The following is a 53,927-nucleotide window of genomic DNA, read 5'->3' as shown; positions in this document are numbered from 1 at the left end:
TTCGGGCCGCAATTACGGCCGCGTCGTCTACGAGGCGCTGAAGGGCGGGCTCGATTTCACCAAGGATGACGAGAACATCAACTCGCAGCCCTTCATGCACTGGCGCGACCGCTTCCTCTATTGCATGGAGGCGGTGAACCGCGCGCAGGCGGCCTCCGGTGAGGCGAAGGGCACCTACCTGAACATCACCGCGGGAACGATGGAGGACATGTACGAGCGCGCCGAGTTCGCGAAGGAGCTCGGATCGTGCATCGTCATGATCGACCTCGTGATCGGCTACACCGCAATCCAGTCGATGGCGAAATGGGCGCGGCGCAACGACATGATCCTTCATCTGCATCGCGCCGGTCACTCGACCTACACGCGGCAGAAGAGCCACGGCGTCTCGTTCCGCGTCATCGCCAAATGGATGCGGCTCGCGGGCGTCGACCACATCCATGCCGGCACGGTGGTCGGCAAGCTCGAAGGTGATCCGAACACCACGCGCGGCTATTACGACGTTTGCCGCGAGGACTTCAACCCGACCAGGCTCGAACACGGACTGTTCTTCGACCAGTCCTGGGCGAGCCTGAACAAGATGATGCCGGTGGCCTCCGGCGGCATCCACGCCGGCCAGATGCACCAGCTGCTCGACCTGCTCGGCGAGGACGTCGTGCTCCAGTTCGGCGGCGGCACCATCGGCCATCCCATGGGCATCGCGGCCGGCGCGATCGCGAACCGTGTGGCGTTGGAAGCCATGATCCTCGCCCGCAACGAAGGCCGCGACTACGTCCACGAAGGTCCGGAGATCCTGGCAAGGGCGGCCGAGACCTGCACGCCGCTGAAAGCCGCGCTCGAGGTCTGGAAGGACGTCTCTTTCAATTATGAATCCACCGACACGCCGGACTTCGTGCCGACCGCGCTCGAAACCGTTTGAGGAGATTTGACATGAAGCTGACCCAAGGCTGCTTCTCGTTCCTGCCGGATCTGACCGACGATCAAATCACCAAGCAGGTGCAATATTGCCTGACCAACGGTTGGGCCGTGAACATCGAGTTCACCGACGATCCGCATCCCCGCAACACCTATTGGGAGATGTGGGGCCTGCCGATGTTCGATCTCCAGGACGCCGCCGGCGTGATGATGGAGCTCGCCGAATGCCGCAGAGTGTATGGCGACCGTTACATCCGGCTCAGCGGCTTCGATTCCAGCCATGGTTGGGAATCGGTGCGGATCTCGTTCATCGTCAACCGCCCGCCGCAGGAGGCCGAGTTCGAGCTGGTGCGGCAGGAGGTGGGCGGCCGTGCGATCCGCTACACCACCATGCGCCGGCAGCCCGCGCACGCGCCAACCTAAGTCATTCTCCTCCGCGCGGAGCACTCCCTGCTCCGTTTCCTTGGCGGACCACTGCTTCGCCGCTCCCCCGCGGCGAAGCCCTTTTCTTCGAGGTGCCGATGCTGGATGTTCCCCACGCAATGACCACTGAGCCCGGCGAGACCAGTTTCGATCTCCGCAAGGAGGCCGAAGCGGCCGGTATCACCGGCACGCTGCAGCAGCTCGAGCAGGAGCTGATCGGATTGAAGCCGGTGAAGAACCGCGTGCGCCAGATCGCGTCGCTCCTGCTGGTCGAACGCATCCGGCAGCGTGCCGGATTGGCTTCGTCGCCGCCGACGCTGCACATGTCGTTCACCGGAAATCCCGGCACCGGCAAGACGACCGTCGCGCTTCGCATGGCAAAGATCCTGCACGGACTCGGCTTCGTGCGGCGCGGGCAGGTGATCTCGGTGACGCGCGACGATCTCGTCGGCCAGTATATCGGCCACACCGCGCCGAAGACCAAGGAGATCCTGAAGAAGGCGATGGGCGGCGTGCTGTTCATCGACGAGGCCTATTATCTGCACCGTCCCGACAACGAGCGCGACTACGGCCAGGAGGCGATCGAGATTCTGCTGCAGGTGATGGAAAACCAGCGCGAGGACCTCGTCGTGATCCTTGCCGGCTATGGCGAGCGGATGACGAGCTTCTTCGCCTCCAACCCCGGCTTCCGCTCGCGCATCGCCCACCACATCGACTTTCCGGACTATGCGGAAGCCGAGCTGCTCGTCATCGCCGAACTGATGCTGAAGGAACGGGGCTATCGCCTGTCGGCGGCGGCGCGCGAGGCTTTCGAGAAATACATCGCGCTGCGTCGCACCCAGCCGTTCTTCTCGAATGCGCGCTCGATCCGCAACGCGGTCGATCGCATCCGCCTGCGGCAGGCTGATCGCCTGGTGTCCGATCTCGATCGCATGCTCGAGATCGCCGACCTCGAAACGATCGATCCCATGGATGTCCTGGCGAGCCGCGTCTTCAGCGGCGGGGCGGACGCGCAGAGGAGTACGAAGCCATGACGAGAGAAATCCTCATCGCGCCGTCGATCCTGGCTGCGGATTTCGCGCGCCTCGGCGAGGAGATTGTAGCGATCGACGCTGCGGGCGCCGACTGGATTCACTGCGACGTCATGGACGGGCATTTCGTCCCGAACATCAGCTATGGCGCGGACATCATCAAGGCGATCCGGCCACTGACGAAGAAAATGTTCGACGTGCATCTCATGATCGCGCCGGCTGATCCCTATCTCGAAGCCTTCGCGAAGGCCGGAGCGGATGTCATCACGGTGCATGCCGAAGCCGGTCCGCACCTCGATCGCTCGCTCGAGGCCATCCGCGCGCTCGGTAAAAAGGCCGGTGTCAGCCTGTGTCCCGCCACTCCCGAAAGCGCGATCGAATATGTGCTCGATCGTCTCGACCTCGTCCTGGTGATGACGGTCAATCCGGGTTTTGGCGGCCAGTCCTTCCTGGAGTCCCAGCTCGAAAAGATCGGGCGTATTCGAAGCATGATCGGCGACCGGCCGATCCGGCTCGAGGTTGACGGCGGCATCACGCGCGAGAATGCCGCTGCCGCGGCCGCTGCGGGCGCCGATACGCTTGTAGCGGGCTCCGCCGTGTTTCGCGGCAAGAGCAGCGCGGATTATGCCGGCAACATCGCGGCTATCCGCGCCGCTGCGGAAGCCGGCAGGGTTCCGAAGCTGCAACATAGTTTGCCGCAGACGATCCAGACCGGTGAGCCCGCACTCATCCGGTAGACTACCGGATACAGGCGGAGCGAGCCCGCACCGCAATGGTTGTGCCAGGGCGTGCCACTTTGCAGCGGAGACATACGGAGGATGACCCAGAACCCCTAGCCATGGCCTGCGGTAAGGTTCCGAAGCGTTGAGTTCGCGATGATTGGAACTTTCGCCTGAACACGCGTTTGCCTAAAAAGCGAATCGAGCGCGCGGCGGGCGCAGCAAATCTTTTGCACAACCGCCATCGCCCTGACGCAAATGAGGGCAATAAGCTCTGTGAATGCGAGGGAGGGTCTCATGGATAACGTACGTCGCTACCGCGCGCTAGCGTCCCTCTGTCGTCAGCAGGCCGCCTACCGGCCGCTCCAGAGCTGGGAACTGCTCGGGCAGGCCGAACATTTCGAATATCTCGCAGAAGTCGAACTCAAGGCGCATTTCGACGCGTGCAATGCGCCACACGACGAGGACGGCATCGAGGCCACGGGGTGGGAGAGGCCCGCCGCGGCGTGACGGTCCAACTTGTTCGAACATACCCTGAACTTGCCGATGCCGGCACCGCTCAAGGACGCGGTTGTCAGCCCGAACGTCAGCTTGTGACCGGCCCGACCTGGATCGTCCCACGATTAATGCGACATCAGCGTCGGGACCGTCATGGCTTCCAGCATGGCGCGGGTGACGCCGCCGAGGAACCGCTCCTGCAATCGCGAATGGCCGTAGCCGCCCATGACCAGAAGATCCAGGTTCTCATCGGCTGCCAGCGACAGTATGGTCGGCTGAATGTGAGAGCGCGCGGCCGACAGGTTGACGGTGCGGGTCGACAGTCCGCGCCGCCCGAGGTGCCTCGCCAGATTGCGCGTCGAGACTTCGTCGGGAACCATATCTGTTTCGTTGATCGCAATGATCACGATCTCCTCGGCGCGGGCCAGGAACGGTGCGGCGTCGCGCATGGCGCGCGCGGCGAGGCCGCTGCCATCCCAGCAGATGCCGATCCGTTTCGCCTTGAACGCTCCATGGAAGGTGTAGGGCAGGAAAAGCACCGGGCCGCCCGCTTGGAACAGGATCTCGCGGGGCACATCGTTGTCGAGTGAGCCTTGCGCCGGATCTGGCTGGAGCACGATGCTGAGATCGTGCAGCCGCGCCATCTCGCCGAGCAAGCCGACCGCATCCCCCGGCATCGTCCCGAGCGGGTGGCATGTGTAGGAAATGCCGGCGTTCATCGCTTCGCTCTTGAACACCGCGAGCGCGGCCTCGGCCCGCTCCACTGCGCTTTCGCGCTCCATCTCGAACACCGCCGCCACGGCAGCGCCGCCCTCCATCACGTAGGCCGCACTGGTTGCCACATAACCAACCGCGACTGCATCGAGATGGGCGTTGAGGCTCGCTGCGAGCGAGATCGAGCCGTCGATCACCGGGCGCATCGGGCGCTCGGTGGGGATATGGACGAGAATGTCTTTGTACATGACGTGCCTCCGATGGACATCATCCGGTGGCCGCAGTCTTTCACGGTTCGCAGGGCCCGCGTTGAGCTGCATCAAACGTGCAGCCTCGAGTTTTTGACCTTCGCCGGCCCCAGCCACTTTGCCAAGATTTAATCACTTGGACGGGACGCTGTAAGGTGGCGACCACCATGTTGGGTACAGGGCGACTTACCCAACATGGACATATCGACATGAACGATCACGTCAATTCCGACACCACCGCGTCCCGCAAGATCTTGAGGCCGCGCCGGCTCGCGCTGCTCGGCACCGTGGCCGCGCTTGGCCTGGCCGTGCTGGCGACTGCCCCCGGCTCTTCGCCGTTCAGCGCGACCTCCTTCATTGCGCCTGCCCAGGCCGCGGAGAGCGCCGCGACACCGCCGGGCTTCGGCGACCTCGTCAGCAAGGTCAAACCTGCCGTCATCTCGGTCCGGGTCAGGATCGACCAGGACAACGATAAGAGCGCGATGCTGCAACAGAACCGCATGGATTCGGACGAGGCGACGCCGTTCGACCAGTTCTCACGGCAATTCGGCTTCCGCGGCCCTGGCATGGAAGGCATGCCGCGCCAGCGCCGCCAGATGATCACGGGCGAGGGCTCCGGCTTCTTCATCTCCGCCGACGGCTATGCCGTGACCAACAACCACGTCGTCGATCACGCCGAGTCGGTGCAAGTGACGATGGACGACGGCACGACCTACAGCGCGAAAGTGGTCGGCACCGATCCGAAGACCGATCTCGCGCTGATCAAGGTCGAAGGCAAGAAGGACTTTCCGTTCGTCAAATTCTCCGAGCAGAAGCCGCGTATCGGCGACTGGGTCGTCGCGGTCGGCAATCCCTTCGGCCTCGGCGGCACCGTGACCGCCGGCATCGTCTCGGCCAGCGGCCGCGACATCGGCAACGGTCCCTATGACGACTTCATCCAGATCGACGCGCCGATCAACAAGGGTAATTCCGGCGGCCCGGCCTTCGACATGAACGGCAACGTGATCGGTGTAAACACTGCGATTTTCTCGCCCTCCGGCGGCTCGGTCGGCATCGGCTTCGACATTCCTGCCTCGACCGCAAAGCTCGTCGTCGCACAGTTGAAGGACAAGGGCGCGGTCACACGCGGCTGGCTCGGCGTGCAGGTGCAGCCGGTGACGTCGGATATCGCCGACAGCCTCGGCCTCAAGGAGGCGCGCGGCGCGATCGTCGACAATCCGCAGGACGGCAGCCCGGCGGCGAAGGCGGGCATCGAGGCGGGCGACGTCATCACCGCGGTCAATGGCACCGCGATCAAGGATTCCCGCGATCTCGCCCGCACCATCGCCACCCTGGCGCCGGGCACGTCCGTGAAGCTCGATGTCGTCCACAAGGGCGACAGCAAGACGGTGACACTGGCGCTCGGCGAGTTGCCGAACGAGCGGCAAGCTAGAGCCGACGAGAGCAAGTCGCAGCCAGATGCCGGCATGCCGCCGCGTCTCGGGCTCAGCCTGGCTCCGGCCGGCGACGTGCAGGGCGCCGGCCAGAAGGGCGTCGTAGTCACTGAAGTCGATCCGCAAGGTCCGGCCGCACAGCGCGGCATCCAGACCGGCGACGTCATCCTCAATGTGGGCGGCAAGGCCGTCGCCAACATCGGCGATGTCCGTTCGGAGCTGGCGCAAGCGAAATCGTCCGGCAAGCGCAGTGTGCTGCTGCAGGTCAGAAGCGCGCAGGCGACCCGGTTCGTGGCGGTGCCGCTCGCATAAGTCGAAGGTCGATCGGCGTAAATCCAAACAGGCGGCCCCCGGGCCGCCTTTCTTGTTCGCCTTCAGGATTCCGGATGCCGGCCGATAACATTCTCGTTAACGGCAGGGAGGATGACCCGGTTCGTCCGAAAAAGCCGTGTTCGCTCATCACAATTGCGGATCTCGTATGGACTCGGCGGCAATGAAGCCGCCGACGATTGCAAGCGTGGAACTTCGAATTTGCCGCCGCTGAGCTGGGCCGGCCGGCAATTCGTATTGATCGGTGCCGACATGGATCGATTGAAGCTCTCGCTGAGGACTGCGCTGCTCGTGGCGCCATTCGTGCTGTGGGGTGGAAACGCTCTCGGGCGTGACGACGGCCGTTACGCGGACTCTCCCCTCAAGCCATGGTTCGACGGCCTTCGCAGCCATCTCGGCCCGTGCTGCTCGGATGCGGATGGGTTTGCCGTCGCCGATCCCGACTGGGACTCGCACAATGGACATTATCGCGTGCGGCTCGACGGCGAGTGGGTCGAGGTACCGGACGAAGCCGTGATCACCGAGCCGAACCGGGCCGGCCGCACCATGGTGTGGCCGGTGAAGACCGCGTTCGGCGTTTCGATCCGCTGCTTCATGCCGGGCAGCATGATCTGACGGAGGTCAGCGCGACCGTTTGGAGGATTTGCGCTTCGACGTTTTCTTCGAGCTCTTCTTCGAAGTCTTCTTGGACGTTTTCCGAGCTGTCTTCTTTGACGTTTTCTTGGACGTCTTCCGCTTCGCGGCTTTCTTTGGGACCTTCTTGCCCTTCTTGCGCGCTTTCGACAGGCCGATCGCGATTGCCTGCTTGCGGCTCTTCACGCGTCCGCCTCGACCGCCCGGTCCGCTTTTGGCGGTACCCTTCTTGTAGCGCTTCATCTCGCTTTCGACATCGCTGCCGGCGCTGCGCGAGTAGCGGCGCTTCTTTGCCTTGCGTGCCATGCATGTTCTCCCTTGGCCGGGGAAAACCATCCGAGACAGGCATAGTTCCGAAAGCGCGCGCGAACGTCGGGGATACGCGACCCAGCCTAGAACGAATCCGCCAGCTCGATCTCGGCTTCCAGCACCTGAATGCGCCGCGCTGCCTCGCTGGAGGACAGATCCCGGGCATATTGCGCGGGTTGATACGCCTCTTCGCTCAGCCGTTTCAGCCGCAGGCCCTGCGCCCGCGTCATCTGCTCGGTGAGGAAAGCCTTGGCGGTGAGGGAAGTCTTGTCGGTCAGGAAAGTCTTGGCGTCGTATTTACCTTGAACCTGCATGTCGCTTCTCCCTTCTGAAATCGTGACTTGACTATATGTTCTTATTTTGTTCTAACAAGCCATGGACAACAGAATTAATGAAATTCGACGTAAAATCAGCGCCTTGAGGCTGGAAATGGCCGATATCGAGGTGTCCGTCCGCGAACTCGTCGAGCGCGATCGTGACTGCACAGAGAAGGCCCTGGCGCAGATGGATCTGCGCCGGAAAATCAATCTGCTGATCGGCGAATGGAAGGCTGCAGGTGGCGGCGATGTCCTGCCGAATGTCCGCGACAGGATGCGCCTTCGTTCCGCGAAGACATCAGGTAGTCCTCTGCGCGTGGTTGCGCGCCGCTGAAAGCTTTGGGAGCGCACGGTGGAGGAAGACCCGGATGCGTACCGGATTCTGAAGCTGCGCGCCGAGATTCTCGAACTGGGCTCCGCCATCCGGCAGCTGCAACGCGAGGGGCTCGACGACGCCGCGGCCCAGCTCTTGATCGCGCGCAAGCGTGCACGACTCGATCATCTAGTGAAATCAGATCTCGGAGCGTGCCTTAACGTCACTGAGGGCCGACGCAGCTAAGCGAGTTCGTCACGTCAAGACAGGTAGATCAGGGCGCCTTCGGCGTGCCGTCCCAGCAATAGAACGCCCGAGATCAAGAGCCCGAGGCCGGCCGGCAGATAATAGAACGAGCCACCCAAGGCGATCAGCCACGCGCCCCCGATCGCGATGATGATGCCGCAGATGAGCATGATTGCGCCGAGCAGCGGCGCCGCCCAGCGCGAGAGCAATGACCGAACGTTTGCCATTCGCCACCTCGATGGAATGCGGTTCAAACGATCTTCTCGGCGAACGTTCCTGTGGCTGACACAACCTGCCGCACATCCGCGTGAAGCACGCAATCGCGCGGAACGGAAGTCGGCTCGACTGATTGACCGGGCTCCTCTCTCATCAACGGAGTGTTCCATGGAGCTTCAGGGTAAGACGATCGCGATTTTGGCCACGCACGGCTTTGAACAATCGGAACTGGAAGTGCCGCGCGACCGCTTGAAACAGGCGGGCGCGACGGTCCACGTCGTCTCGCTTGCACCCGGCGAGATCAAGGGCTGGGACAAAAAGGATTGGGGTCGGGCCGTGAAGGTGGACAGGACCCTCGACCAGGTTTCCGGCAGCGACTACGACGCGGTCGTTCTGCCGGGCGGGCAGATCAATCCGGACCTCCTGCGGGTCGAGCCGAAGGCGCTGAGCTTCGTCAAGGACATCTTCAACGCGAAGAAGATCGTTGCGGCTGTCTGCCATGCGCCTTGGCTCCTGATTGAAACAGGCATCGCCAAGGGCCGCAAGCTGACCTCATACAAATCGATCAAGACCGATGTCATCAATGCCGGCGCGGCATGGGAAGACTCGGAGGTGGTTGTTGACCAGGGCGTCATCACCTCGCGCAACCCCGGAGATCTCGAAGCCTTCAGCGCCAAAATCATCGAAGAGATCAAGGAAGGTCGGCACCTTCAACGCAGCGCGGCGTGAAGTCAGCGGCTCCCGGAGGGAAAAGCCCCGCGCGGCCGCGGGGCTTTTGTCTGACATCTCGGCGGGGATTTACTTGGTGTTGCTCATGCCGGCCTTGTTGTTCGTCATGGTGCCGCCCTGGTCGGAGCCGGGGCCTGAGCCGCCCTGACCGGAGGGGTCAGCACCCTTGGAGGACTTGGTGTTGGCGCCCGTGGTGGTCTGCGACGACGACATCGAGGATCCGTGTTTCGCCTTGTGCGACTTGGCCTGCACGGCGAACGGTGCGGCGGCCAGGCCGGTTGCCAACATCACGGCAAGAGCGAGCTTGGTAGTCTTCATGTTCGGGAACTCCCTGAGTTGAATTGACGCAGGCAGCCAACTGCCATTCGTCGCAGGAGTTCCGAACAAAGAAGTTCCGGTAAATCCCGCATAGTTCAAGTTTGCTTGTCCTCTGCGAGGATGAATACGACGCCGGTCAGTGTCGCGCCGATCGCGAACGTCGTCACCAATGTGAGGGCGAACACGACCACGGCCTGCCTTCCGCCATGACTCAGCAAATCGGCGACGCCGGGATTGGACAGCACGAGCAAGAGGCTGAAAGCGAGCCCGAGGGCTGCGCCCATCATGGCGTGCGTCATCAGCTTGATGAGCCCGCTGGGAGAGATCAGGTCCGACGACTTCTTCGCGCGCATGGAACTCTATCCCAATCTGGCATGCAACGCCTGCGTCACTCGCCGGTTCCACCCGCATGAAGGAATTGTCATAGTCCGCTTCATCCGACGTTCATGCCGGGCCTGCAAGAATGACCGCGCAACACGGGAACATTCGATATGGGTAAGGTGGTCTTTCTCTATCGCTCTCTGGCTTATCGTAACGCCGCTGCGGACATCCTCCGCAAGGCGCGGAAGCTGCCCCGCGGGGCGGAGCGAAGCGCGGCGTGCCGCTATGCCAAGGCGCTGCGCGATCTCGCCCAAACGGAAGCATGGCTCGAAGGACGGGTCGCGCGCGAACCGCAAACGACGCAGCGCAGGAAGAGTGCGGCCTCCGGCTAACCGGACGCGCGCTGCAATTCGGCAGAGCTGGCGGCTTCGAAGTTGCCGGGCGCGGTGGTCGCGGCAGTCTTGCGGACCAACGGTACCTCGAGCCGGCACAACAGACCCTCGGCCCGCCAATCGAATCGCGCCTGCCCGCCAAGCTGGGACTCGACGCTCGCAAGCAGGCTCCGCGTACCAAAGCCGCGGGATTTCGGCGTCATGACAAGCGGGCCGCCGGATTCCTCCCAGGTCAGCGTGAGCAACTCGTCCGCGACCTGCCAGCCGATCGCGAGCCGTCCCGTCCGCGTCGAGAGCGCGCCATACTTCGCCGAGTTGGTGAAAAGCTCATGCAGCGCCAGCGCCAGCGTCTGGGCGGTTGCCGGCAGCAACTGAACTTCGGACCCCGCCAATTTGATCTGGCCCCCGAGGGAATAGGGCGCAAGCTCCTCGTCGATCAGCTTCGAGAGTTCGGCGCCCTGCCAGCTCGATAGCGACAGGATCGTATGCACGCGCGCCAGTGCATTGATGCGTCCTTCGACGGCGCTGACATAGGCTTTGACTTCGTCGGCGCGGGTGAGGCGCACGATCGATTGCGCCAGCGCCAGCGCATTCTTGGCGCGATGATCGACTTCCCGCGCCAGGAGAGTCTGCCGTTCCTCGGCGCGCTTGCGTTCGGTGATGTCCACCGTCACGCCGCTGACGCGCATGACCCGACCGCTATCGTCAACCGTGGCGGCGGCCGTGCCGACACACCAGCGCACATCGCCGTCGGGCCGCACGATGCGGAACTCCGTTTCATAGGAGCGTGTGCCCTTGTTGAATTCGGCAATCGCCTTGCGCAATTGATCGACGTCATCCGGATGCAACAGCGCCTGAACGTTGGCCGGATTCACCTCGAAGCTCTCCGGGCCAACACCAAAGATGCGGTATTGTCCCTCGTCCCACATCCAGTCGCCGGTGATCCAGTCCCAATCCCAGGAGCCCATCTTGCCGGCGGCGATTGCCATGCTGCGCCGCTCTTCGCTCTCGCGCAGCTTTGCAGTGGAATTCTCCAGCTCGGCGGTGCGTGCACGCACGCGGTCCTCGAGATCCTGGTTCAGTCGTTCGAGTTCGCGAGTCTTGCGATAGAGCTCTGCAAACACCTTGACCTTGGCGCGCAGCACCTCCGGCACGACAGGCACGGGGACGTAGTCGACGGCGCCCATCTCGTAGCCGCGCAGGCGGTCGATGTCGCTGACTTGAATGGCCGAGATGAAGATCATCGCGGTCTTCTGGAAGCGCGGGTGCTCGCGGATCATCGCGGCGAGCTCGAAGCCGTCGAGCTCGGGCATGCAGACGTCGACCAGGATCACCGCGATCTCGGTCTTGAGCAGCACCTCCAGGGCCTCGCGACCGGACGAGGCGATCACGAGATTCTGGCCGAGATCCTTCAGGATCACCTCATAGGCGAGCAGCTTGGCCGGCTGGTCGTCGACGAGGAGGATGTTGACCTTTTCGTGGTCCATACGGGCATCCAACTCAGCGGTGCAGCCACATGCGGATTGCAAGCAGCAATTGATCGGTGTTGACGGGTTTGGCGAGATAGTCGGACGCGCCGGCCTCGAGACATTTCTCGCGGTCGCCCTTCATGGCCTTGGCCGTCAACGCGATGATCGGAAGACGGGCGAAGGTCGGGTTTTCACGAATGACGCCGATCGTCTGATACCCATCCATCTGCGGCATCATGATGTCCATCAGCACGATGGCGATCTCCGGGTTGGATTCGACCAGGGTCACCGCCTCGTTCCCGGTCGTGGCCGTCAGCACCTTCATGCCGCGCCGCTCCAGCACGCTCGACAGTGCGAAGATGTTGCGGGCGTCGTCGTCGACGAGCAGGGCGGTCTTGCCGATCAGGTCTTCGTCGGAACTGTTCAGCTTCTCGAGCATGCGCTGCTTCTCGACCGGCAATTCCGTGATCACGCGATGCAGGAACAGCGCGGTCTCGTCGAGCAGTCGCTCCGGCGATTCCACGCCCTTGACCACGATGCTCCGCGCCATGGTGTGGAGTTCCGCATCTTCCTCGGCCGACAGCTCGCGGCCGGTGAAGACGACGACCGGAACATTCGATAGCGCGTCATCGTTCCGGATCTGGTCCAGCACCTCGAAGCCGGTCATGTCGGGTAGGCGCAGGTCGAGCACGACGCAATCACAGGGCTTCTCACGCAGCATCGAGAGCGCGTCGGCACCGGTTCCGGTCGTCACGATCTCGATGTCGTCGTGGTGCAGGAGCTCACGGATCGAGAGCTGCTCGGCCTCGTTGTCCTCGACGATCAGCAGCCGCTTGCGCCGCGGCCGCGCATATTCCTTGATCTGCGTCAGCGCGGCCGAGACACCCTCGGTCGTCGTCGGCTTGTTGACGAAGGAGAAGGCGCCGCGCGCCAGCGCATGCTGGCGGTCCTCGTCGAGCGTGATGATCTGCACGGGGATGTGGCGGGTCAGCGGATTGTGCTTGAGCTGGCTCAGCACAGTCCAGCCGAGCATATCCGGCAGGAACACGTCGAGCGAGACGGCTCTCGGCTGGTACTGCTTTGCAAGTTCCAGCGCCTCTGCGCCGCGGGCGGCGACCAGCACCTTGAATCCCTTGTCGCGCGCGAGATCGACCAGCACGCGCGCATAGTGCGGGTCGTCCTCGACGATCAGAAGGATGCTGTCGCCGGGTTCGAGGTTGAGCCGGTCGTCGGGAAGCTGCTCGATCACGCGCTGCGGTTCGGCTGTCGCGGGCTGCAGCGCCGGCGGCTGGCTCTGTTGGGGCGTGGCGCGGGGCGCGAGCGTCGGGCCGGAATATTTCAGCGGCAGGTAAAGCGTGAAGCACGAGCCCTTGCCCGGCAAGCTGCGCAGGTGGATCTCGCCGCCGAGTAGGCTTGCGAGCTCGCGGCTGATCGCAAGGCCGAGGCCGGTGCCGCCATATTTGCGGCTGGTGCCGGCATCGGCTTGCTGGAAGGCCTCGAAGATCAGTTTCTGCTTCTCCAGGGGAATGCCGATGCCGGTGTCGGACACTTCGAATGCGATCACCGCCGGCGCCGAGTTCAGCACGGGATGATCCGTGCCCCAGCCGCCGACCGCGGCGGCGACCTTCAGGCGCACCTCGCCTTCGGCGGTGAACTTGAAGGCGTTGGAGAGCAGGTTCTTCAAAACCTGCTGCAGGCGCTTGGAATCGGTGACGAGGCTACGCGCGAGATTCGGATCGACGTCGATCTTGAACGACAAATTGCGGTTCTCCGCCTCGTGACGGAACGGCCGCCCGACCGTCTCGAGCAGGTTCGCGGTCAGGATTTCCTCGGCGTCGACCGTCACCGTGCCGGACTCGATCTTGGAGAGATCGAGAATGTCGCTGATGAGATTGAGCAGGTCGGTGCCGGCGCCGTGGATGGTGCGGGCGAATTCGACCTGCTTGCCGGTAAGATTGCCGTCCGGATTGTCGGTGAGCTGCTGGCCGAGGATCAGGATGGAGTTCAGCGGCGTGCGCAGCTCGTGGCTCATATTGGCCAGGAATTCGGACTTGTACTTCGAGGTCAGCGCGAGCTCGGTCGCCTTTTCCTCCAGTGCGCGACGGGCCTGCTCGATCTCCTGGTTCTTGCGCTCGACTTCGACGTTGCGCTCGGCGAGCTGCTGCGCCTTCTGTTCGAGCTGGTCGTTGGTCTGCTGCAATTCGCGCTGCTGGGTCTGGAGCTCGCCGGCGAGCTGCTGCGACTGCTTGAGCAGGCCTTCGGTCTGCATCGTCGCCTCGATCGAGTTGAGCACGATGCCGATCGAGTCCGTGAGCTGCTCCAGGAAGGTCATCTGCGAGGTCGTGAAGGAGGTGAGCGAGGCGAGCTCGATGACCGCCTTGACCTGTCCTTCGAACAGCACCGGCAGCACCACGAGGTTCTTCGGCGCGACGCGAAGCAGCGCCGAATTGATCGGCACCACGTCGGGCGGGATGTCCGCAATCACGCGCGGGCGCCGGTCGAGCGCGCATTGGCCGATCAGGCCGTCGCCGAATGGCAGCACGCGCGGATACGGATAGACGCCGTCGCCGGCATAGGAGGCAAGCAGCAGGAGCCGCGGACTGTCTTCGTTCTCGACCTGATAGATCACGCCGGTATGCGCGTTCACCAGCGGCGACAATTCGGTCAGCAGCAGGCGACCGACGGTGGTGAGGTCGCGCTGGCCCTGAAGCATGTTGGTGAATTTCGCCAGATTGGTCTTCAGCCAGTCCTGTTCGGTGTTCACATCCGTCGTGAGACGGAGGTTCGTGATCATCGTGTTGATGTTGTCTTTCAGCTCCGCGACCTCGCCACGGGCGTCGACCTGGATCGACCGCGTCAGGTCGCCCTTGGTCACGGCGGTCGCCACTTCCGCGATCGCGCGCACCTGCGAGGTGAGGTTGGCCGCCAGCAAATTGACGTTGCCGGTGAGATCCTTCCAGGTGCCCGCGGCGCCGGGCACGTCGGCCTGACCGCCGAGCCGGCCCTCGACGCCGACCTCGCGCGCCACCGACGTCACCTGGTCGGCGAAGGTCGCGAGCGTCTCGGTCATGTTGTTGATGGTGTCGGCGAGCGCCGCGACCTCGCCCTTCGATTTCACGGTGAGGTTCTGCTTGAGGTCGCCGTTGGCGACGGCGGTCACCACCTTGACGATGCCGCGGACCTGCTCGGTCAGGTTCGCCGCCATGAAGTTGACGGTGTCGGTGAGATCTTTCCAGGTGCCGGCGACGCCGGGCACCTGGGCCTGGCCGCCGAGTTCGCCTTCGGTGCCGACCTCGCGGGCAACGCGCGTGACTTCGCCAGCGAACGCATTGAGCTGGTCCACCATGGTGTTGATGGTGTTCTTGAGCTCGAGGATTTCGCCCTTCACGTCGACGGTGATCTTGCGCGACAGGTCGCCGCGCGCGACGGCGGTGGTGACTTCGGCGATGTTGCGGACCTGGGTGGTGAGGTTCGCGGCCAGCAAATTGACGTTGTCGGTGAGGTCCTTCCAGGTGCCGCCGACGCCGGGCACGACGGCCTGGCCGCCGAGCCGGCCCTCGGTGCCGACCTCGCGTGCGACGCGCGTCACTTCCGCGGCGAAGGAGCGGAGCTGCTCGACCATGGTGTTCAAGGTGTCCTTGAGCAGCAGAATTTCGCCGCGCACGTCCACCGTGATCTTCTTCGACAGGTCGCCGCCGGCGATCGCTGTCGCGACCTCGGCGATGTTGCGGACCTGCGCCGTCAGGTTCGAGGCCATGAAGTTGACGTTGTCGGTGAGATCCTTCCAGGTGCCGGCAACGCCGGGCACCTCGGCCTGGCCGCCGAGCTTGCCTTCGGTGCCGACCTCGCGCGCGACGCGCGTGACCTCACCGGCGAAGCCGTTGAGCTGGTCCACCATGGTGTTGATGGTATTCTTCAGCTCCAAAATCTCGCCACGGACGTCGACAGTGATCTTGCGCGAGAGGTCGCCGCGCGCCACGGCCGTGGTCACTTCGGCGATGTTGCGGACCTGGGCGGTGAGGTTGCCCGCCATCGAGTTGACGCTGTCGGTGAGGTCCTTCCAGGTGCCGGCGACGCCGGGCACGTTGGCCTGGCCGCCGAGCCGACCTTCGGTGCCGACCTCGCGCGCCACGCGCGTCACCTCGCCCGCGAAGCGGTTGAGCTGGTCGACCATCGTGTTCAGCGTGTCCTTGAGCTGAAGGATCTCGCCGCGCACGTCCACGGTAATCTTGCGCGACAAGTCGCCGCCGGCGATCGCGGTCGCGACTTCGGCGATGTTGCGGACCTGCGCGGTGAGGTTGCCCGCCATCGAGTTGACGCTGTCGGTGAGGTCCTTCCAGGTGCCGGCGACGCCGGGGACTTCGGCCTGGCCGCCGAGCTTGCCTTCGGTACCGACTTCGCGCGCGACGCGCGTGACTTCGCCGGCGAAGGCGTTGAGCTGGTCCACCATGGTGTTGAGCGTTTCCTTCAGCTGAAGGATTTCGCCTGACACGTTGACTGTGATCTTCTTCGACAAATCCCCCTTGGCCACCGCGGTTGCGACTTCGGCGATGTTGCGGACCTGGCCGGTCAGGTTCGAGGCCATCGAGTTGACGCTGTCGGTGAGATCCTTCCAGGTGCCGGCGACGCCGCGCACCTGGGCCTGGCCGCCGAGCTTGCCTTCGGTGCCGACCTCGCGCGCGACGCGCGTGACTTCGCCGGCAAAGGCGTTGAGCTGGTCCACCATGGTGTTGATGGTGTCTTTCAGCTCCAGGATTTCGCCGCGGACATCGACGGTGATCTTTTTCGACAAATCGCCGCCGGCGACCGCGGTCGTCACCTCGGCGATGTTACGGACCTGCGCGGTGAGGTTCGAGGCCATCGAGTTGACGCTCTCGGTCAAGTCCTTCCAGGTGCCGGCGACGCCGAGCACGTTGGCCTGACCGCCGAGCCGGCCCTCGGTGCCGACCTCGCGCGCGACGCGCGTGACTTCGCCGGCGAAGGCGTTGAGCTGGTCGACCATCGTGTTGAGCGTTTCCTTCAATTGAAGGATTTCGCCGGAGACGTTCACCGTGATCTTCTTGGAGAGGTCGCCGCTCGCGATGGCGGTGGCAACGTCGGCGATGTTGCGGACCTGCGCGGTGAGGTTCGACGCCATGAAGTTGACGTTGTCGGTGAGGTCCTTCCAGGTACCGGCGACGCCCGGCACCTGGGCCTGGCCGCCGAGCTTGCCTTCGGTGCCGACCTCGCGCGCGACGCGCGTCACTTCCGAGGCGAACGAGTTGAGCTGGTCCACCATGGTGTTGATGGTGTCCTTCAGCTCCAGGATCTCGCCACGCACGTCCACCGTGATCTTGCGCGACAGGTCGCCGCGCGCCACGGCGGTGGTGACGTTGGCGATGTTGCGCACCTGTGCGGTGAGGTTGCCGCACATCGCGTTGACGCTATCAGTGAGATCCTTCCAGGTGCCGGCGACGCCGGGCACGATGGCCTGGCCGCCAAGTTTGCCGTCGGTGCCGACTTCGCGCGCGACGCGCGTCACTTCCGAGGCAAAGGAACGGAGCTGGTCCACCATCGTGTTGATGGCTTCCTTGAGCTGAAGGATCTCGCCGCGGACGTCGACCGTGATCTTCTTCGAGAGGTCGCCGTTCGCAACCGCGATCGTCACCTCGGCGATGTTGCGAACCTGGTTGGTCAGGTTGTTCGCCATCGAGTTGACGCTCTCGGTCAGATCCTTCCAGACGCCGGTCACCTCAGGCACCTGGGCCTGGCCGCCGAGCTTGCCCTCGGTGCCGACCTCGCGCGCCACGCGCGTCACTTCGGACGTGAACACGCCGAGCTGCTTGATCATGGTGTTGACGATGGTCGCCGACTGCAGGAATTCGCCGCGCAGCGGACGTCCATCGACGTCGAGCTTGACGGTCTGGAGCAGGTCGCCCTGAGCCACGGCCGCGACCGCGCGCGTCACCTCGCGCGTCGGCCACAGCAAATCGTCGATCAGCGTGTTGACGGAGCCTTCCATGTCGGCCCAGGAGCCGGAGGCCAGGCCGAACTTCACGCGCTGGCGCGTCTTGCCCTCGCGGCCCACGACCTGGCCGACCAGCTCGAGCTGCTGCGCCATGCGCTGATTGGCGGCGATGATGTCGTTGAAAGTATCGGCGAGCTTGCCGTCGATGCCGAGATAGTCGCCGCTCATGCGCACGGAGAAATCGCCGTTGCGCATGGCCTGCAGGGCGAGCAGCAATTCTGCCCGGGAATCGGGCTCCGACATGCCGTTGGTTTTTGGCTTTGGAACGCGACGACCGGAACGTGATGCAGATCCGGGATCGAGGTCGCTCATAATTTGTCCCCCGCAGGCGTCGGCCGATTCCCAGGCGAGACGCGGTTTATCAAAATAGAGCGTCAGCCAAATTCGAAATCAAGCGCCAACGTCACGGCGCCGGAAGTGGAACCTGCTTTGCTCAGCCCGATTAACATAAGTGCGATCCCCCGGAATGGTTCCATCCGGTTCCAGTCTTTGCGGGCCGGCAGATCGGTTTGTTTTCAGCGACTTGGTCATCTGCCTTCCGGAACGGAGCGCCCGGCGTGCCGTTAGCCCGCAGATGCAGGGAGAGCGCACATGAAAGCAGGATTTGCCGTCATCGGGACCGTGATGTTGTTGGCCGGATCGGCATTGGCGCAGAGCGGGGCCCCCAGCGGCCGCGGGGCCGTCACCGGCGATCCCGCGGCCAGCTCTGCCACCCCACGCGCGGACACACCAACCACGGGTACGTCCACCCGGTCTAATCCCAGCGGTAGCGGCACGTCGAGTTCGGGCGGCAAGGATGACAATGGGGATGCCGGCCGCGACAAGATGCTGGAGGGCAACCGCAGCGGGCGGTCGGAGAGCCGGCAAAAGTAAGGGGTTGCTTGGCAGCCCTATTTGTCCGCCATGGTGCGTTCGGCGTCCTTGACCTGTGAACGCAACATCGGGAGCTGCTCACGCGCGAACGCTGCAAGCGCGGCATTGTCGGGCGCCTTGAGATAGCGTTCGAGCAGGTCGATCACAGATTCATATTCGGGAATCTGCGCGGCATAGAAGCTTCTGACGAAAGTCGGCCCGTCCGAGGTTTCGGGCTCGACCAGGCTCGCGCTCGCCGGGGTCGTCTTGGTGATGCGCGGTTCGGCGCCGATCGCCTCCTGAATCAACTTCAGAGCCTTGTCGCGCCGGGCCGCTTCTTCGGCGCGCAGGGCGGCGAGGTTCTTGACCTCGGCATTGCCCTTGAGGTCGGTGCTCTCCAGCAGACCCTGCTGGAAGCGGCTGAAAGTGTAGAGATCGCTGATGGTCTCGGTTGCGGTCGGCGTGCGGCCGGCCGGCCTTCGCTCCCCGGTGCTGTCGGCAAGCGCGGCCGTGCTGATGAACGCCAAAACCATCGCGAGGAGAATCCGCATGGATATCCAATGGCGGACGGCAGTCGAAAGTTCCGCAGATGTTACCATCCGGTAAGGGCGGTTGCGACGCGACGGTTCCGTCCCCAATTCATCTTCATGAAACAGTCCGAGATCTTCAGGGATAACGCCGACAACTGCCTCCAGCTCGCTGAGCGCGCCGAAGGACAGCCGTCACACAATCGTTTTCTGCGCATGGCGAATGCGTGGACGGCACTCGCCGACGAGCAGGATTGGCTCGACGGCGAGGTGCCGCCAGTTCCAGCCCGCGTCCTTCAAAAGCAGGATGCGTAACGCTCTCGTTTCGTGGATCTGCGTGTGAGACTGCTCACGGACGGCAAGCAGGATCATTCGCAACAGTCGATCGCGTTGATTTCCTATTCCAGGAGGTTTTTGCAATGGCTCCACGTCTGGCTCTTCTTTCGCTCATCCTCGCCTTTGGCGTGTCGGTCGCGTTCGCCACCGTGACGACGGTGCGGCAGGTGCACCATGAAAATGCATCGGCCCCGGTGCACTCAGCGCACAGTTAGCAGTCTGATCTCGCGGATCGGAACCTTCGACGCTCCGGCGCGTAAGCGCTTCGAGACAGCAAAGAGGCGAGAGCTATCATGGCCCATTCCGACCAAGGCATCATCAGAGATCAACGCGGTGAACAGCAGCCGCGGGACAAGCAGCGTGCGCAGACCGTGCACAAGTCGGAGCCAACGGGCTCGCCCTCTCGTGAGGCCACGCGCGATCCCAAGCTGAATGACAACAGCAAGACGCCCGGCTCCGGCATGGCGCCGGATGATTCCGGCGACGCGCCGAGCGGCTAATTCATCAGGAACGAATTTGCACGCAAAGAGTCGAGGGATTGCTTCCGGTTGTCATGCCCCCGGTGATCCGGAAGCAATCTCCAAGGACGGCCCTGGCACCCGTGCCGGGGCCGTTTTCTTGAGCATCAGGCTGGACTAATCCTCGGCCTCGCTCTGCGGATGTGGTTGCGTATGGCCGTCCGGGCCGCGCCCGAAAACCCCGAACCTGCTCGATTTGACATTAGGCCCTGCATCGACAGCGGCGGTGGCCAGTCCGAGCTTGAGGAGCTCGCGGACGGCCGCGGCTCGCGTCGGCATGCGATGTTTGAACCGGAAGTCGTCCACCGCGGCCAGTTCTTCCGGTGACAGCATGACCTGGAGCCGCTCGGCGCGAAGGTCGTTCATGATCAATCATCCAAAATGAGCAAGTTGAGTAGTTTACTCAACGAACTCATTCGGCCGCGGTTCCACAAGATGCGGCTACGGTGCCAAGTGAGTAAAAAACATAGCAAGTTCAATAAGTTATATGATGCAAAGGTTCTTGGGCGGGTATATACTCCCGGCAAATGGGAGAGACGTCATGACGAACGAAGTCAGATTGCCCCGCATACATGTCGAAGAGAGCGACGCACCCAAGCCGGTGCGTCCGAGCCACCAGAAGGTCATCGAGCAGGTCGAGCGCTGGGCCAACAGCCCGGGCCTTCAACCGCCGAGACTGCAGCTGGCAACGCAGGCCAAAGCGGGCTAGCGCTTCGCAAGGGGAGAGCCCTTGGCCGATAGTGAATGCGCTGATCGGTGCGGTTTGCGGGAGACGATGCGCAGCTTGCGCCTGAGCCACCAGGCCAAGACCGAAACGAAGGCCCAGACTATCAACGCGGCAGCGAAAGCGCCCGGAACGCTTGCAGCCACGGTGAAATGAAAGACGGCGGCGAATGCCAGGAGACCGATGCTTCCCCAGGCGGCACCAGCTGCGTCGAGCCCGGCGGCCTCTTGCCCGCGGCGCGTGCCGCTGAGGCCGGCCTTCTCCTTGGTGCGGCGTTCATGGCTTTCGACGAGCGTGGCGCTCGCGCAGAAGATGGCGGGAAGCGCAAGAAAAAGTCCGCCGACGGACACACCGAAGCGCGCTCCCAGAACCCCCGTGAGCACGGTCGCCAGGCCACCGAGCAGGAAACGAATGCCGTATTCGTACCAGCGTGTCTGCTTGAGCGCGGAGAGCGACAGCTTGACCGGCATCAGGCCGCACCTCCGAAGCCGGCGAGCAGTCCGAAGGCGACCGCAAGCCAGACGATGACAGCGAGGACGGTCGCGGGCAGCGCGGACAGACGATATCTGATCAGCAGATGGCAGACCACGACGCTGTAGCAGCCGAGCGCGACCGCGCCATAGATCATCGTCCAGCTTTCGGCCGCGGCATATTGGGGGCCGTGCTGGACGACGGCGATGCCGAGCGTCGCCAGTGCGACCGACGGTGCTGCGCCGAGCAACCCCGCAAAGCTTTTGGGTTTGAGCATGTCGCCCAAGATCGCAAAAGCGGAGACGATGATGCCACCGGCGATGAAGCGCAGGACATATTCGGTCACGGCCGTTTCCGCCAATTGATCTGCTTGCGAAACGATTGTGTCAGTGTCCATGGCCGCAAGAGTCTCTCTACGACCGCGCCAAGCGCAAAGCCTGTGACCACGTCGCTTGCCCAGTGCGCGAGCACCGCGATCCGTGTCAGCGACAGCGCGATCGCGGCTGTGCGCAGCAATCGGCGCGGCGTCTTGGGCAGCAAGCCCGCCGCCGAGGCAAGGGCGCCCATATGGACCGCGTGACCGGAGGGGAAGGCGTCGCGCGCCCGTCCTGAGACGGGTACTCCATGCCCGTGCCCGCGTATGGTCAGCCGGTCTGGCCTGGTCTGATCGAACACGGATTTCAGGAGATGCGGCAGGACGGCCGTTGCCAGCGACACGGCCAGAATGTGATTTGCCACTGGCCGCTGTTGCGGCTGTCGGATGTGAGTATAGAGCCACCCTATTGCGGCCAGCGCGAGCAGCACGTGCTCGTCGGCGGCCCAGGTCAATGTCTGCGCCGTGTGCTCGACGCCTGAATTGGTGTGATCAGCGATCGTATCCGCGATCGCGGTATCGATCCGGCTGGGTTTGACCTCTACCAATGCCATCTGTCTGCAAGCGTAATGTCCTTTGTGACAGTTTTGTAAAGCCCGGAGACAAAGAAGGTTCCTGGGCTCTGCCGCGTGACATCAGCCTGCAGCGCCGGGCTATGGCTGTCCCGATCCGCCAGCGGACCCATACACCTGGCCGGTCGCATAGCTCGCGTCGGCCGCGGCAAGCTGCACGTAAATCGAGGCCAGTTCGGCGGGCTGGCCGGGACGGCCGAGCGGCGTCATGCCGCCGAATTTTTCGAGCTTCTCCATTGTAGCGCCGCCGGAGACCTGGAGTGGCGTCCAGATCGGTCCCGGGGCGACGCCATTGACGCGAATGCCCTTGGAGGCGAGCTGCTTCGCCAGCGACTTTACGTAATTCATCGTCGCCGCTTTGGTCTGCGCATAATCGTAGAGATCGGGAGAGGGATCGTAAGCCTGCTCCGATGTCGTGCCGATGATGCACGAGCCGGGCTTCAAATGCGGAAGCGCCGCCCTGATGATCCAGAACGGCGCGTAGATGTTGGTCTTCATGGTCGCGTCGAAGTCTTCCGAGGAGACGTCGAGAATGGACGCACGTGTCTGCTGCCGCGCCGCGTTGCAGACGACGATGTCGAGTCCGCCGAGACCGTGGACGGCCTGCTCCACCAGCTGCTTGCAGAAAGCCTCATCCTTGAGGTCGCCGGGAATCGCGAGCCCGGTGCGCCCTTCCTTCTTGATCAGCGCGATGACGTCCTGCGCATCCGGCTCTTCGGCCGGGAGATAGTTGATGGCGACGTCGGCGCCTTCGCGTGCATAGGCTATCGCAGCGGCGCGGCCCATACCGGAATCGCCGCCGGTGATCAGCGCCTTGCGGCCCGCGAGCCGCCCAGAGCCCTTGTAGCTGCTCTCGCCGTGATCCGGTGGCGGCTCCATCTTGCCGGCAAGGCCAGGCCAGGGCTGCGACTGTTTTTTGAACGGCGGCTTTGGAAAACGACTGACGGGATCGACGAGTTTCTGCTCGGCCATGGATGTGTCTCCTTTCGCTGTCGAAGAGGCCAGCGAAGCAGCAGCGAGCGTTGCGCTCGCCGCTTGGACGACGTGCCGGCGGGAAAGTGAAGTCTTGTCAGGATTAGTCATGAGAGGCTCCGCGCTTTTGCGAACGCCAATGCGCGGCGCGAGGCATCGTTGCTAGACGGAAGGACGCCGGAAGATCCGGCGTCCTCAAACAAAGTTTACTTGAACCAAGTTTACTTGGTCTGGCCGACGCTCGGCGCCTTGCCGAGCTCCTTGGCCATGTCGAGATGGTGCTTGAGCGCCGGCAGCGTCTTGCCGGCCCAATCCTTCAGGTCGGAATTGTCGCCGCCCTTGGCGTAACGCTCGAACAGCGAGACCGCGTCCTCATGGGCACTGACCTGGTACGAATTGTAATCCGAGCTGAAGTCCTTCCCATTCGCACTCTTGAGCTTGTCGAGCTTGCTCTGGTGCGAACTGTCGAGCGCTGTCGGCAGGGTCGCCTTCACCTTGCCGCCGCTGACGAGGCCCTTGAGTTCGCTGCTGGTCTTGGTGTGGTCGGTCACCATCTGCTGCGCAAAGGTCTTCTCCTGCGCGTTGCCTTTCTGCTGGGCGAGCTTGCTCGACTCGATTTCGAACATGTCGCTGATGGCGGCTTCCTTGACGAAGTCGGCGGTGGCAGGCGCGACGCCGAGCGCCGAGTTGACGCCGGTTTTCTCGCCGAGCGACTGGGCGAGCGCGGGACCTGCGAGAAGCACGCAGGCAGCTGCGATAATCATTCGTTTCATGGTCCGATCCCTTCGAATGGGCGCGCGGCCTCTCGCCGCGCGCGACGTTGCGGCCACCAACACGCTGCAGGGGCCGGAGTTCCTAATGGCTAATCCGTCGGTCTCCGCCCGCTCCGTGGGTTGATCGGATCGGTCGGCTTGCGGCGAAGCCGTTCGGGCAGAAACGGCTCGGTCGGCGTCGCGGTGGCCTCGGCGCGCACGTCTGCATGGCGTTGTGCCCGCTCGTGCGGCGTCCGGTTGTCGTTGATCTGCCGCTTCACGTCGAGGCCATCGACGGGATCGTTGACGCCGTGCTGGATATCGCGGAAATCGCTCATGCTTCACCTCATTCACTTCCAGGCAGAATCTTTTCCAACACCTGCCGCGCCGCCCCCTTGATCACTCCGCTCTCGTTGGGATCGCCCTTCATCAGCGCAAGCGCGAAGTTCTTGGCCTGCTGCAGGGTGATGTGCGGCGGCAAAGGCGGCACTTCGGGGTCGGTCTTCACCTCCAGCACCACCGGCATCCGGCTCGCCAGCGCCTGCTCCCACGCCGAGCCCAGCATCTGCGGGCTGTCGACATAGATGCCGGAGAGGCCGATCAGCTCGGCAAACCGCGAATAGGACACGTTTGGGATGCGCTGCGATGCCTCGAACTTCGGATCGCCGTTGATGATACGCTGCTCCCAGGTCACCTGGTTGAGATCTTCGTTGTTGAAGACGCAGACGATGAAGCGCGGATCCTTCCAGTCGCGCCAATACTTCGCTGCGGTGATCAGTTCGGCCATGTTGTTCATCTGCATCGCGCCGTCGCCGACGAGGGCAATCACCGAGCGGTCGGAATGGGCGTATTTCGCGGCGAGCGCATAGGGCACTGCGGCACCCATTGAGGCGAGGCCGCCTGAGAGCGAGGCCGTCATGCCGCGGCGCATCTTCAGGTCGCGCGCGAACCAGTTGGCGCAGGAGCCGGAATCGCTGGTGACGATGGCGCCGTCGGGCAGGCGCGGAGACAGCTCCCAGGCGACGAGCTGCGGATTGACCGGTGCCGCAGGCTGATGTGCACGATCATCCAGCGTCTTCCACCATTTTGCGATGTCCTCCTGGATCCCCTGGCGCCACGTGCCGTCGCTCTTCGGTTTCAGTCGCGGCAGCAAGGCGCGCAGCGTCTCGGCGGCATCGCCGACGAGGCCGACCTCCATGGGAAAACGGATCGACATCATGCTGGCGTCGATGTCGATCTGCACGCCGCGCGCCGCGCCTTCCTTCGGCAGGAACTCGGAATACGGAAACCCGGAGCCGACCATCAGCAGCGTGTCGCATTCCATCATCATGTTATAGCTGGGTTCGGTGCCGAGCAGGCCGATCGAGCCGGTGACCCACGGCAGATCGTCGGGGAGAGCTGCCTTGCCGAGCAGCGCCTTGGCGCAGCCGGCGGACAAGCGGTCGGCGACCGCGATCACCTCCTCGGTGGCGTGGAGCGCGCCGGCGCCGATGAGCATCGCGACCTTCTTGCCGGAATTGAGCACCTCGGCGGCGCGGTCAAGGTCAACGTCACGAGGCTTGATGCTTGGCGCGCTATAGCCGATGCCGGAGTGCAGGGTGCCGTGAGCGCGCGGCGGATCCTCGTAGGTCTCCTCCTGGATATCGTTGGGCAGGATGATCACCGTGGGCGTCCGCCGGGCCAGCGCGATCCGGATCGACCGATCGATCAGATGCCGGATTTGCGCTGGCGAGGAGGCCTGCATGACATACGCGCCAGCCACATCCTTGAACATCGAGACGAGGTCGAGTTCCTGCTGATAATGTCCGCCCAGCGCATTGCGTGCCTGCTGGCCGACGATCGCGAGCACGGGCTGGTGATCGAGCAGGGCATCGTAGAGCCCGGTGATCAGGTGCGAGGCGCCGGGACCCGAAGTTGCGATACACACCCCGAGCTGGCCGGAGAACTTTGCATAGGCGGTGGCCATGAAGGCGGCCATCTCCTCATGCCGCGTCTGGACGAAACCGATCTTGCCCTCAGCGCGCTGAAGGGCGCCGAATACGCCGTTGATGCCGTCGCCGGGATAGCCAAAGAGGTGGCGCACGCCCCATTGATGCAGACGTTGAACGATGAAGTCGGAGACGGTCTGGGACATCGAGGCGGCCCTTCGTTTTCCGGCATTTGGTTTCCGGGATTTGAGTTGAGAGAACCGCCCGTTTCCGGCGATGTTCCTCAAGTCTGAAGGAACATGCCGGAACGATCGCGCACCTCTTCGGGTTGTCTCACACTGGCTGAGTGGAGAATTGAGATGTTGAATCAGGGTGAACTGGACCGAGACGAAATGGGTCGGTTGATCGGTAGCGATAAGGTCGAGGGAACATCGGTCTACGGCGCCGACCGCAACAAAATCGGCTCGATCGAACGCGTGATGATCGACAAGATCAGCGGCAGGGTGTCCTACGCCGTGCTCGGCTTCGGCGGATTTCTGGGCCTCGGCAACGACCATTACCCGCTGCCGTGGCAGTCGCTGAAATACGACACGGAGCTCGGCGGCTATATCACCGGCATCACCACCAAGGAGCTGGAAGGCGCGCCGAAATACGGTGAACGGAGCGAGTGGAACTGGGGTGACGACGCCGCAGTCCGCGGCATCGATTCCTATTACGGCGTCCCCGCTGCTTAGACATTTCCGCTGAAAGGAAGCTCGACGCGAGCGCGGCACCCGGTGCGCCGCGCTCGCTTTTTAGGCAGGGCGTTCACGAACGCGATGGTGCTCGCAACGAGCGGAACCATGATCAGGAGTTGCAGTTGGGCTCGCGTCGCGTGAGCCGGCTTTGGCGGCCCTGCCGCCAGTTTGATCCCTGAGAAAGGTGTTCACCGTGGATGCTCAAACCCGGGAGCGTAATCCATCCGCGGAGCAGCCGCAGAGGGCGAAGGAAGCTCCGAAGACCTCTCCTGATCAGGTCCGCGAAGCCAAGGACTCGAAGCCGGCGAAGCCGCCGTCGCTGCGAGACCGGATTCGCGAGCATTGGTTGGTGGCAACCGTTGGCACCATTGTCTTGCTCGCGGCCCTGATCGGCGGATTGCTCTACTGGCTTCAGGTACGCCACTATGAATCCACCGACGATGCCTTTGTCGCGGCGCGCAGCTTTTCCGTGGCCTCCAAGGTCGGCGGCTACGTGACCGAGATCCCGGTCACGGACAACCAGCATGTCAAAGCCGGGGACCTTCTCGCCAAGATCGACGAGCGCGACTATCGCATCGCCATCGATCAGGCCAATGCTCAGGTCGCGGTCGCCAGGGCGAACATCGCCAATGTCGAGGCGCAGATCGTTTCGCAGCAGGAGCAGATCAAGCAGGCGGAGGCGCAGCTCGATCAGGCCCAGGCCCAGCTCAAGTTCTCGCAGGAAGAATTCGCGCGCGCCCAGGATCTCGCCGAGAAGGGCGCCGGCACCGTGCAGCGCCAGCAGCAGACCCGCTCCGATCTTCAGGCGCAGCAGGCCAATACTGAACGCGCGAAGACCGCGGTGACGGCCGCGCAAGTCGGCATCAAGACGCTGCAGGCCCAGCTCGAAGGCGCCCGGGCGCAGCTCGAGCAGTCGCAGGCGCAGCTCGATCAGGCCAAGCTGAACCTGCAATATACCAGCGTCGTTGCCGCGCAGTCCGGCCGCGTCGTCAAGCTCAGCGGCGCCAAGGGCACTTTCGTCAACCCGGGCCAGAGCCTGATGATGTTCGTGCCTGACGAGGTCTGGATCGTCGCCAACTACAAGGAGACGCAGCTCAACGACATGCGGCCGGGCCAGCCGGTCGAGATCCGCATCGACGCCTATCCCGGGCGAAAGCTCACCGGCCATGTCGAATCCGTGCAGCCGGGCTCCGGCACTGCGTTCAGCCTGCTGCCGGCGGAGAACGCCACCGGAAATTACGTCAAGGTGGTGCAGCGCGTGCCGGTGAAGATCGTGGTCGACAGCTGGCCGGCGGATTTGCCCGTTGGCCCGGGCATGTCGGTCGTGCCCTGGACCAAGGTGCGATGACGGATACGGCGCAAGGCGGCGCGTCAGCGGGCGGCTGGTCGCCGGAGCGCTCGGCGGCTGGCGGTCATAATCCCTACCTCATCGCATTCGTCGTCTCGATCGCGACCTTCATGGAGGTGCTCGACACCACCATTGCCAATGTCGCCTTGCGCCACATCGCCGGTGGGCTTGCCGTCGGCATCGACGAGAGCACCTACGTCATCACCAGCTATCTCGTCGCCAACGCCATCGTGCTGTCGATCTCGGGGTGGCTGTCGACCGTGATCGGCCGCAAGCGCTTCTACATGATCTGCGTTGCGATCTTCACGTTCTCATCGCTTTTGTGCGGCTTCGCCTGGAATTTGCAGGCGCTGGTGCTGTTTCGCATCCTTCAGGGCCTTGGCGGCGGCGGCATGGCGACCAGCGAGCAGGCGATCCTTGCCGACTCCTTCCCGCCGCACAAACGCGGCCAGGCCTTCGCGATCTACGGCGTCGCCGTCGTGGTCGCACCCGTGATCGGACCGACGCTCGGCGGCTGGATCACCGACACCTACACCTGGCACTGGGTGTTCCTCATCAACGTTCCCATGGGATTGCTGTCGCTGTTCCTGGTCGGCACGCTGGTCAAGGAGCCGTCGGGTGCGGAGGAGGAGAGGGAGAAGCTGCTGAGCAAGGGCCTGCGGGTCGACTATGTCGGCTTCCTGCTGGTTGCGATCGGGCTTGGCTCGCTCGAATACGTGCTCGACGAGGGCCAGCGCAGCGACTGGTTCGGCTCGAACGTGATCGTGTTCTTCGCGGTCCTTTCGGCCGTGTCACTGCTTGCGCTGATCCCGTGGGAGCTGACGCGCGAGGATCCCATCGTCGATCTCCGCCTGCTGGGCCGCCGCCAGTTCGCCGCCTGCTTCCTGGTCATGCTTGCGACCGGCGCGGTGCTGATCTCGACGACGCAGCTCTTGCCGCAGTTGCTCCAGAGCGATTTGAACTACACCGCCATGCTGGCGGGTCTTGCGCTTTCACCTGGCGGAATCGCGACCCTGGTGCTGATGCCGGTGGTGGGCCGTCTCGTCAGCAGCGTGCAGCCGAAATACCTCATCATGCTTGGCGCTGCCATCGTCGCGTTCTCGATGTGGCATCTCACGGGCCTCACCGGCGATATCACCTACGGCTATGCCGCGATGTCGCGCATCTTCCTCGCGCTCGGTCTGCCTTTCCTGTTCCTGCCGGTCACGACCGCGTCCTATGACGGCGTGCCGCCGGACAAGACCAACCAGGCCTCGGCGCTGATCAACGTCGCCCGCAATATCGGCGGCTCCATGGGCGTTGCGCTGGCGCAGACAATCCTGGCGCAGCGCCAGCAATTCCACCAGAGCCGCCTGATCGAGCACGCCGCGCCATCGGATCTCGGCTACCAGCAGACCGTCGAGACGATGACCCGCTTCTTCCAGGCTCAGGGCTCGAACGCAAGCGATGCGGCCGCGCAGGCGGTCGCCTGGGTCGGCCGCACCTTGCAGCAGCAGGTGGATTTGCTTGCCTATATCGACGTGTTCTGGACGCTCGCGATCATCGCGGTGCTGATGATCCCGACCGCCGCGGTGCTGCGCCCGATCAAGCTGGGCGCTCCCGCGCGGGGGCATTGAGCCAACGGCCGTTCGGAGAGAGAAAGGGTGACCGCGGCGCAAAAGTCCGGCTAGACTGGTCCGAACGTCAAGCAAAAGCCCGGGAGGCAATTTAAGTGAAGACCGCGATCACCGAACTGTTCGGCATCGAGCACCCCATCATTCAGGGCGGCATGCATTTCGTCGGCTTTGCCGAGTTGGCGGCTGCCGTCTCCAATGCCGGCGGGCTCGGCATCATCACCGGTCTCACGCAGAAGACGCCGGAGCTGCTGGCAAAAGAGATTGCGCGCTGCCGCGATATGACCGACAAGCCGTTCGGCGTGAACCTCACCTTCCTGCCGACCTTCGCCGCGCCGCCTTATCCGGAATACATCGCGGCCATCGTCGAAGGCGGCGTCAAGTCCGTGGAGACCGCGGGCCGCAGCCCGGAAGCCTACATGCCCGCGCTGAAGGCTGCCGGGATCAAGGTCATCCACAAATGCACTTCGGTGCGCCACTCGCTGAAGGCCGAGCGCATCGGATGCGACGCCGTCAGCGTCGACGGTTTCGAATGCGGCGGCCATCCCGGCGAGGACGACATTCCGAACATGATCCTGCTGCCGCGCGCGGCGGAGGAATTGAAGATTCCGTTCGTCGCGTCCGGCGGCATGGCCGATGGCCGCAGCCTCGTCGCTGCGCTGTCGCTGGGGGCGGCCGGCATGAACATGGGCACGCGCTTCATCGCGACCAAGGAGGCCCCGGTGCATCAGAACGTCAAGAACGCGCTGGTCGCCGCGACCGAGCTCGACACCCGCCTCATCATGCGGAGCCTGCGCAACACCGAGCGCGTGCTGAAGAACGCCAATGTCGACCGCCTGCTCGAGATCGAACGCGAGAAGGGCGACAGGCTGAAGATCGACGATATCCACGACCAGGTCGCGGGCGTCTATCCCAGGATCATGCTGGACGGGCAGATGGATGCGGGCGCGTGGAGCTGCGGCATGGTCGCAGGCCTCATCCACGACATCCCCAGCTGCAAGGAACTCGTCGATCGCATCATGGCGGAGGCGGAAACCATCATTCGCAACCGTCTGATGGGGTTTCTTGAAGGGACGGGTGCACCGCGAAAGGTCGCCTGACACCGCCAAACTTCTTATCCACGGCGCCAGTTGGCCGCTGGAATTGCGCGCGACGCCTCCTAAATAGAGGTAAATTACCTCTTAACAATCAATTTCAGGAGGCGTCCGTGTTTCTGAAGAGCGCTCCTTTTGCAATTGCCGTTGCCCTCGTGCTCGCATGGGGCGGCGTCGCGCGCGCTGACGACTACAAGCCCGACGAATATTTCGGCCTCGATCTTTCGAAGGCGGTGTTGTCGCCGAAGCGGCTCGGGCCCGAAACCCAATTCGCGCCGGTCGCGCTGGAGGCGCGCGGCGGCAACGAGGCGCAGGCGCGCGCCGAGCCGGTCGATGTGCCGAAGAAGGTCGCCGCCGAACGCGTGCGCGTGTCGGAGCCGAAGGTCGCGCGCGCGAAGCCCGCGCAGCCGCGCGGCGCGGCGCGCACCAAGCTCGCGCATCGCCGCGGCAATCCGCTCGACGCGCAGGCGATGGACACCCGCATCCAGACCTGGCCGTGCCGCAGCGGCGGCATCTGCAACTGGAAGCATTAGGTTCAGCTCCGAGCCGTCATCCGCACGTCGTAAAACCGTAGGCCCGCGGTCAAAAAACCGTAAGCCGGGGGTCAAACGACGCAGGCACCTTCCGTCGCTAGTCGACGAAGGTTTCCTGAATGGTAGCGCTCCGCGCCTCGCGCGCCTGGACCCGGCGGCAATTCCTGGCCCGTTCCACCTCCAGCCTCGCCGTTGCTGCGCTCGCAACGCCACATCTCAGCCGCGCCGCGGATCGTCCGCAGATCGCAGGCGGCATCCAGTCCGGCGACGTCTCGGATGGCTCCGCCGTGATCTGGGCGCGCGCCGACCGGCCGGCGCGGATGCAGGTGGACTATTCGACCGTGGAAAGCTTCAAGACCGTCATCGCGTCGGCTTCGCGCGATGCGTCGCCCGATGCCGACTTCACCTCGAAACGGCTGCTGGACGATCTGCCGCCCGGGCAGGACATCTTCTATCGTGTGCGCTTCGACGACATCGCGACCGGCATCGCCGGCGAGAGCCGCATCGGCCGCTTCCGCACTGCGCCGGCTGCCGGCCGGTCGCTCTCGTTTCTGTGGTCCGGCGATACCGCGGGGCAGGGCTGGGGCATCGACACATCCCGCGGCGGCTACCGCAGCTATCGCACCATGCTCGACAATCGCCCGGACTTCTTCATCCACTCCGGCGATCACATCTACGCCGACTGCACGATCCCCTCCGAACAGAAGCTGCCGAACGGCGAGATCTGGCGCAACATCGTGACCGAGGAGAAATCCGAGGTCGCGCACACGCTGGCGCAGTTCCGCGGCAATTACAAATACAACCATCTCGACGAGCACTTCCGCGCCTTCCACGCCGAGGTGCCGATGTTCGCGCAATGGGACGACCACGAGGTCACCAACGACTGGTCGCCGACCGGCAGCTATGACGCCGCCGGCCATGAGGATGACGGCACCCCGCGCCTGGTCGCGCGCGCCCGCCGCGCCTTCTTCGACTTCATGCCGATCCGCGACATCGGAGCGCGTAAGGGGCGGGTCTATCGCAAGATCGCCTATGGTCCTTTGCTCGACGTGTTCATGATCGACATGCGCAGCTATCGCGACGATAGCTGGAACAAGGGCGGCGATCACCGCGGTTGGATCCTGGGCGCCGAACAGCTCGCCTGGCTGAAGCGTGAGCTCGCGGCCTCGCGCGCGACGTGGAAGGTGATCGCGGCCGACCTGCCGATCGGGCTGGTCAGTCTCGATGCGGTCGCACTGGGGAATGGGCCGCCCGACCGGCGTGAGCACGAGATCGCCGATCTTCTCGAGTCCATCAAGCGCGCCGGAATTCGCAACATCGTCTGGCTCACCGCCGACATGCACTACACCGCCGCGCATTATTACGATCCGAACAGGGCGCAATTCCAGGAGTTCGAACCTTTCTGGGAGTTCGTCTCGGGGCCCTTGCATGCCGGCACCTGGGGCCCGGGCGAGCTCGACAACACCTTTGGTCCGGTCGCGATGTACCAGAACGGGTGCAGCGAAGCGCAGGGCGAGAATTTAGCCCCCTGTTTCGGATTGCAGTTCTTCGGCAAGGTCGACATCGACGGGCGGACCGGCCTGATGACCGTAACGCTGAAGGACGTCGACAACCGGGACCTCTGGTCGGTCGATATCGAGCCGCAGCCGCAGGCGCGTCCAGCCGTGGTGGCGCAGCATTCCTGAGGGACGCTAACCCGATCTTGATTGGCCGCCTTGCGCCTGCCGCGCTATGATGTCTGTTCCCGCCACCTCTTTTCCATCCCCGAAGAGTCTGCTCACGCAGCATCGCTGCTGGCCTCCGGCGGGCTGAACGATGTCAGGAGCCTTTTCATGGATCATCTCAAGACACAGGGCATCAGCATGCCCAAGCTCGGCCTCGGGACCTTCCGCATGCAGGGCGATGCCTGCCGCGCGGCGGTCGAGAGCGCCCTGTCGATCGGCTATCGCCATATCGATACCGCCGAGATGTACGGCAACGAAGAAGCGATCGGCGCGGCGCTTGCCGCGGCCCGGCTGCCGCGGGGCGAGCTGCACGTCACGACGAAAGTCTGGCACGAGAACCTCAGCCCCGACGCCATCCGCCGCGCTTTCGACGCCAGCCTCAAGAAGCTCGGGCTGGATCATGTCGATCTCTATCTCGTGCACTGGCCGTCCAAGACTGCGAACTGGGGCGCGGTGTTCGAGACCCTGATGAAGCTGAAGGAGGAGCGGCGCACGCGGGCGATCGGCGTCGCCAACTTCACCACGACGCTGCTCAAGATCGCAGTCGAGGACATCAAGGCGCCGATCGCCTGCAATCAGATCGAATACCACGCCATGCTCGATCAATCGAAGGTGCTGGCCTATCTCAACGCCAAATCGATCCCGCTGGTCGCCTATTGCCCGTTGGCACAGGGGCGCGTCGCCTCCGATCCGGTGCTGGCCGAGATCGGCGCCAGGCACAATGCAACCGCCGCGCAGGTCGCGCTGAAATGGCTGCTCGACCAAAACGGTGTCGCCGCGATCCCGAAGGCCTCGCGCCGAGAGAGCCAGCAGGCCAATCTCGACGCCCTGAAGATCACGCTCGACGATGCCGACCGCAACAAGATCGCCGCGCTGCCGAAGGACAGGCGCTGCGTCAATCCAGGCTTCGCGCCGGCATGGGACTGACCCCGCCCCACGTTTCGTACACGCAAAGAAATGGCCCCGTGAGGGGCCATTTCCATATTGCGTTGCGCATTAGTCCCAATGATGGCGGTGACCACGCTTGATCACGACGACGCGGTCGCGATGGTGCCAGCCGCGATGCCAGCCGTGATCGCGATGCATGCCGTATTCGGCGCGGGCGCCATACATGCCGTGATGATGACCTCCACGCTTGATCACCACCGTCTCCGCGCTGGCGAGCGTCGGCAATGCAACAGCGAGAGCGCCGACAGCGGCAAGCACATAACCAAGCTTCTTCATGATGTCCTCCTCCAATGGAATGCAAATCTAAACGGCGCATTCGCGGGAACGTTCCGGAGGAATCGCAGGAGAATTCTGAACGCCTGTTCAGGTGGGTTAATCGCAGCGCTGTTGTGCAGGTGTTGGCGCGCCGGTGGCGACGTATTTGCCGTCCCTGATCGTGTACTCGCCGCGCTCGCTGCGATTGTAGATAGCGCGCAAGCCGCCTTGCTTTGAGAGGAGCAGGCCGAACTCGCGCGTCTGCTGCAGCACGGGGAAGTACACCATCACGTTGAGCAGGCCGTCGGCGTTGACCATCGCCGATACGACTTCGTTCTCGTCCTTGGCCTCGCCGAAATTGCGCCGGTACATCACCCTTCCGTCCTTCCGGATCTCGTAAGTCAAGAGCGCGCCCTTGTTGCGGTCGGGCCTTGCCGCGCAGTCGACCGCCCATGAGCCGAGCAGGCCCCATTGCTCGACGGTCGCCGCAAGCGACTCGGCACCGGCCGCAGGCGCGAACGCAACCCACAGCACTGCTGCCGCAATCCAGCGGCTCAAACAACGCCTCATGTCCTGAAAAGCCCCACCTCCGAATAATTCCGAAGTGTAGCATCCCGCGCGCGATCGTCCACGCTGACCGCCATTCGCGCGCGAATTTGATCCGCGTCAATGAGGTAGCCCGTTTCCCCGGTAAGGTGACGTTCCCGAAGGCGAAATTGGATAGACCGATGCTGAATCAAGTCAGGGATTTCGCAGGCGAGGTGCTGCCGGGGAGCTGTGCCGTGCCGCCTTATTCCGAGAGCGCGTTTCTGGCCGAGCTGGGCGACCGCTTGAAGTCCTCACGCATGCGCTGCGTCCTGTCGCGGCGGGAGCTGGCCCGCCGCTCCGGGATTTCCGAGCGCTACATCGCCCAGATCGAGGCCGGCAAGGGCAACGTCTCGATCGTGCTGCTGCTGCGGCTGGCCTCCGCGATCCACGGCAGCCAGCCGCAAGTGGCCTGACGCTTGAGGTGAGCGCGATGGGGCAACTCGTACTGGCAGCCAAGGTCACGCATGTCCCATCGCTGATACTCTCGGAAAGGCCCGGCAGTCACTTGCGCTCGGCGCGCGAGGCGGCCGTGGACTCGTTGCGCGAGCTCGGTCGGCGGGCGAAAGCACGCGGCGTCACCACTTTCGTGGTGTTCGACACCCACTGGCTCTCCAATTTCGGCTACCACATCAACGCCAACGCGCGGCATTGCGCCTCGTTCACCAGTCACGAGGCGCCGCACATGATTCAGGATCTGAGCTATGATCTGCCGGGCGACACGAGACTCGCCGAAGCAATCGCCGCCGAAGCCGGCGTTGCAGGGCTCGATGTCAACGCGCATCAGGTGCCGAGCCTCGGGCTTGAATATGGCACGATCGTGCCGATGCACTACATGAATTCGGACGGCTTCGCGAGGGTGGTTTCGATCGCCTCGCCGCTGTTCACGTCGTTCGAGGAAAGCCGGACCCTCGGCGAGGCGACGCGCCGTGCCATCGAAAACTCCGGCGAACGGGTTGCGATCCTGGCCAGCGGCTCGCTCTCACATCGGCTCTGGCCCAACAAGAAGTTAGGGCCGGAGGCGTGGACGAGCGTTGCCAGCGAGTTCAACCGCCAGGTCGACCTGCGCGTGCTCGAACTCTGGCAGAGCCGTCGCTACCGCGAATTCCTGGACATGCTTCCGGATTACGCGACCAAGTGCAACGGCGAGGGCGGTATGGCCGACACCATCATGCTGTTCGCCGCCCTTGGCTGGTACGAGTACGATGGCAGGGCCGAGCAGCTCTGCGAATACTTTCCGTCATCCGGCAGCGGCCAGGTCAACGTGGAGTTTCACGTCCCCACGTAAGGCGTCGCCCTCACACCCGCCCCTTCTCCACATTGGCGCTGCGGGCCGGCACGCCGAACTCCTTGCGGCAGATCTCGGCCAGTACGGCGACGCCCTCGCGGATCTGCTGATGGGAGGGGCTCGCAAAGCACAGCCGCAGCCGCGATCTGGAATGGTTCTTGTCAGTCGACCATTCCGGCCCCGGATTGATCGATACGCCGGCGGCAAGCGCGGCCTGATACAGCTTCAGCGTATCCACCTGATCGGGCAGCTTCACCCACAGGAAGATGCCGCCCTTGGGCTCCTCGAACTCGGCGGCCGTCCCGAACTGCTCGTTGACGGCCTCCATCAGGGTGTCGAGCTTGGTGCGCAGCGCCTTCGTCAGCGCCGGCACGTGGGTCGAGAAATGCGGCTTGCAATAGGCGGCGAGCACCATCTGCTCCAGCGCGCCGGAGCCCGCGTCCGTCTTCAGTGCCAGCATCCGCGACATCACATCCCAGGGCGCAACGATGAAGCCGACGCGCAGCGCGGGCGCGATCGACTTCGAGAATGAGCCGATATGGATCACGCCGCCGTTCGGGCTCATCGCATGGATCGCCGGCGGCCGCTGTCCTGACCAGACCAGATCGGCATAGCAATCGTCCTCGAAGATCGGCACGCCGTATTGTGCCGACAGCCGCACCAGCTCCGTGCGGCGGCTCTCCGGCATGATGCTGCCGGTCGGGTTCTGCACCGTCGGAATAGTGTAGATGTATTTCGGCCGGATGCCGCGGCCCTTGAGGTCGGCCAGCGTCGTGGCCAGCACGTCCATGCGCATGCCGTCCTTGTCGAGGGGAATGCCAACCACGTTGACCCCGAGCCGGGCCAAACGTGTCAGCGAGCCCTGATAGCTATCCTGCTCGAAGATCACGGTATCGCCGCGCGTCAGCAGCGTGGCGTTGACGAGGTCGAGTGCCTGCAGCGAGCCGGAGACGATCAGGAGATCGTCGACCGTGCAGTTGATGCCGGCATCGCGCTTGAGCTTCGTCACCAGGAATTCGCGCAAGGGCAGATAGCCCTGGGGACCATGTGCCAGCCCGTAAGTGGCGAGCGAGCGGCCTTCGCGTTGCAGAGCCAAATTGGCCGCCTCGATCAGATGATCGAGCGGCAGCTGCTCGGAGTCGTTGTTGCCGCCGACAAAACTGTATTTGGCGAGGCCCGTCCAGCGCGCAGAGGGGGCCGGCAGCCCTGCGGGAAACAGGGGCGCAAAATCGAAGCTGGACGTCATGGGAGCGTTCCTCGTTCTATTCTTGTCAGGCTGCCGGCTTTGCGCCGGTCAGTCGTGCTTCTTGCTTATTTCCTGCCGACCGTCCGGGTCGGACGGCCCTGGCTGATGAAAGCGTAATGCGCGTTGGCGACGCCGCCAACCATCAAGGCCTCGACAGCAGGCTCGGCGATCTCGCTTGTTGCGGCCCAATCGACGAGGAAATTGGCTCCCGTTCCGCCGCGTACGTCGTCGGTCGGAATGAAGATCGAGACGGTGGCGAGGGGCTTCAACGCGACGGGCGCCTTCAGATAGCTCTCGACCTGCTTGCCCGCGGTGTCGAAATAGGCGATGCGTTTGACCACCAGTGCTTGCGTCTCGGAGGCGTTGTGCACGCTCAGGGTCACCGAGAAGTCGACGCGCAGCTTGCCCTGGCTCATCGCGACGCTGGAATAGGCGGGCACGTAGAATCCGCCGGAAACGGCGAGTTCTTCTTTTGGCAGTGCGGTGAGGGAATCAGCAAAGCTTTGTTCGATATTGACCTTGGATTGAGCGGCTGCCGGTACGGAGGAGGCGAGGGGGCATAGCAGCATTGCAATGGCGAGCCCCATCCGCATGTGACGAATTGCTCGCTTGCCGCGCCGCACTCGATCACTAGGGTGCGGCAAAACGGACCAATCTGGCATGCACGAGCTCATTCGCGACATCACTCTCTGTATCCTGTTTGCCTGGATGCTGGGCCTGCTTGCCCACTTCTCCAGGCAGCCGCTGATCCTGGCCTATCTTATCGCCGGCTTCTGCATTGGTCCATTTGGCGCCGGCTGGGTCAAGTCGCAGGAATCGATCAGCGTCATCTCCGAGCTCGGCCTGATCTTCATGCTGTTCATGATCGGCCTGGAGATCGACCTGAAGAAGATCGTGCGGGCGGGAAAGGTCATCCTGTTCGCGGCAGGCGGCCAGCTCCTCGGCGGCTGCCTGCTCGGGGTGCTGTTCTTCGCCGGCATCGGCCTGTCGCTCGGGGGCGGGCAGTTCGACGCGGTTTATCTCTGCGTCGCTTGCGCGCTGTCGAGCACCGTCATCATCGTCAAGGTGCTCTACGAGAAGCGCGAGCTCGACACGCTGCCGGGCCGCATCACCCTCGGCGTGCTGGTGCTGCAGGACATCTTCGCCATCCTGTTTCTGGCGGTGCAGCCGAGCCTTGCCAATCTGGAAATCAGCGTCATCCTGCTCTCGATCGGGCGCGTCGCGGTGCTGGTCGCCGCCGCCCTGCTGGTGAGCCGCTACGTGCTACCGCGCCTCTTTCACCAGATCGCCCGCCGCCCCGAGCTGATCCTGCTCGGCGCGCTTGCCTGGTGCTTCCTGGTCGCCGAGACCGCCGAGCGGCTGTCGCTGTCGCGCGAGATGGGCGCCCTGATCGCGGGCGTCTCGCTCTCGACCTTTCCCTACGCGCTCGACGTCACGGCCAAGGTCACCACGCTTCGCGATTTCTTCATCACGCTGTTCTTCGTCGCGCTTGGCATGACCATTCCCGTGCCTGGCCTCTCCGTGATCGGGCTTGCCCTGATGATCGCGGCGTTCACGGTGGTGAGCCGCCTCGTCACCACCTTCGCCCCGCTCTATCTGATGAAGCAGGGGCTGCGCGCCAGCCTGTTGCCGGCCCTGAATCTCGCGCAGATCTCCGAGTTCTCGCTGGTGGTGATCCAGACCGGCGTCGCCGACCACCACATCGCAGCCGAGACGGCGAATGCGGCCTCGTTCGCTTTCGTGGTGCTGGCGGTGCTCTCGACTTTCGTGATGACCCGCAGCGACGAGATCACCCGCTGGGCGATCGGCCCCCTCAAGCGGATCGCCTTGCGCGATCTCGACCACGGCAATGGCCAGGGCGAGGAAGGGCAGGAGGGCCACGGCGAGGCGCGCCGCATCGTCATCCTCGGCTTTTTCCGTGCGGCGAGCGCGCTGCTGGCTGAGATTGAACGGCAGGCACCGGTGCTGCTCGAGCAGATCACCGTGGTCGACTTCAATCCGAATGTGTACCAGACGCTGCTTTCGCGCGGCCTGCACGTGATCTATGGCGATATCAGCAGCGCCGACACGCTGCTCCATGCCGGCGTCGGCAAGTCCGAGATGATCATCCTCAGCGTACCGGATGCGCTTCTGAAGGGGGCCAGCAACGAGAAGCTGGTCCGCCACGTCCGCACCCTCAACCCGACCGCCATGATCGTTGCCACGGCCGATCTGTTGTCGGATGTGGACGAACTCTACGCGGCTGGCGCCAGCTATGTCACCGTGACCAGGCTCAGCGACGCCCATGAGCTGTTCACGGTGATCGAGGCCGCCCAAGCCGGCCTGTTGGCCGACAAGCGTGCCGAGCTCGATCAGCGGCTCGGCGAGCGGCGCGAGGTGCTGCCCTGACCGTGCCCGGCCGGCTTCTCACCGGCCTTTTCCGTGCCCATATCCCTGATCTGCCTGGTGCAAGCCGCCCATCGGGCAGGGCTGCGGTCCGGCATATGCGGTTGCGCCGGGGACACTAGCGCCCCGGCCCAAGTCCGGCTAAGCCTCCGGGCCGTAACCGATAGAGATTGGGAAATGCCGGATAACGTCCAGGAAGTCTTGCAGGCCTTTGCCCGGGGTGAGCTCGTGGTCGTCACCGACGACGATGACCGCGAGGGCGAGGGCGATCTGATTGTCGCCGCTTCGTTCTGCACCGCCGAGAAGATGGCGTTCATCATCCGCCACACCTCCGGCATCGTTTGCGCGCCGATCACCACCGAAGATGCGCGCCGCCTGCGGCTCGATCCGATGGTGGCCCACAACGATTCCGCGCACACCACCGCATTCACGGTCTCGATCGACTACAAGCCCGACGGCGGTACCGGCATCTCGGCCGAGGAGCGCGCCTCGTGCTGCCGCGCGCTGTCCAATCCCAACGCCGGCGCCAACGACTTCGCCCGTCCCGGCCACATCTTTCCGCTGATCGCCAAGGACGGCGGCGTGCTGCTGCGCTCCGGCCATACCGAGGCCGCGGTCGATCTGTGCAAGCTCTCCGGCCTGCCACCGGTCGGCGTCATCAGCGAGTTGATGAATGACGACGGCAGCGTTATGAAGGGCGAGCAGGTCGCCCGCTTCGCCGCCCAGCACAAGCTCAAGCACGTCACCATCGCCGACATGATCGCCTACCGCCAGGTGCGCGAGAAGCTGATCGAGCGGGTCTCGACCTTCGTCACCGAGAGCCCGATCGGGCCGCTGCAGGGCTATGCCTACCGCTCGCCGTTCGATTCCATCGCCCACGTCGCCTTTGTCTACAACGGCGTCGGCGACGGCAAGAACGTGCTGACACGCTTCCACAAGCCGAACATCGTCAAGGACATCTTCACCGGCCACAAGCGCATGGCGGCGGTGCTCGAGCACTTCAAGACATCGGGCCGTGGCGTTCTGGTCTATCTGCGCGACGGTGCGGCCGGTGTCCCCGTGGCGCCGCTGCCCGATGAGAGCGCGACCGAGGCCGACCGCAACCGCCAGTGGCGTGAAGTCGGCGTCGGTGCACAGATCCTGCGCGATCTCGGCGTCACCTCGATCCGGCATCTCACCTCCTCGGTGCACGACTACAAGGGCCTTTCCGGCTTCGGCATCGAGATCGTCGCCAACGAGCTGCTCGAAAGCTAGCGCTGTCATCCCGGGGTGCGCGAAGCGCATCCCGAGGCGCGCCTCGCAGGTCCCCGGGATTCACGCAGACCCGTACATCTGCAACGCAATTGCACTTGTTGCCGCGGCGCTTTACGTTGTCGGGCAAATTTTGACGGAACCAGACGAAAGGACGTTTCATGACCGCGCGCCCTCAGGCCAAGGACAAGCCGGCTTCGGCTTCTTTCCAGTGGGACGATCCGTTCCTGCTCGACGAGCAGCTCACCGAAGACGAGCGCATGGTGCGCGACACCGCGCGCGCCTACGCCCAGGACAAGCTGCTGCCGCGCGTCGCCAAGGCCTATCTCGAAGAGAAGACGGATCGGGAGATCTTCAACGAGATGGGCGAGCTCGGCCTGATCGGGATCACGTTGCCGGAGGAATATGGCTGCGCCAATGCAGGCTATGTCGCCTATGGTCTCGTCGCGCGCGAGATCGAGCGGGTCGATTCCGGCTACCGCTCGATGAACTCGGTGCAGTCCTCGCTGGTGATGTATCCGATCTACGCCTATGGCGACGAGAACCAGCGCAAGAAGTACCTGCCGAAGCTCGCCAGTGGCGAGTGGGTCGGCTGCTTCGGGCTGACCGAGCCTGACGCCGGCTCCGATCCGGCCGGCATGAAAACCCGCGCCGAGAAGGTGTCGGACGGCTATCGCCTGACCGGCAGCAAGATGTGGATATCGAACGCGCCGATCGCCGACGTGTTCGTGGTCTGGGCCAAGTCGGCCGCGCACGACAACCAGATCCGCGGCTTCGTGCTGGAGAAGGGCATGAAGGGCCTGTCGGCACCGAAGATCGGCGGCAAGCTGTCGCTTCGCGCCTCCATCACCGGCGAGGTCGTGATGGACGGCGTCGTGGTTCCGGAAGACGCGCTGCTGCCCAACGTCTCCGGCCTGAAGGGTCCGTTCGGCTGCCTCAACCGCGCCCGCTACGGCATTTCATGGGGTGTGCTCGGCGCCGCCGAGGACTGCATGCACCGGGCCCGCCAGTACACGCTCGACCGCAAGCAGTTCGGCAAGCCGCTCGCTGCGACCCAGCTCGTGCAGAAGAAGCTCGCGGACATGCAGACCGAGATCGCGCTGGGTCTTCAGGGCTCGCTGCGCGTCGGCCGCCTGATGGATGAGGGCAAGTTCGCGCCCGAGATGATCTCGATCATGAAGCGCAACAATTGCGGCAAGGCCCTCGACATCGCCCGCGTCGCGCGCGACATGCACGGCGGCAACGGCATCTCGATCGAGTATCACGTGATGCGCCACGTCCATAACCTCGAGACCGTCAACACCTACGAGGGCACCCACGACGTCCACGCCCTGATCCTGGGCCGCGCGATCACGGGCATTCAGGCGTTTTTCTGAGCAAACCGCCAGAGTGTGGGATGCGACTGAACTCTCCAATTGCGTCATGGCCGGGCTTGTCCCGGCCATCCACGTCTTAGACCACGCGAAGAACGTGGATGCCCGGCACAAGGCCGGGCATGACGAAGTCAGCAAGGTATGAGCAAGCCATGTCCGACAACGACGACGTCCCGTTCAACCGCGACTTTCCGCTGAAGCCCGGCATCGTCGAGGAGGTCCGCCCCGGCGTGCGGCGGGTGCTCTGTAACAATCCGAGCCCGTTCACCTTCACCGGCACGGTGAGCTACATCGTGGGCCGAGGCAACGTCGCGATCGTCGATCCCGGTCCGGACGACGAGGCGCATGCGGCGGCGCTGCTCGATGCCGTCAGCGGCGAGACGGTGAGCCATATCTTCGTCACCCACACCCACCGTGACCATTCGCCGAACACCGCGCGGATCAAGCGGGCGACCGGCGCGCCAGTTTACGCCGAAGGCCCGCATCGCGCCTCGCGCCCGCGTTTCGAAAGCGAGAAGCACAACCCGGAATCCGGCGCTGACCGCGACTTCGCGCCCGATATCAGGATCGCCCATGGCGATGTGGTCGAAGGCGACGGTTGGCGGCTCGAGGCCGTGGCGACACCCGGCCATACCGCCAATCACCTCGCGTTTGCCTGGCCCGGGCGAAAATTCAACTTCGTCGGCGATCACGTGATGGGATGGTCGACCTCGATCGTGGCGCCGCCCGACGGCTCGATGATCGACTACATGGAATCGCTGGATCGTCTCGCCGCGCGCGAGGAGGATGTGTATTTCTCCGGCCACGGCCCCGAAATTCCGGACGGTCCGCGCTTCGTGCGCTTCCTGATCCGTCACCGCAAGGCGCGTGAAGCCTCCATCCTGCACCGCCTTGCCAAGGGCGAGACCGACATCCCGACCATGGTCCGGGCGATCTATATCGGCATCGATCCGAGGCTCACCACTGCGGCGGGCTACTCCGTACTGGCCCATCTGGAAGACCTGGTCGCCCGCGGCGTAGTGGCGACGGACGGCGATCCCGTGATTGGCGGGACCTATCGGATGGCGAGCTAGTCTCTCGTCATTCCGGGGCGCGCGTTAGCGCGAACCCGGAATCCATTTATCCGCGGATGCTGCGGCCCGATGGATTCCGGGCTCGCCGGTTCGCGCGCCCCGGAATGACAGAATCCTATTTCTTCACCGTCTTCGCCGGCGCCTTCGGCGGCGCCACCGGCGTCTTCTTCACCGGCTTGAGTGCGTCGGCATCGGCGGCGGTGTTGAGATCGTCGATGAATTTTTTCACCCGCGCGGCGTTGCTGCCGAGATCGCTCTCGAAATAGCGCGAGGCGGAGCGGATATCGACGCGGGAATCCTCGCCGTCGGGCACGACCCGGATCGCGATGTCCTCGCGGAAACCCATGATCGGCGAGCGCGCCACCGCCTCGATGCGGCCGATGCGGCGCGGCGGCTGCGGCGCGCGCTCGTCAATCACAAGCCATTTCCGCTTGTTGACCAGCTGAAGCGCGATCGCATAGGCGCGGTCGACCGAAATCTCGAGCTCGATCGGCTCGATATCGGGATAGAATTGACGCTGCTGCTCGGCCGAGTAGAGGCCGGCATACACCGCGGTATTGGCGCCATCGCCGGTGCGCAGGCGGGCCAGTGCGTCGAAGCGCGGCGGGTCGATCGGGTCGGTGGTGATGTCGTGAATCGCCGGCAGCTTGCGGTATTGCAGGCCGAGATAAGCAGGATAGGCGAGGATCGCGCCGTCGATCAGGAAGGCAAGCAGGATGCGCGCCATGCCGCGCGAGCCGTTCTGCCAGATCGCGGCAAAGCCGGCGAGCCCGAACAGGATCGAGAGCGCGGCGATCCCGAGCCCGCCGAAGAAGGTCGCGAGCGCCGGCTTCATCTCCAGGAAGCCGAACCGGACGATGATGATCGAGACCACCACCGCCACCACAGCGAACACGGCCAGATTGCGCGCCCAGCTCGCGAGGCTGGACACGGGCTCCGACTGATAGGGAGCGGAAAACCTGCGGGCCATCGGGTGAGCTCTGCCGGGGTCTTGAGGGCGATGCCGGCCGATCAGGCACGACGATGGGCCGTTGAGACCACGGCCCCGAGGCAAATTCAAGGGTTCCCGGGATGTTACGGCCTGTCATTCCGGGTTCGAGGCCGTTGGCATCGCCCGGAATGACGGTGTTTGGTTTGGCCGCCTACGCCGCCGCGTTCGGGAAGCGGTATTCCTTGAACTGGTCGCGCAGCGCAGTCTTCAGGATCTTGCCCGTTGCCGTATGCGGGATGCCCTCGACGAAGGCAACGTCGTCGGGCATCCACCATTTGGCGATCTTGCCGTCCATGAACTTCAGGATGTCCTCGCGGCTGGCCTGCTGGCCCTGCTTCAGCTGCACGATCAGCAGCGGACGCTCGTCCCATTTGGGATGGAACACCCCGATCACGGCGGCTTCCGCCACGGCGGGATGGCCGACCGCGAGGTTCTCCAGGTCAATCGAGGAGATCCATTCGCCCCCGGACTTGATCACGTCCTTGGAGCGGTCGGTGATCCGCATGTAGCCGGCTTCGTCGATGGTCGCGACGTCGCCGGTGTCGAAGAAGCCGTCCTCGTCGAGAATGTCAGTGTCGACCCGGTAATAGGCCTTGGCGACCGCCGGGCCGGCGACCTTGAGGCGGCCGAAGGTCGTGCCGTCCCACGGCAGTTCCTTGCCCGCATCGTCGGTGATCTTCATCTCGACGGCGAACGGCGCGTAGCCCTGCATCTGGAGCACGTCTAGCCGCGCCTCGCCGGTCGCATTCTGGAACGGCGGCTTCAGCGCCGCGACGCTGCCGATCGGGCTCATCTCGGTCATGCCCCAGGCGTGGCGGACGTTCGAGCCCATGTCGAGGAAGGCCTTGATCATCGAGCGCGGCATCGCCGAGCCGCCGCAGATCACCATCTTCAGATCCGGCAGCTTCAGATTGTTGCCGGTCATGTGCTGGAGCAGCATCAGCCACACCGTGGGCACGCCGGCGGTGTGCGTCACCCTTTCGGTCGAGAGCAGCTCATAGACCGAGGCGCCGTCGAGCTTGGCGCCGGGCATCACGAGCTTGGTGCCCTGCGAGGGCGCGGAGAAGGCGATGCCCCAGCTGTTGGCGTGGAAGAGCGGCACAACGGGGAGCATGGTCTCGGAGGCGCTGGTGCCGAGCGCGTCGACATTGTTGGCCATCAGCGCGTGCAGCACGTTGGAGCGATGCGAATACAGCACGCCTTTGGGGTCGCCGGTGGTGCCTGACGTGTAGCACATCGCGGCCGCCGTGTTCTCGTCAAAGTCCTTCCATTTAAACTTGCCGTCGGCCTCCGCAATCCAGTCCTCGTAGGCGACCACGTTCTTCAGCGTCGTCTGCGGCATGTGCGCCTTGTCGGTGAGCACGACGTAGCGTTCCACGCTTGTCAGCTTGTCGGCGATCTTCTCCAGGACCGGAATGAACGTGATGTCGGTCATCACGATGCGGTCCTGCGCATGGTTGATGATCCAGGCGATCTGCTCGGGGAAAAGGCGGGGATTGACGGTATGGCAGATGGCGCCGATCCCCATGATGCCGTACCAGACCTCAAGATGGCGCCAGGTGTTCCAGGCGATCGTTGCGACACGGTCGCCGAGCTTGATGCCGTCGCGCTCCAGCATCTGCGAGACCTTGAGGGCGCGCTTGTGGATATCGGCATAGGTGGTGCGATGGATCGGTCCCTCGACCGAGCGCGTCACGACCTCCTGCTTGCCATGAATCTTGGCGGCGTGTTCGATGATCCTGTGGCAGAGCAGGGGCCAGTCTTGCATCAAACCAAGCATTCCGTCGTTCCTCCGAGAAGCCGCTGGGCGGATTGTCGCTCTCAGCGTTGGGCCAAAGAATTGTCATGAGTTTTAGCCTGCCCGCCTTTCGCCGCAAATGGTCTTGTCGCGGCTATATGTCCGTCGGCGCGGCCATGGTTACCGTCGCGCTCGGGCTCGCGGACCGGGCAGAGGCGCGCAGATATGGGTCCCCGCTGGATATCTTTGGTATTGCTGCACCACGGCCGCGCGCGACGGTTCATTCTGCCAATATCTCCGGCAAGATCCCGCTCCCAAGGCCTCGCCCTGAGGAGGCCCCCAAGGGATCGGCCAAGGCATCGGAGGAGGCTCCTGCGGAGACCGACGGCAAGCCTTCCACGGAAAGGCCTTCCGCGGACAAACCTGGCGCCACCAAGCCCGCCGAGGCGGCGCCGCCGCCCGAGAAACAGGCCTCGGCGTGCCGCCTCGCGCTGACCGAGGAGATCGCTATCGCGCCCTCGATCCCGGATATCCGCGGCCCTGGCGCTTGCGGCGGCGAGGATCTGGTGCGGCTCGAAGCCATCGTGCTGCCGGACAAGCGCAAGGTGGCGGTCAAGCCGGCGGCGATCCTCCGCTGCACCATGGCGTCCGCGATCGCCGATTGGGTGCGCAAGGACGTCGTGCCGCTGGCCGCGAGCCTCGGCTCGACCATCAGCGATCTCGACAATTTCGACAGCTTCGAGTGCCGCGGCCGCAACCGCGTTGTCGGCGCCATGCTGTCCGAGCACGGCAAGGCCAACGCGATCGATGTGCGCGCCATCAAGCTCGCTAACGGGCAGTCGATCGGCCTGACCGATCGCACCATGTCGCGCGAGTTGCGCGAGCGCGTGCTGCATTCGGTCTGCTCGCGCTTTTCGACCGTGCTCGGTCCCGGCTCGGATTGGTACCACGAGGACCATATCCATCTCGACCTCGCGCAGCGGCGCAACGACTACCGGATCTGCCAGTGGAACGTCTGGGATCCCCTGCCGCAAATTGCCCCGCTGCTGCCGGCCGAACGGCCCGAGGAGGCGCCGCCACGTGAGGTCGCGGCCAAACCCGAAGCTAAGCCCGAGATGAAGCAAGGCGTTGATGACGAGGCGGCGGAGACATCTCCCGCGCCTGCGGACAAATCGGCGGCCGAGGGCAACAAAACCCGGCCGCACAAGCCGGCAACAAAAAAGCGCCGGTAAAACCGGCGCTTTTGAATCTCATAGAGATCAGGACGGGATCAGTAGCTGCCCGCCTGGCCAGTTCCGCCGCCGCCGAGCGCGAGGCGCGAATTGTAGGGCGAATCGCCGTGCTTCGGTTCGAGCACCACGACGATGGTGCCGACCTTGACGCGGCCATAGAGGTCGATCGCATCCTCGTTGGTCAGGCGGATGCAGCCCGAGGAGATCGAGGCGCCGATATATTCCGGCTGATTTGTGCCGTGAATGCGGAACAATGTGTCCTTGCCGCCCGAATACAGATACATCGCCCGCGAACCCATCGGATTGTCCGGACCGGGGGCGACGAAGGTGGGCACGCCCAGGCGCGAAATTTCGCCGGGGGTCGGGTGCCAGGCCGGCCATTCGGTCATGCTGCCAACCTTGGCAATGCCGGACCAGGCCATGGCCTCTTCACCGACGGTGATGCCGTAGCGGATCGCCTTGCCGCCATCCAGGACGTAGTAGAGGTAATGGTTGTCGGAATCGACCACGATCGAGCCCGGCGATTCCTTGCGGTGGTACTCGACGATGGCGCGGCGGAACGGCTCTGCGACCGGGGTGTTCTCGTACCGAACCTTGGCAAGGAGTTCCTTGTCCTTCGGCTTGAAGGCCTTGGTGTCGGTCGCTTCAAAATGCGTGGCCTGCATGCAGCCCGACAGCATCAGGCCAGCGGCCAAAATACCCAGCGTAACTTTCAGCAACGACATGATTTGGTTCCAATCGACAACAACAAGCTTTCGTGGGGCTTGAGCAGGCCCAATTCCACGACTCCGTTGGCCCTATTATCGTTGAAATCTGCCACAATTCCAGCCTTACGAAGCTTCTCCCGCGCTGCAAGACCTTACCTGTGGCTTTTCTGCCGCAAGTTTTGCGGGCCAGAGTCGGTTTCGGGGCAAAACGGGCGCATGTGTCGATTCCATGCCACAGTTGGGCCACGGCGTCGCCACAAATGCAAACGCTCCGTTAATGTGCTTGTCATCATCAACTTGTCAGAATCGCGCTAAGGGCTGTCAGTCTGTCGCAGGCCCCTGCTGGAGTTGTGCATGTTTTCTGTGTTCGTTCCCTCCGAGTCATCCCTCAAGAAGGCCATCGTCGAGGATCTCGCGGCAGTCCCGGAGCATGCGGTCTGGATCGACCTGGTCAACCCGACCGCGGCCGAGGACAAAGCCGTCGAGAAGCTGTCGGGGATCGCAATCCCGACCCGGGAGGACATGCAGGAAATCGAGATCTCCAGCCGCCTCTATATGGAGAACGGCGCGCGCTACATGACCGCGACGCTGATGTGCCACTCCGATACCGATATGCCCCGGACCACGGCGGTGACCTTTATTCTCGGTGACCACCGCCTGGTAACGGTGCGCTATGACCAGCCCAAGCCCTTTGCGCTGGTCGAGGCCAAGCTGGCCCGGTCCTGCGCGCCGGCCATTACCGGCGAGATGGTGCTGATGGAACTGCTCGATGCCGTGATCGACCGCTGCGCCGACATCCTGGAGCGCTGCGGCGCCGAGATCGACCAGGTCTCGCATGACATCTTCGAGCCGGAGAGCGAGCGCCACGGCCACGCCAAGCAATATTCGCAAATCCTGATCTCGATCGGCCGCAAGGGCGATCTGACCTCCAAGGTTCGCGAGAGCCTGGTCTCGATCGGCCGCGTCGTCGCCTTCCTCTCGGCGGTGGTGGAGGGCGTGAAATGGTCGAAGGACATGCGCGAGCAACTCAAGACCATGCAGCGCGACGTGGTCTCGCTGACCGATCACGCCTCCTACCTCTCCAGCAAGATCACCTTCGTGCTCGACGCAATGCTCGGGGTCGTCAATCTCGAGCAGAACAACATCATCAAGCTGTTTTCGGTCATGGCGGTTGTCCTGATGCCGCCGACGCTGATCGCCTCGATCTACGGCATGAATTTCAAGTCGATGCCGGAACTCGAATGGGCGCACGGTTATCCGTTCGCGCTGGTGCTGATGCTGATCGCGGCGATCGTTCCGTACTGGATCTTCAAGTGGAAGAAGTGGCTGTAATAGCTACCGAGACCTTACGCGGGAAGCAGAGACACGGTGTCTGGTGTCGCAGAATAGAGCGGGATTGCGGCCGCACGGGGATGTGTGCTCGCCGCCCCAATTCCTCCGGTAAAATTTGAGCGGTGGGCTGAACGTTTGCGCGAAACTTGTCTGCGATAAGGAGCAGGTAAGCCGCGAGGAACAGCCATGGTTGAAAAACACATAACGACGCCCCCCAACGTCATCGATCTGGCGAGCTATCGCCACATCGTGACGAGCGGCAAGGCGTCGTCGATGTCGGCACGCATGTGCCGGCACTGTGGTGCTCCGCTGCTCGACGGTGAGAACGACGACGATTGCTCGACCGCAATCAGCACGGCCGCTCCGCAGCCACGCGAGAGGTCACGTCGGATTCGACTCGATTGAGGAACGGAAGCCAAGGGCGATCCAGGTCTTGCGGCGGCGTTGTCTGGATCGCCTTGCTCCCGTTCCCGTAGCTCTTCCCTACCATTGGATCGTAGTATCTGACGGGAAGGTGGCGGCCCCTGCCAGCCCTCCTTATCTCTATTGGCGTTCGCGGCGGAGCCGATTGGGCTCACGCCCGGTGACGTCGGAGACGCCCATGGGTGTTGGAATCAAAGAACCCACCAGGGCCGGGCGCATGTCCGGCGAGCGCTTCCGTGTGTTCCAGGAAGGTCGGCCGGACCATGAGCGCTGGGAGCTTGTCGGAGGTGTCCCGATGATGATGACGCCGCCAACGATTGCGCATAACCGCATCGCGGGAAATCTTGAGCGTCTGCTCAACGACGCGCTCGCGAGTCACGATCAGAGTCGCATCGCAATGCAGCGTCCCGGCATCGAACTTGGGTCGGGCGAATTCCGCCCCGAGCCGGATGTTGCCGTCATCGATGCGGAGTACGAGCCGGACCAGAGGTTCGTCGAGCGAGCCTATCTGCTGGCAGAGATCGTCTCCGCCAGTGACGACACGCGGGTGCCCGCCACCGAAAAAAGGTGGATCGACGTCAAACGAACCATCTATCTCGCGCACGCGGCCTGCGAAGCGGTGCTCATCATCGAGCAGGACCGGATGGAGGTCCGTCTCGACGCGAGAACGCCGAGTGGCGGGAGCTCGCAAACACTCGGCGGGTCCGAGGAATTGAAGCTGCCCGCATTCGGAGTGCAATGCGCCGTTGCTGATCTCTATCAGGGGACACCGTTACAGCCGCGGCGTGGCCGAAAGCGCCCCGCTTGAAGGGCTCTCAGACTCTCCGTCTTTGTACGATGACGAGAGCTTACACGTGCTGGCCGCCGTTGATGTGGATCTCGGCGCCGTTGACGTAAGACGAGGTGTCCGTGCACAGCACATATATGATCTTGGCGACCTCGTCGGGCGTGCCGAGCCGGTGCATCGGGATCTGCTGGTCGACGATCTTCTCGGTGCCCGGCGACAGGATCGAGGTGTCGATCTCGCCCGGCGCAATCGCGTTGACGCGCACGCCGACGCGGCCAAAATCGGACGCCATCTCGCGCGTCAGGGATGCGAGTGCGGCCTTCGAGGTGGCGTAGGCCGCGCCTGCGAAGGGATGCACGCGCGAGCCCGCGATCGAGGTGACGTTCACGACAGAGCCCTTGGCCGTCTTCAGTTCCTCGATCAGCCCGCGCGCCATCATGATCGGCGCGAAGAAATTGACGTTGAACACGTGCGTCCAGGTGTCGAGGTCGGTGTCGATCGAGCCGAGCCTGGAGCCGCCGGCGCCCTTCGGCGAGATTGCGGCGTTGTTGACCAGCGCGTGCAGCATCCCGCCTTCGAGACGGTCGCGGATGTCGGAGATCGCGCGCGTGGTATCGGCGGGGGTGGCGAGGTCGACCTGGATATGGTCCTCAGGGCCCGCGTCCCAAGGACAATCCTCCGGGAACGGATGCCGCGAGCAGGTGATGACGCGCCAGCCGGCCGAGGAGAAACGGATCACGGTGGCATGGCCGATGCCGCGGCTCGCTCCGGTCAGGAGCAGCGTACGGCGCGGCGCATTGGACGACTGCGGCATGGACATCTTTCAGGTTGGAGCATGATCCGGACCCGGAGGGCCGCGTTAGCGCAAAGCGTGCGGCGGCTTTCCGAAAGGATCATGCTCGAACAAAATACTAGGGGTACATCCGCGTCTTGGACCATTTCTGGCCGGCCGCGTCACGGCGAAATTCGATGCGGTCGTGCAGACGGAATGGGCGGTCATGCCAGAACTCGATACGCGACGGCGTGATACGCCAGCCGCTCCAGCCCGGCGGCCGCGGCACCTCGCCGATCATGTGCTTGGCGGCGACCTTGGCGATCGCCTGCTCGAAGGCGAAGCGGCTCTCCAGCTCCTGCGACTGCTTGCTCGCCCAGGCGCCGATCTGCGCCTGCTTCGGGCGGGTCGCGAAATAGGCGTCGGCCTCAGCCTCGGTCACCGGCGTCACGTTGCCGCGGATGCGGACCTGACGGCGCAGCGACTTCCAGTGAAAAAGTAACGCCGCCTTAGGATTTGCGGCGAGTTCGCGGCCCTTCTGGCTGGCGATGTGGCTGTAGAAGACGAAACCATCGGTATCGAAGCCCTTCATCAGCACCATGCGCACGTCCGGCAGGCCATCGGGATCGACAGTTGCGAGCGCCATGGCGTTCGGATCGTTCGGCTCGCTCTTGATGGCTTCGTTCAGCCAGGCCTCGAACAGCGCAAACGGCTCGTCGGCGGCGGTGAAATCACCGGATGTTAAGGGTGTCTGGTGTTTCATCGGGGTCGTGTCGGTCATGTCTGGGGTCCGAGTTGCGTCCTGCGGTCCAAAACGCGTCGTTGTCTGCTACCGCCCTATATAGGGTATGGGGACGCGTTGGCCTATCGGCGATCCGGCCGTCCGGCTTCGTCATGACGATCATTCTGATCGGGCTCGGCACCGGCGGTTGCAGCTTTTCCCGCAATGACAAGAGTGCCTACGCCAAGGCGGACGACAGCGACCTCACCGGCTCGATCGCAATGCCGGCCAAGGCGCCGACCGAGACAGATCTCGCCTTCGCCCGCAACGCGGCCTCCGACGTCCTCAGCAAGAACGACAAGGATTCCAGCCAGCATTGGGAGAATCCGGAAACCGGGGCGCGCGGTTCGGTCACGCCGATCGCGCAATCCTATGCCGCCGAGGACGGCCGCAAGTGCCGCGACTTCCTGGCAAGCTACGTCAACGGCAGCACCGAAAGCTGGCTCCAGGGCGCGGGCTGCCAAAGCAGCCGTGGCAGTTGGGAGATTCATACGCTAAAGCCGTGGCGGAGCTAGGAATCGCTTCACCAGACTAGTTGCAAAAATACCACTCGCCCCCCACATGAGGCTCAGTGGGCGGGGAGCCCTTTGAACAATTCGATTTCTTGAAGGAGACGTGACGGATGCGCGACCCCTATGAGGTCTTGGGGGTGCCGCGGAGCGCCAACGCTGCCGCGATCAAGAGCGCCTATCGCAAGCTTGCCAAGAAGCACCATCCCGACAGCAACAAGAACGACCCGAAGGCGGCCGAGCGCTTCGCTGAGCTCAATTCGGCCAACGAGATCCTCGGCGACGAGGACAAGCGCAAGCAATTCGACCGCGGCGAGATCGACGCCGACGGCAAGCCGCGCTTCCAGGGCTTTCCGGGCGGCGGTGGGCCGCGCGGGCGTGCGGGTCCCGGCGGATTCGAGAGCTATACGTTCCGCGGCGGCGGCGCGGGCCCTGGTCCGGGTGGCGGCGCGTTCGAGGACATTCTCAACAGCATGTTCGGCGGTGGGCCGCGTCCGCGCCCTGGGGCCGGCGGCGGTGCACAGTTCGAATTCGACACCGGCGGGATCGGGCTCGATCTCGACGTCAATGTCGCCATGACCGTCTCGCTGGAGGAGGCGGTGAAGGGCGGCGAGAAGCGCGTTCGGCTGCCGAATGGCAAGGAACTCAACGTCAAGATTCCGGCCGGCGTGACCGAGGGCCAGCAGATCCGGTTGCGGGGACAGGGCGAGAGCGCTCAGGGCCATCCGCCGGGCGATCTCCTGATCACGATCAGCATCGCGCCGCATCCGTTCTTCAAGATCGAGGGCGTCGATCTCAGGATCGACCTGCCGGTCACGCTTTACGAGGCGGTGCTTGGCGGCAAGGTCCGCGTGCCCACCCTCGGCAATGCCGTGGAGCTTTCGGTCCCGCAAAACACCTCCAGCGGCCGGACCTTCCGCCTCAAGGGCAAAGGATTGCCAAAAACTGGCGGAACCGGGGATCTCTTCGTCACTGTCAGGATTATGTTACCGGACGGGAACGATGCCGAGCTTGAAGCATTGATGGAGAAGTGGCGGGACCAGCGCCCCTACAATCCACGTAGCGGGCTTGGCTAACGCACGATCTGGAAAAGTGTGAAGGGGTTCTCCTAAAGACTGAGAGCGTCGTCCATCGGGGTGATGCTCATCATATGCCCGAGGCGTGGTAGCCCTTCTTGGCACGTGCTTGACGTGTCGGCTGTCCGGCGGGGCAGCCGATAAAAAGGTGCGGCCTCGAGAGGGGGACCAGCGCGGTACCAAAAACCCCAATCGAGGCCGCCCGCGTCGATCGGCGGATCGAACGCTGCTCATTTTCGCGTGATCATCCGGTGCGATAATGAGACGCGCCGATGTCTTCATTCCAAATTTTCAATGTCGGAATCGAGGCACCGCGATTGCGTGGTTGTCTAGGTGCCGCTTTTCTCTGCCTGGTCGTAGACGGCCTGCGCCACTTTGGTCAGCCGGTCGCGGTCACCGCCACCGCTGACGACGTAGCCGACGCCGCGCTCCGACCAGAACAGCGCCCCGTCCTTGTCCGTTCGGGCGTAGCGCATCTGCGTCGCGCCATTCTCGGTCTTGGCGGTGTAGATCGTGTACCGCT

General features: G+C 63.9%; 61 protein-coding genes (2 of these 61 only partly in view). 34 read left to right on the top strand and 27 right to left on the bottom strand.

Features of this window, described 5'->3' with window-relative positions:
• The 5 genes from AC0L3S_RS23200 to AC0L3S_RS23180 form a co-directional block, all read left to right on the top strand.
• A protein-coding gene (locus AC0L3S_RS23200; RefSeq protein WP_247356948.1) for a form I ribulose bisphosphate carboxylase large subunit crosses the window boundary here: on the top strand, positions 1-916 show its 3' portion. It extends 545 nt beyond the left edge of the window; the window shows 916 of its 1,461 coding nt (coding positions 546-1,461); its start codon lies beyond the left edge, outside the window; the stop codon is at positions 914-916.
• 11 nt (positions 917-927) lie between these two features.
• Positions 928-1,335, top strand: coding sequence for a ribulose bisphosphate carboxylase small subunit (locus AC0L3S_RS23195; RefSeq protein WP_473265135.1), 408 nt, complete (start codon positions 928-930; stop codon positions 1,333-1,335).
• Positions 1,336-1,433: 98 nt separating this feature from the next.
• Positions 1,434-2,369 carry a CbbX protein gene (gene cbbX, locus AC0L3S_RS23190; RefSeq protein WP_473281500.1) on the top strand — a complete coding sequence of 312 codons (936 nt, stop codon included), beginning with the start codon at positions 1,434-1,436 and terminating at the stop codon, positions 2,367-2,369.
• Complete coding sequence (gene rpe / locus AC0L3S_RS23185; protein WP_473281498.1) at positions 2,366-3,103, top strand: ribulose-phosphate 3-epimerase; 738 nt, start codon at positions 2,366-2,368, stop codon at positions 3,101-3,103. The genes cbbX and rpe overlap by 4 nt, the downstream gene beginning before the upstream one ends.
• Before the next feature lie 279 nt (positions 3,104-3,382).
• On the top strand, positions 3,383-3,595 hold the full coding sequence (locus AC0L3S_RS23180; protein WP_473265138.1) for a hypothetical protein: 213 nt from the start codon (positions 3,383-3,385) through the stop codon (positions 3,593-3,595).
• Between the two features lie 113 nt (positions 3,596-3,708).
• Here the strand turns inward: AC0L3S_RS23180 and AC0L3S_RS23175 are convergent, their stop codons facing one another.
• Positions 3,709-4,545: a universal stress protein gene (locus AC0L3S_RS23175; RefSeq protein ID WP_473281496.1), complete on the bottom strand. Its 837-nt coding sequence runs from the start codon at positions 4,543-4,545 to the stop codon at positions 3,709-3,711.
• Between the two features lie 209 nt (positions 4,546-4,754).
• Here AC0L3S_RS23175 and AC0L3S_RS23170 point away from each other — a divergent pair, with 209 nt between their 5' ends.
• Together AC0L3S_RS23170 and AC0L3S_RS23165 are read left to right on the top strand one after the other, a co-directional pair.
• Positions 4,755-6,290, top strand: coding sequence for a Do family serine endopeptidase (locus AC0L3S_RS23170; RefSeq protein ID WP_473265140.1), 1,536 nt, complete (start codon positions 4,755-4,757; stop codon positions 6,288-6,290).
• A 270-nt stretch (positions 6,291-6,560) separates the two neighbouring features.
• On the top strand, positions 6,561-6,923 hold the full coding sequence (locus tag AC0L3S_RS23165; protein WP_007607279.1) for a hypothetical protein: 363 nt from the start codon (positions 6,561-6,563) through the stop codon (positions 6,921-6,923).
• A gap of 6 nt (positions 6,924-6,929) precedes the next feature.
• Here AC0L3S_RS23165 and AC0L3S_RS23160 read toward each other — a convergent pair whose 3' ends face one another.
• Both AC0L3S_RS23160 and AC0L3S_RS23155 read right to left on the bottom strand, forming a co-directional pair.
• Positions 6,930-7,247 (bottom strand): DUF6496 domain-containing protein, encoded by a 318-nt coding sequence (locus tag AC0L3S_RS23160; RefSeq protein WP_473265141.1) that lies wholly within the window; start codon positions 7,245-7,247, stop codon positions 6,930-6,932.
• Positions 7,248-7,333: 86 nt separating this feature from the next.
• The gene (locus AC0L3S_RS23155) at positions 7,334-7,564 is read right to left on the bottom strand and encodes a DUF3072 domain-containing protein (protein ID WP_275171690.1); all 231 of its coding nucleotides are present in this window, start codon (positions 7,562-7,564) and stop codon (positions 7,334-7,336) included.
• Positions 7,565-7,679: 115 nt separating this feature from the next.
• Here AC0L3S_RS23155 and AC0L3S_RS23150 point away from each other — a divergent pair, with 115 nt between their 5' ends.
• Entirely contained in the window at positions 7,680-7,901 is a 222-nt protein-coding gene (locus tag AC0L3S_RS23150; protein WP_473265204.1) for a hypothetical protein, read from the top strand.
• A gap of 18 nt (positions 7,902-7,919) precedes the next feature.
• On the top strand, positions 7,920-8,126 hold the full coding sequence (locus AC0L3S_RS23145) for a hypothetical protein (protein WP_473281494.1): 207 nt from the start codon (positions 7,920-7,922) through the stop codon (positions 8,124-8,126).
• 14 nt (positions 8,127-8,140) lie between these two features.
• Here the strand turns inward: AC0L3S_RS23145 and AC0L3S_RS23140 are convergent, their stop codons facing one another.
• The gene (locus AC0L3S_RS23140; RefSeq protein WP_473281492.1) at positions 8,141-8,296 is read right to left on the bottom strand and encodes a hypothetical protein; all 156 of its coding nucleotides are present in this window, start codon (positions 8,294-8,296) and stop codon (positions 8,141-8,143) included.
• Between the two features lie 214 nt (positions 8,297-8,510).
• Here AC0L3S_RS23140 and AC0L3S_RS23135 point away from each other — a divergent pair, with 214 nt between their 5' ends.
• Positions 8,511-9,071, top strand: coding sequence for a type 1 glutamine amidotransferase domain-containing protein (locus AC0L3S_RS23135; protein ID WP_473265205.1), 561 nt, complete (start codon positions 8,511-8,513; stop codon positions 9,069-9,071).
• A 69-nt stretch (positions 9,072-9,140) separates the two neighbouring features.
• On the opposite strand, the gene AC0L3S_RS23130 is transcribed toward AC0L3S_RS23135, so the two are convergent.
• Complete coding sequence (locus tag AC0L3S_RS23130) at positions 9,141-9,389, bottom strand: hypothetical protein (protein WP_018456198.1); 249 nt, start codon at positions 9,387-9,389, stop codon at positions 9,141-9,143.
• 95 nt (positions 9,390-9,484) lie between these two features.
• Positions 9,485-9,742 (bottom strand): hypothetical protein, encoded by a 258-nt coding sequence (locus AC0L3S_RS23125; RefSeq protein ID WP_473281490.1) that lies wholly within the window; start codon positions 9,740-9,742, stop codon positions 9,485-9,487.
• A 138-nt stretch (positions 9,743-9,880) separates the two neighbouring features.
• Here AC0L3S_RS23125 and AC0L3S_RS23120 point away from each other — a divergent pair, with 138 nt between their 5' ends.
• Entirely contained in the window at positions 9,881-10,102 is a 222-nt protein-coding gene (locus tag AC0L3S_RS23120) for a hypothetical protein (RefSeq protein WP_018456200.1), read from the top strand.
• Here the strand turns inward: AC0L3S_RS23120 and AC0L3S_RS23115 are convergent.
• Both AC0L3S_RS23115 and AC0L3S_RS23110 read right to left on the bottom strand, forming a co-directional pair.
• Positions 10,099-11,589: an HWE histidine kinase domain-containing protein gene (locus tag AC0L3S_RS23115; protein WP_473265146.1), complete on the bottom strand. Its 1,491-nt coding sequence runs from the start codon at positions 11,587-11,589 to the stop codon at positions 10,099-10,101. The genes AC0L3S_RS23120 and AC0L3S_RS23115 overlap by 4 nt on opposite strands.
• A gap of 13 nt (positions 11,590-11,602) precedes the next feature.
• On the bottom strand, positions 11,603-17,890 hold the full coding sequence (locus AC0L3S_RS23110; protein WP_473281488.1) for a HAMP domain-containing protein: 6,288 nt from the start codon (positions 17,888-17,890) through the stop codon (positions 11,603-11,605).
• A gap of 279 nt (positions 17,891-18,169) precedes the next feature.
• Between AC0L3S_RS23110 and AC0L3S_RS23105 the strand changes: the two genes are divergently transcribed.
• A complete protein-coding gene (locus tag AC0L3S_RS23105; protein WP_473281486.1) occupies positions 18,170-18,451 on the top strand; it encodes a hypothetical protein in 282 nt (93 codons plus the stop codon).
• 17 nt (positions 18,452-18,468) lie between these two features.
• Here the strand turns inward: AC0L3S_RS23105 and AC0L3S_RS23100 are convergent, their stop codons facing one another.
• Entirely contained in the window at positions 18,469-18,981 is a 513-nt protein-coding gene (locus AC0L3S_RS23100) for a DUF4142 domain-containing protein (RefSeq protein WP_473281484.1), read from the bottom strand.
• A gap of 96 nt (positions 18,982-19,077) precedes the next feature.
• Between AC0L3S_RS23100 and AC0L3S_RS23095 the strand changes: the two genes are divergently transcribed.
• The gene (locus AC0L3S_RS23095; protein WP_473265206.1) at positions 19,078-19,272 is read left to right on the top strand and encodes a hypothetical protein; all 195 of its coding nucleotides are present in this window, start codon (positions 19,078-19,080) and stop codon (positions 19,270-19,272) included.
• A gap of 314 nt (positions 19,273-19,586) precedes the next feature.
• A complete protein-coding gene (locus AC0L3S_RS23090; protein ID WP_027516516.1) occupies positions 19,587-19,793 on the top strand; it encodes a hypothetical protein in 207 nt (68 codons plus the stop codon).
• 135 nt (positions 19,794-19,928) lie between these two features.
• Here AC0L3S_RS23090 and AC0L3S_RS23085 read toward each other — a convergent pair whose 3' ends face one another.
• Complete coding sequence (locus AC0L3S_RS23085; protein WP_473265150.1) at positions 19,929-20,177, bottom strand: hypothetical protein; 249 nt, start codon at positions 20,175-20,177, stop codon at positions 19,929-19,931.
• A gap of 175 nt (positions 20,178-20,352) precedes the next feature.
• On the opposite strand from AC0L3S_RS23085, the gene AC0L3S_RS23080 reads away from it, so the two are divergent.
• A complete protein-coding gene (locus AC0L3S_RS23080) occupies positions 20,353-20,520 on the top strand; it encodes a hypothetical protein (RefSeq protein WP_473281482.1) in 168 nt (55 codons plus the stop codon).
• Here AC0L3S_RS23080 and AC0L3S_RS23075 read toward each other — a convergent pair.
• From AC0L3S_RS23075 to AC0L3S_RS23045, 7 genes are all read right to left on the bottom strand, one after another.
• Positions 20,517-21,005, bottom strand: a complete 489-nt coding sequence (locus AC0L3S_RS23075; RefSeq protein WP_007607313.1) for a hypothetical protein — start codon at positions 21,003-21,005, stop codon at positions 20,517-20,519. The two genes, AC0L3S_RS23080 and AC0L3S_RS23075, sit on opposite strands and share 4 nt — an antisense overlap.
• Positions 21,005-21,352, bottom strand: a complete 348-nt coding sequence (locus AC0L3S_RS23070; protein WP_473265151.1) for a DUF3147 family protein — start codon at positions 21,350-21,352, stop codon at positions 21,005-21,007. Before AC0L3S_RS23070 ends, AC0L3S_RS23075 begins: the two co-directional genes overlap by 1 nt.
• Positions 21,349-21,933, bottom strand: a complete 585-nt coding sequence (locus AC0L3S_RS23065; protein ID WP_473281480.1) for a phosphatase PAP2 family protein — start codon at positions 21,931-21,933, stop codon at positions 21,349-21,351. Before AC0L3S_RS23065 ends, AC0L3S_RS23070 begins: the two co-directional genes overlap by 4 nt.
• Before the next feature lie 99 nt (positions 21,934-22,032).
• Complete coding sequence (locus AC0L3S_RS23060; protein WP_473281478.1) at positions 22,033-22,923, bottom strand: SDR family oxidoreductase; 891 nt, start codon at positions 22,921-22,923, stop codon at positions 22,033-22,035.
• A 221-nt stretch (positions 22,924-23,144) separates the two neighbouring features.
• On the bottom strand, positions 23,145-23,696 hold the full coding sequence (locus tag AC0L3S_RS23055; protein ID WP_473281476.1) for a DUF4142 domain-containing protein: 552 nt from the start codon (positions 23,694-23,696) through the stop codon (positions 23,145-23,147).
• An 89-nt stretch (positions 23,697-23,785) separates the two neighbouring features.
• Positions 23,786-24,013, bottom strand: a complete 228-nt coding sequence (locus tag AC0L3S_RS23050) for a hypothetical protein (protein WP_007594757.1) — start codon at positions 24,011-24,013, stop codon at positions 23,786-23,788.
• A gap of 8 nt (positions 24,014-24,021) precedes the next feature.
• On the bottom strand, positions 24,022-25,809 hold the full coding sequence (locus tag AC0L3S_RS23045) for a thiamine pyrophosphate-requiring protein (protein WP_473281474.1): 1,788 nt from the start codon (positions 25,807-25,809) through the stop codon (positions 24,022-24,024).
• Positions 25,810-25,962: 153 nt separating this feature from the next.
• Between AC0L3S_RS23045 and AC0L3S_RS23040 the strand changes: the two genes are divergently transcribed.
• The 7 genes from AC0L3S_RS23040 to AC0L3S_RS23010 all read left to right on the top strand — a co-directional run bounded on the left by AC0L3S_RS23040 (position 25,963) and on the right by AC0L3S_RS23010 (position 33,579).
• Positions 25,963-26,337, top strand: a complete 375-nt coding sequence (locus AC0L3S_RS23040; protein WP_473281472.1) for a PRC-barrel domain-containing protein — start codon at positions 25,963-25,965, stop codon at positions 26,335-26,337.
• Between the two features lie 196 nt (positions 26,338-26,533).
• Positions 26,534-27,688 (top strand): HlyD family secretion protein, encoded by a 1,155-nt coding sequence (locus AC0L3S_RS23035; RefSeq protein WP_473281470.1) that lies wholly within the window; start codon positions 26,534-26,536, stop codon positions 27,686-27,688.
• Complete coding sequence (locus tag AC0L3S_RS23030) at positions 27,685-29,304, top strand: DHA2 family efflux MFS transporter permease subunit (protein ID WP_473265157.1); 1,620 nt, start codon at positions 27,685-27,687, stop codon at positions 29,302-29,304. Before AC0L3S_RS23035 ends, AC0L3S_RS23030 begins: the two co-directional genes overlap by 4 nt.
• A 95-nt stretch (positions 29,305-29,399) precedes the next feature.
• Positions 29,400-30,401 carry an NAD(P)H-dependent flavin oxidoreductase gene (locus tag AC0L3S_RS23025; RefSeq protein WP_473265158.1) on the top strand — a complete coding sequence of 334 codons (1,002 nt, stop codon included), beginning with the start codon at positions 29,400-29,402 and terminating at the stop codon, positions 30,399-30,401.
• 107 nt (positions 30,402-30,508) lie between these two features.
• Positions 30,509-30,928, top strand: a complete 420-nt coding sequence (locus AC0L3S_RS23020; RefSeq protein WP_473265159.1) for a hypothetical protein — start codon at positions 30,509-30,511, stop codon at positions 30,926-30,928.
• A 119-nt stretch (positions 30,929-31,047) separates the two neighbouring features.
• Complete coding sequence (locus tag AC0L3S_RS23015) at positions 31,048-32,613, top strand: alkaline phosphatase D family protein (RefSeq protein ID WP_473281468.1); 1,566 nt, start codon at positions 31,048-31,050, stop codon at positions 32,611-32,613.
• Positions 32,614-32,760: 147 nt separating this feature from the next.
• The gene (locus AC0L3S_RS23010; protein WP_473281467.1) at positions 32,761-33,579 is read left to right on the top strand and encodes an aldo/keto reductase; all 819 of its coding nucleotides are present in this window, start codon (positions 32,761-32,763) and stop codon (positions 33,577-33,579) included.
• 69 nt (positions 33,580-33,648) lie between these two features.
• Here AC0L3S_RS23010 and AC0L3S_RS23005 read toward each other — a convergent pair whose 3' ends face one another.
• Both AC0L3S_RS23005 and AC0L3S_RS23000 read right to left on the bottom strand, forming a co-directional pair.
• On the bottom strand, positions 33,649-33,876 hold the full coding sequence (locus AC0L3S_RS23005; RefSeq protein WP_473281464.1) for a hypothetical protein: 228 nt from the start codon (positions 33,874-33,876) through the stop codon (positions 33,649-33,651).
• A 96-nt stretch (positions 33,877-33,972) separates the two neighbouring features.
• Entirely contained in the window at positions 33,973-34,425 is a 453-nt protein-coding gene (locus AC0L3S_RS23000) for a hypothetical protein (protein WP_473281461.1), read from the bottom strand.
• Between the two features lie 158 nt (positions 34,426-34,583).
• Here AC0L3S_RS23000 and AC0L3S_RS22995 point away from each other — a divergent pair, with 158 nt between their 5' ends.
• Together AC0L3S_RS22995 and hpaD are read left to right on the top strand one after the other, a co-directional pair.
• A complete protein-coding gene (locus AC0L3S_RS22995; protein ID WP_473281459.1) occupies positions 34,584-34,856 on the top strand; it encodes a helix-turn-helix domain-containing protein in 273 nt (90 codons plus the stop codon).
• Between the two features lie 17 nt (positions 34,857-34,873).
• A complete protein-coding gene (gene hpaD / locus AC0L3S_RS22990; protein WP_473281456.1) occupies positions 34,874-35,728 on the top strand; it encodes a 3,4-dihydroxyphenylacetate 2,3-dioxygenase in 855 nt (284 codons plus the stop codon).
• A gap of 10 nt (positions 35,729-35,738) precedes the next feature.
• Here the strand turns inward: hpaD and AC0L3S_RS22985 are convergent, their stop codons facing one another.
• Together AC0L3S_RS22985 and AC0L3S_RS22980 are read right to left on the bottom strand one after the other, a co-directional pair.
• The gene (locus tag AC0L3S_RS22985; protein ID WP_473281453.1) at positions 35,739-36,974 is read right to left on the bottom strand and encodes an aminotransferase-like domain-containing protein; all 1,236 of its coding nucleotides are present in this window, start codon (positions 36,972-36,974) and stop codon (positions 35,739-35,741) included.
• Between the two features lie 65 nt (positions 36,975-37,039).
• Entirely contained in the window at positions 37,040-37,567 is a 528-nt protein-coding gene (locus AC0L3S_RS22980; protein WP_473265166.1) for a DUF3124 domain-containing protein, read from the bottom strand.
• Between the two features lie 67 nt (positions 37,568-37,634).
• On the opposite strand from AC0L3S_RS22980, the gene AC0L3S_RS22975 reads away from it, so the two are divergent.
• From AC0L3S_RS22975 to AC0L3S_RS22960, 4 genes are all read left to right on the top strand, one after another.
• A complete protein-coding gene (locus AC0L3S_RS22975) occupies positions 37,635-39,362 on the top strand; it encodes a cation:proton antiporter domain-containing protein (RefSeq protein WP_473281450.1) in 1,728 nt (575 codons plus the stop codon).
• Positions 39,363-39,536: 174 nt separating this feature from the next.
• The gene (gene ribB, locus AC0L3S_RS22970; RefSeq protein ID WP_027568700.1) at positions 39,537-40,613 is read left to right on the top strand and encodes a 3,4-dihydroxy-2-butanone-4-phosphate synthase; all 1,077 of its coding nucleotides are present in this window, start codon (positions 39,537-39,539) and stop codon (positions 40,611-40,613) included.
• A 158-nt stretch (positions 40,614-40,771) separates the two neighbouring features.
• Entirely contained in the window at positions 40,772-41,986 is a 1,215-nt protein-coding gene (locus AC0L3S_RS22965; RefSeq protein WP_007594720.1) for an acyl-CoA dehydrogenase, read from the top strand.
• A 149-nt stretch (positions 41,987-42,135) separates the two neighbouring features.
• Positions 42,136-43,056 carry an MBL fold metallo-hydrolase gene (locus AC0L3S_RS22960; RefSeq protein WP_473281447.1) on the top strand — a complete coding sequence of 307 codons (921 nt, stop codon included), beginning with the start codon at positions 42,136-42,138 and terminating at the stop codon, positions 43,054-43,056.
• 115 nt (positions 43,057-43,171) lie between these two features.
• On the opposite strand, the gene AC0L3S_RS22955 is transcribed toward AC0L3S_RS22960, so the two are convergent.
• Together AC0L3S_RS22955 and AC0L3S_RS22950 are read right to left on the bottom strand one after the other, a co-directional pair.
• Entirely contained in the window at positions 43,172-44,026 is an 855-nt protein-coding gene (locus tag AC0L3S_RS22955) for a DUF1499 domain-containing protein (RefSeq protein ID WP_007594716.1), read from the bottom strand.
• 172 nt (positions 44,027-44,198) lie between these two features.
• Positions 44,199-45,827, bottom strand: a complete 1,629-nt coding sequence (locus AC0L3S_RS22950) for a fatty-acid--CoA ligase (RefSeq protein ID WP_473281445.1) — start codon at positions 45,825-45,827, stop codon at positions 44,199-44,201.
• A gap of 65 nt (positions 45,828-45,892) precedes the next feature.
• On the opposite strand from AC0L3S_RS22950, the gene AC0L3S_RS22945 reads away from it, so the two are divergent.
• Positions 45,893-47,017 carry an extensin family protein gene (locus AC0L3S_RS22945; RefSeq protein ID WP_473281442.1) on the top strand — a complete coding sequence of 375 codons (1,125 nt, stop codon included), beginning with the start codon at positions 45,893-45,895 and terminating at the stop codon, positions 47,015-47,017.
• Between the two features lie 38 nt (positions 47,018-47,055).
• Here the strand turns inward: AC0L3S_RS22945 and AC0L3S_RS22940 are convergent, their stop codons facing one another.
• Positions 47,056-47,742, bottom strand: a complete 687-nt coding sequence (locus AC0L3S_RS22940; RefSeq protein WP_007594711.1) for a L,D-transpeptidase — start codon at positions 47,740-47,742, stop codon at positions 47,056-47,058.
• 336 nt (positions 47,743-48,078) lie between these two features.
• Between AC0L3S_RS22940 and AC0L3S_RS22935 the strand changes: the two genes are divergently transcribed.
• The 3 genes from AC0L3S_RS22935 to AC0L3S_RS22925 all read left to right on the top strand — a co-directional run bounded on the left by AC0L3S_RS22935 (position 48,079) and on the right by AC0L3S_RS22925 (position 50,287).
• Positions 48,079-49,056, top strand: coding sequence for a magnesium transporter CorA family protein (locus tag AC0L3S_RS22935; protein WP_473265170.1), 978 nt, complete (start codon positions 48,079-48,081; stop codon positions 49,054-49,056).
• A gap of 186 nt (positions 49,057-49,242) precedes the next feature.
• Positions 49,243-49,461, top strand: a complete 219-nt coding sequence (locus AC0L3S_RS22930; RefSeq protein WP_473265171.1) for a hypothetical protein — start codon at positions 49,243-49,245, stop codon at positions 49,459-49,461.
• 196 nt (positions 49,462-49,657) lie between these two features.
• The gene (locus AC0L3S_RS22925; RefSeq protein ID WP_473281439.1) at positions 49,658-50,287 is read left to right on the top strand and encodes a Uma2 family endonuclease; all 630 of its coding nucleotides are present in this window, start codon (positions 49,658-49,660) and stop codon (positions 50,285-50,287) included.
• A gap of 40 nt (positions 50,288-50,327) precedes the next feature.
• Here the strand turns inward: AC0L3S_RS22925 and AC0L3S_RS22920 are convergent, their stop codons facing one another.
• On the bottom strand, positions 50,328-51,080 hold the full coding sequence (locus AC0L3S_RS22920) for an SDR family NAD(P)-dependent oxidoreductase (protein ID WP_473265173.1): 753 nt from the start codon (positions 51,078-51,080) through the stop codon (positions 50,328-50,330).
• Positions 51,081-51,177: 97 nt separating this feature from the next.
• Entirely contained in the window at positions 51,178-51,819 is a 642-nt protein-coding gene (gene pdxH, locus AC0L3S_RS22915) for a pyridoxamine 5'-phosphate oxidase (RefSeq protein WP_473281437.1), read from the bottom strand.
• Between the two features lie 113 nt (positions 51,820-51,932).
• On the opposite strand from pdxH, the gene AC0L3S_RS22910 reads away from it, so the two are divergent.
• Together AC0L3S_RS22910 and AC0L3S_RS22905 are read left to right on the top strand one after the other, a co-directional pair.
• Positions 51,933-52,334 (top strand): RT0821/Lpp0805 family surface protein, encoded by a 402-nt coding sequence (locus AC0L3S_RS22910; protein WP_473265174.1) that lies wholly within the window; start codon positions 51,933-51,935, stop codon positions 52,332-52,334.
• A 107-nt stretch (positions 52,335-52,441) separates the two neighbouring features.
• On the top strand, positions 52,442-53,404 hold the full coding sequence (locus tag AC0L3S_RS22905; protein ID WP_473281434.1) for a DnaJ C-terminal domain-containing protein: 963 nt from the start codon (positions 52,442-52,444) through the stop codon (positions 53,402-53,404).
• 329 nt (positions 53,405-53,733) lie between these two features.
• Here AC0L3S_RS22905 and AC0L3S_RS22900 read toward each other — a convergent pair whose 3' ends face one another.
• Positions 53,734-53,927: the final stretch of an anti-sigma factor family protein gene (locus AC0L3S_RS22900; protein ID WP_473281432.1), read on the bottom strand. It continues 577 nt past the right edge of the window; 194 of the gene's 771 nt are visible here — the last part of the coding sequence; its start codon lies beyond the right edge, outside the window; its stop codon occupies positions 53,734-53,736.

This window comes from Bradyrhizobium sp. Ken01 (assembly GCF_055807355.1).
This window is presented reverse-complemented; position numbering and strand designations above follow the sequence as displayed.

Bases quoted from the DNA above. Each gene is read 5' to 3' on its own strand.
- AC0L3S_RS23195 (WP_473265135.1), top strand. From the start codon at position 928: ATGAAGCTGACCCAAGGCTGCTTCTCGTTCCTGCCGGATCTGACCGAC.
- cbbX (WP_473281500.1), top strand. From the start codon at position 1,434: ATGCTGGATGTTCCCCACGCAATGACCACTGAGCCCGGCGAGACCAGT.
- rpe (WP_473281498.1), top strand. From the start codon at position 2,366: ATGACGAGAGAAATCCTCATCGCGCCGTCGATCCTGGCTGCGGATTTC.
- AC0L3S_RS23180 (WP_473265138.1), top strand. From the start codon at position 3,383: ATGGATAACGTACGTCGCTACCGCGCGCTAGCGTCCCTCTGTCGTCAG.
- AC0L3S_RS23175 (WP_473281496.1), bottom strand. From the start codon at position 4,545: ATGTACAAAGACATTCTCGTCCATATCCCCACCGAGCGCCCGATGCGC.
- AC0L3S_RS23170 (WP_473265140.1), top strand. From the start codon at position 4,755: ATGAACGATCACGTCAATTCCGACACCACCGCGTCCCGCAAGATCTTG.
- AC0L3S_RS23165 (WP_007607279.1), top strand. From the start codon at position 6,561: ATGGATCGATTGAAGCTCTCGCTGAGGACTGCGCTGCTCGTGGCGCCA.
- AC0L3S_RS23160 (WP_473265141.1), bottom strand. From the start codon at position 7,247: ATGGCACGCAAGGCAAAGAAGCGCCGCTACTCGCGCAGCGCCGGCAGC.
- AC0L3S_RS23155 (WP_275171690.1), bottom strand. From the start codon at position 7,564: ATGCAGGTTCAAGGTAAATACGACGCCAAGACTTTCCTGACCGACAAG.
- AC0L3S_RS23150 (WP_473265204.1), top strand. From the start codon at position 7,680: ATGGCCGATATCGAGGTGTCCGTCCGCGAACTCGTCGAGCGCGATCGT.
- AC0L3S_RS23140 (WP_473281492.1), bottom strand. From the start codon at position 8,296: ATGCTCATCTGCGGCATCATCATCGCGATCGGGGGCGCGTGGCTGATC.
- AC0L3S_RS23135 (WP_473265205.1), top strand. From the start codon at position 8,511: ATGGAGCTTCAGGGTAAGACGATCGCGATTTTGGCCACGCACGGCTTT.
- AC0L3S_RS23130 (WP_018456198.1), bottom strand. From the start codon at position 9,389: ATGAAGACTACCAAGCTCGCTCTTGCCGTGATGTTGGCAACCGGCCTG.
- AC0L3S_RS23125 (WP_473281490.1), bottom strand. From the start codon at position 9,742: ATGCGCGCGAAGAAGTCGTCGGACCTGATCTCTCCCAGCGGGCTCATC.
- AC0L3S_RS23120 (WP_018456200.1), top strand. From the start codon at position 9,881: ATGGGTAAGGTGGTCTTTCTCTATCGCTCTCTGGCTTATCGTAACGCC.
- AC0L3S_RS23115 (WP_473265146.1), bottom strand. From the start codon at position 11,589: ATGGACCACGAAAAGGTCAACATCCTCCTCGTCGACGACCAGCCGGCC.
- AC0L3S_RS23110 (WP_473281488.1), bottom strand. From the start codon at position 17,890: ATGAGCGACCTCGATCCCGGATCTGCATCACGTTCCGGTCGTCGCGTT.
- AC0L3S_RS23105 (WP_473281486.1), top strand. From the start codon at position 18,170: ATGAAAGCAGGATTTGCCGTCATCGGGACCGTGATGTTGTTGGCCGGA.
- AC0L3S_RS23100 (WP_473281484.1), bottom strand. From the start codon at position 18,981: ATGCGGATTCTCCTCGCGATGGTTTTGGCGTTCATCAGCACGGCCGCG.
- AC0L3S_RS23095 (WP_473265206.1), top strand. From the start codon at position 19,078: ATGAAACAGTCCGAGATCTTCAGGGATAACGCCGACAACTGCCTCCAG.
- AC0L3S_RS23090 (WP_027516516.1), top strand. From the start codon at position 19,587: ATGGCCCATTCCGACCAAGGCATCATCAGAGATCAACGCGGTGAACAG.
- AC0L3S_RS23085 (WP_473265150.1), bottom strand. From the start codon at position 20,177: ATGAACGACCTTCGCGCCGAGCGGCTCCAGGTCATGCTGTCACCGGAA.
- AC0L3S_RS23080 (WP_473281482.1), top strand. From the start codon at position 20,353: ATGACGAACGAAGTCAGATTGCCCCGCATACATGTCGAAGAGAGCGAC.
- AC0L3S_RS23075 (WP_007607313.1), bottom strand. From the start codon at position 21,005: ATGCCGGTCAAGCTGTCGCTCTCCGCGCTCAAGCAGACACGCTGGTAC.
- AC0L3S_RS23065 (WP_473281480.1), bottom strand. From the start codon at position 21,933: ATGGCATTGGTAGAGGTCAAACCCAGCCGGATCGATACCGCGATCGCG.
- AC0L3S_RS23060 (WP_473281478.1), bottom strand. From the start codon at position 22,923: ATGGCCGAGCAGAAACTCGTCGATCCCGTCAGTCGTTTTCCAAAGCCG.
- AC0L3S_RS23055 (WP_473281476.1), bottom strand. From the start codon at position 23,696: ATGAAACGAATGATTATCGCAGCTGCCTGCGTGCTTCTCGCAGGTCCC.
- AC0L3S_RS23050 (WP_007594757.1), bottom strand. From the start codon at position 24,013: ATGAGCGATTTCCGCGATATCCAGCACGGCGTCAACGATCCCGTCGAT.
- AC0L3S_RS23045 (WP_473281474.1), bottom strand. From the start codon at position 25,809: ATGTCCCAGACCGTCTCCGACTTCATCGTTCAACGTCTGCATCAATGG.
- AC0L3S_RS23040 (WP_473281472.1), top strand. From the start codon at position 25,963: ATGTTGAATCAGGGTGAACTGGACCGAGACGAAATGGGTCGGTTGATC.
- AC0L3S_RS23030 (WP_473265157.1), top strand. From the start codon at position 27,685: ATGACGGATACGGCGCAAGGCGGCGCGTCAGCGGGCGGCTGGTCGCCG.
- AC0L3S_RS23015 (WP_473281468.1), top strand. From the start codon at position 31,048: ATGGTAGCGCTCCGCGCCTCGCGCGCCTGGACCCGGCGGCAATTCCTG.
- AC0L3S_RS23010 (WP_473281467.1), top strand. From the start codon at position 32,761: ATGGATCATCTCAAGACACAGGGCATCAGCATGCCCAAGCTCGGCCTC.
- AC0L3S_RS23005 (WP_473281464.1), bottom strand. From the start codon at position 33,876: ATGAAGAAGCTTGGTTATGTGCTTGCCGCTGTCGGCGCTCTCGCTGTT.
- AC0L3S_RS23000 (WP_473281461.1), bottom strand. From the start codon at position 34,425: ATGAGGCGTTGTTTGAGCCGCTGGATTGCGGCAGCAGTGCTGTGGGTT.
- AC0L3S_RS22995 (WP_473281459.1), top strand. From the start codon at position 34,584: ATGCTGAATCAAGTCAGGGATTTCGCAGGCGAGGTGCTGCCGGGGAGC.
- hpaD (WP_473281456.1), top strand. From the start codon at position 34,874: ATGGGGCAACTCGTACTGGCAGCCAAGGTCACGCATGTCCCATCGCTG.
- AC0L3S_RS22985 (WP_473281453.1), bottom strand. From the start codon at position 36,974: ATGACGTCCAGCTTCGATTTTGCGCCCCTGTTTCCCGCAGGGCTGCCG.
- AC0L3S_RS22980 (WP_473265166.1), bottom strand. From the start codon at position 37,567: ATGCGGATGGGGCTCGCCATTGCAATGCTGCTATGCCCCCTCGCCTCC.
- AC0L3S_RS22975 (WP_473281450.1), top strand. From the start codon at position 37,635: ATGCACGAGCTCATTCGCGACATCACTCTCTGTATCCTGTTTGCCTGG.
- ribB (WP_027568700.1), top strand. From the start codon at position 39,537: ATGCCGGATAACGTCCAGGAAGTCTTGCAGGCCTTTGCCCGGGGTGAG.
- AC0L3S_RS22965 (WP_007594720.1), top strand. From the start codon at position 40,772: ATGACCGCGCGCCCTCAGGCCAAGGACAAGCCGGCTTCGGCTTCTTTC.
- AC0L3S_RS22960 (WP_473281447.1), top strand. From the start codon at position 42,136: ATGTCCGACAACGACGACGTCCCGTTCAACCGCGACTTTCCGCTGAAG.
- AC0L3S_RS22955 (WP_007594716.1), bottom strand. From the start codon at position 44,026: ATGGCCCGCAGGTTTTCCGCTCCCTATCAGTCGGAGCCCGTGTCCAGC.
- AC0L3S_RS22950 (WP_473281445.1), bottom strand. From the start codon at position 45,827: ATGCTTGGTTTGATGCAAGACTGGCCCCTGCTCTGCCACAGGATCATC.
- AC0L3S_RS22945 (WP_473281442.1), top strand. From the start codon at position 45,893: ATGAGTTTTAGCCTGCCCGCCTTTCGCCGCAAATGGTCTTGTCGCGGC.
- AC0L3S_RS22940 (WP_007594711.1), bottom strand. From the start codon at position 47,742: ATGTCGTTGCTGAAAGTTACGCTGGGTATTTTGGCCGCTGGCCTGATG.
- AC0L3S_RS22935 (WP_473265170.1), top strand. From the start codon at position 48,079: ATGTTTTCTGTGTTCGTTCCCTCCGAGTCATCCCTCAAGAAGGCCATC.
- AC0L3S_RS22930 (WP_473265171.1), top strand. From the start codon at position 49,243: ATGGTTGAAAAACACATAACGACGCCCCCCAACGTCATCGATCTGGCG.
- AC0L3S_RS22925 (WP_473281439.1), top strand. From the start codon at position 49,658: ATGGGTGTTGGAATCAAAGAACCCACCAGGGCCGGGCGCATGTCCGGC.
- AC0L3S_RS22920 (WP_473265173.1), bottom strand. From the start codon at position 51,080: ATGCCGCAGTCGTCCAATGCGCCGCGCCGTACGCTGCTCCTGACCGGA.
- pdxH (WP_473281437.1), bottom strand. From the start codon at position 51,819: ATGACCGACACGACCCCGATGAAACACCAGACACCCTTAACATCCGGT.
- AC0L3S_RS22910 (WP_473265174.1), top strand. From the start codon at position 51,933: ATGACGATCATTCTGATCGGGCTCGGCACCGGCGGTTGCAGCTTTTCC.
- AC0L3S_RS22905 (WP_473281434.1), top strand. From the start codon at position 52,442: ATGCGCGACCCCTATGAGGTCTTGGGGGTGCCGCGGAGCGCCAACGCT.